Here is a 57,671-nt window from a genome sequence, read left to right on the forward strand (position 1 = left end):
GGTTTCATTGAACGTTCCTCCCCAAGACTACCTTCTCTATTCACCTTACCCAATTGACACACACTCGTCAAAAATTATGACCTTGCAAGATGGGATTTCGGCGTTTCATGCTCTTTCCACAAGAACTTTCTTCATTAGAAAAAAAATAGTAGACCCCCTATTTAGATGGGGTCCACCACCTTTTATTTAGATCCAATCTTTTCCTTCCTTTCCATGTCTGTTTCCATCCGCTTTCTATCACGTTCCAGTACAGGCTTTAAATAACGACCTGTATAAGATTCTTCTTGCTCAGCGATATGTTCCGGAGTTCCATTTGCAATGATTTGTCCTCCTCGATCGCCACCCTCAGGACCAAGGTCAATAATATGATCAGCAGTTTTAATGACATCCAGATTATGTTCAATAATTAAAACAGTATTACCGTTATCCACTAAGCGTTGTAATACAGCTAACAAACGTTTAATATCGTCCACATGTAAACCAGTCGTTGGTTCATCCAAAATATAAAACGACTTACCTGTTGACCGCTTGTGCAGCTCACTAGCCAATTTCACGCGTTGCGCTTCCCCACCTGAAAGCGTTGTTGCAGGCTGACCCAATTTAATGTAGCCCAGACCTACATCAAAAATCGTTTGGAGCTTACGGCTGATTTTAGGGATGTTCGCAAAGAACTCGACTGATTCTTCAATTCTCATCTCTAAAATATCTGCAATACTTTTTCCCTTATATTTCACTTCAAGTGTTTCACGATTATAGCGTTTACCATGACATACCTCACACGGTACATACACATCTGGTAAGAAATGCATTTCAATTTTAATAATACCGTCGCCTCGGCATGCTTCGCAACGGCCGCCTTTCACATTAAAACTGAAGCGTCCTTTCTTATAGCCTCTAACCTTTGCCTCATTCGTTTGGGCAAAAACATCACGGATATCGTCGAATGCCCCCGTATATGTTGCTGGATTAGATCGTGGTGTCCTACCGATAGGTGCCTGATCAATATCAATTACCTTTTCGATGTGCTTGATACCATTAATCTTTTTATGATTACCAGGTTTATGTTTTCCACGATAAAGTGACTTCGCTAGTCCCTTATAAAGAATTTCATTAACCAAAGTACTTTTTCCTGATCCCGAAACTCCTGTAACAACCGTCATTAAGCCAATCGGAAACTTAGCAGAAACCTTTTTTAAGTTATTTTCATTTGCATCAACAACTTCAATTACTGCTTTCTTCGGTTTACGTCGCTTTATGGGTAAAGGAATATATTTTTTCCCTGATAAATAGTCACCAGTCAAAGATGATTTGTTTTTCATGACCTTTTCTGGCGTGCCACTAGCGACTATTTCTCCACCATGCTCACCTGCACCTGGTCCAATATCAATTAAATGATCTGCAGCAAGCATCGTATCCTCATCATGTTCCACGACGATTAACGTATTATCCAAATCTCTCATCCGCTTCAATGTTTCAATCAACCGATCGTTATCACGCTGATGCAATCCGATTGACGGCTCATCAAGTACATATAGAACCCCTGTAAGTGCAGAGCCAATTTGGGTTGCTAATCGAATCCGTTGTGCTTCACCGCCCGATAATGTACCAGCAGCACGGGATAGTGTTAGATAATCCAAGCCAACATTATCTAGGAAATCAAGACGATTAGATATTTCCCTCAAAATCATATGAGCAATTTTCTTCTCTTTTTCTGTTAAATCAAGATTCGTAAAAAATTCCATTGCCTCTACTATCGAATAATCCGTTACGATACTGATATGCTTGTTATTAACCAACACTGAAAGGGCTTCTTCCTTTAAACGATATCCTTTACAGCTTGGACAGTCTTTTTGAGCCATAAATTGCGATAAATGTTCTCGAATAAAATCAGATGATGTATCGCGGTATCTTCGCTCAATGTTTCGTATTACACCTTCAAACTCAACGGTATTATCACGAACTGCCCCAAATTCATTCACATAGTGAAAATGAATTTTTTCCTTGCCACTACCATACAGTATTTTATCCATCTGCTCCTTTGGCAAATCCTTTACAGGTACATTCATATTGATATCATAATGCTTGCAGACACTTTTAAGGAGTTGCGGATAATATTGCGAGCTGATAGGTGCCCAGGCAGCAAGTGCATGTTTTTTTAGCGACTTATCCCAGTCAGGAATAACCAACTCAATATCCACTTCTAAATTAGTACCTAATCCATCACACGTTGGACATGCTCCGAAAGGGCTGTTAAATGAAAACAGCCTTGGTTCCAGTTCACTAATCGAGAAGCCACATATAGGGCATGCATGGTTTTCGCTAAACTTGAGTTCTTCCTCACCGATTACATCTACAATAAGGTTCCCTTCACCTAACCTTAAAGCTGTTTCAATCGAATCACCCAACCTTGTAGCTATTCCTTCTTTTATAACGATTCGGTCGATTACAACTTCGATTGAATGTTTTTTATTTTTTTCTAGTTTAATTTCTTCCGTAATCTCACGCATTTCATTATCCACACGAATTCGTACATAACCTTCTTGTTTCAAACGTTCAAACGTTTTTACGTGCTCACCTTTTCGTCCCGAGATAACTGGTGCAAGGATTTGCATTTTTGTTCGTTCTGGAAATTCCAAAATACGGTCAACCATTTGTTGCACTGTTTGTGAGCTGATTTCTATTCCGTGTTTTGGACATGTTGGTCTACCTATACGAGCAAAAAGCAAACGTAAATAATCATAAATCTCGGTAACGGTTCCAACTGTTGATCTAGGATTTTTACTCGTTGTTTTTTGATCAATTGAAATAGCTGGCGATAGACCTTCAATTGTATCAACATCTGGTTTATCCATTTGACCTAAAAACTGACGTGCATATGCTGAAAGTGATTCCACATACCTGCGTTGTCCTTCCGCATAGATTGTATCGAATGCCAGTGACGATTTACCAGAACCTGATAATCCGGTCAAAACAACTAGTTTATTCTTTGGAATCGTTATATCAATATTTTTTAAATTATGTGCTCTAGCGCCTTTAATTTCAATAGATTTTGTAGCCATTCACCTGTCATCCTTCCGCTTTAAGCTCAAGTAGAATATCACGTAACTCTGCTGCTTTTTCGAAATCAAGTGCTTTTGCAGCCTCTTTCATTTCTTTTTCCATATTCTTAATTACTTTATCTTTTTCTTTCTTCGTTAGCTTAGATAGGCTTTTAGCTTTGTCTTCGTATTCCGCTTGATCTTCAGCTGCAACAGTTGCTCGAATGACATCCCGAACGTCTTTTTTAATCGTTGTCGGTGTAATGCCATACTTTTCATTGTACGCGATTTGCTTTTCGCGTCGCCTGGTTGTTTCGTCTATAGCAACCTGCATTGAATTCGTAATTTTATCAGCATACATCACAACTTCACCGTTCTCATTACGTGCCGCACGACCCATTGTCTGTATGAGCGAACGCTCTGATCTCAGGAATCCTTCTTTATCTGCATCCAATATGGCTACAAGCGAAACTTCCGGAATATCAAGCCCTTCACGAAGTAAGTTAATTCCTACTAATACATCATATTTACCTACCCGCAAATCGCGGATGACTTCAATACGTTCTAATGTTTTAATTTCCGAATGCAAATACGCCACTTTAATTCCAAGTTCTTTTAAATAATCCGTAAGGTCCTCAGACATCTTTTTCGTCAAGGTAGTTACCAATATTCGTTCATTTCTTTCAGATCGTTTATTTATTTCACCAATTAAATTATCAATTTGGCCATCGATTGGCCGGATGTCTATCTTCGGATCCAGTAATCCAGTTGGACGAATAATTTGTTCGGTCATTTCAGGTGTATGTTCCAGTTCATATGGTCCAGGTGTTGCAGATACATAGATAAGCTGGTTTGTTTTCTTTTCAAATTCACCAAACATAAGTGGACGGTTATCAAGTGCAGATGGTAATCTGAAACCGTGATCCACTAACACTTGTTTACGTGCTCTATCCCCATTAAACATACCTCTTACTTGTGGAAGTGTCGCATGGGATTCATCGACAACACACAAAAAGTCATCTGGAAAGTAATCAAACAATGTATATGGAGTGGCACCTTCCTCCCGAAGTGTTAAATGCCTTGAATAGTTTTCAATGCCTGAACAATACCCCATTTCATGCATCATTTCGATATCATAATTTGTACGTTGTTCAATGCGTTGAGCTTCCAACAGTTTATTTTCAGACCTTAAAACTTTCAAGCGTTCTTCTAATTCGGTTTCAATGTTTTTAATCGCGAGTTTCAGTTTTTCCTCCCGAGTAACAAAGTGTGATGCTGGATAAATAGCAACATGTTCACGATCCCCAATTATTTCTCCAGTTAATGCATCCACCTCACGAATTCGATCGATTTCATCACCAAAAAATTCAATCCGAAAGCAGTGTTCCTCTTTGGAAGCTGGAATTATTTCAACAGAGTCCCCACGAACACGGAATGTTCCACGCTGGAATTTAATATCATTTCTTGCATATTGTATATCTACTAAATCACGCAGTAACTGATCACGATCTTTTTCCATCCCCATCCGAATCGATAGCACTTGACTACTATATTCTTCAGGTGAACCCAAACCATAAATACAAGAAACACTTGCAACAACTAACACATCTCTACGTTCAAAAAGAGAAGATGTTGCCGAATGCCTTAATTTATCTATTTCATCATTAATACTTGAATCTTTCTCAATAAATGTATCACTGGATGGTACATATGCTTCCGGTTGATAATAGTCATAAAAACTAACAAAATACTCTACTGCATTGTTTGGAAAAAACTCTTTAAACTCACTATATAATTGACCTGCCAGTGTTTTATTGTGTGCGATTACAAGTGTCGGTCTATTTATTTCTGTAACAACATTTGAAACGGTAAATGTTTTACCAGTTCCTGTTGCTCCAAGTAATGTCTGATGGTGTTGTCCAGCTTTAATTCGTTCAACTAATTCTTCTATAGCCTTTGGTTGGTCCCCGCTTGGCATATACTGGGACACAAGGTCAAACTTATTTTTCATGAGTCTTGCCTCCGTTCTTATCTTCCTAACTATAGTTTATCACAATTATACATAAATTTTAACACAAACACGAACAAATATTCGATATTTCTGCTTGTTGTACTATTAACAATAATACCCACTTTACTGTATTAAAAATCGTTCACAAAGGATTCAATTGTTTGTGTGATTGTTATCCCCTATAATCAAACTAGAGAAGATCTTAAGCGGAAAGGATTTTTATTATGAAAAAAATCTTGTTATTAACAATAATCATCGTTTTACTAAGTGCATGTGGAAAAAGTGATGAATCCACCAATAGTTCAAGTGAAGATGTAATAAAACCAATTGAAGCAGTACTGGATGTTCCAGAAAAACTAGATGTAAATGAAGCCGTTACATTGTCAGTTACCGTAACCCAGGACGAGGGAGTTGTTGATGATGCGAGCGAAATAGAATTTGAAGTTTGGAAAAACGGTGAAAAAGAAGAAAGCAAAATGATTCAGGCTAACCACCAAAAAGACGGTGTTTATACTGCGGAAAAAACATTCGATGAAAATGGAATCTTTTATGTACAATCCCATGTAACGGCACGTGATATGCATACGATGCCTAAAGCCAAAATTACAGTTGGAAAGGTAACAAAAGAAGCTGGAGACACTAAAGAAGCAGATAAAGAAACCAGCGAGCATCATCACCATTCCAACACAACTATTGATTTTCAAATACCTGAAACGGTTAAGGTTAATGAAGCTTCTGCCTATGTCGCAAAAATCACACATAAAGGTGAACCTTTAGAAAATGCGCTTGTACGGATGGAAGTTTGGAAAGATGAAAGTAAAAAACATGAATATGTGAATTTAAATGAAGCAGAAACTGGTACCTATCAAATAGAAATGAAACTTGATGATAAAGGAACCTATCACATCACGGTTCATGTTGAAAAAGATGAAATTCACACACACAAAGAATTTGAAATAGAAACCGAGTAAAACGAAAGCATCAGCCAAAAAAATCGCGGCTGATGCTTTTTATTTTGCCTGAGATATCTTTTTATTTGAATGGTGACGCTCTTTTACAAAAACAAGACCTAATTCATGATGGTCGTTTTGATAGAAAGCACTTTGCAGGAGCCTTACTTCTCCAGCATTATCAAGTACCCCGAGTTTAAAAAACGCTCCACTTTTTTGAAGGAATTGATAGAATTCATCTACGTTCTGGACCTTTCGCCCGTTCACTTTACTTATCGTTTCACCAATACGTATCCCTAGTCTGTCTGCAGGGGTATTAGGTATAATCGCGATAACAGTCAGACCGCTTTGGTCCCTGCTATAAAAAGATTGTTTCCCGCTATCCGTGACACGATGTTTATAGCTGATATACTCACGACCCAAAATTGCAATAATAGCTGCAACTATGGACAAACTCCAAACGTACACGCTACCAGCCGCAAGGATTAACACTAGAATTCCTAACAACCCAATTTTTTTGCCGAGACGCTGAGCAGCCACTTCAGGTAAAACGCTTCGGACGGAATGGTCAAAACCTATTAGAAATGGAAATAGTAAAAGGCTATAGGATTCCCCGCCTAATGAAATATATGGCCAATAAGCTGCAAAAGGAGTGATTAAGCCAGTCGGCACCAATGCGAAAAAAGGAATAATACTCAGCTTTTTAAGGTGATGGAGGCCTACCCATTTACCTCTTGATCCTAATACTAGATCTGGATAGGTATCACGTTGCTTGATACGATACGTTAATAATGCCTCTACCAGTAGAAATATCCCAATTAGGATGGATACTCCAGCAAAGTTAAGGTCATTGAACAAATTATTATCTAAGTATGATTGATTTTTGATAATGGTAGGCATAAATAATAACAATAACAGTGTAAATCCTATCGTATAGCTTGGAGAAAGCATGGTGAAACGTAATGACAAGCTTAATAAAATACTTACCAAACAAAGTAGTGCAAGCGTTTCATAGGAAAATACAATCCCAACCCCTATACAAATTCCCGACACAAGAATTCCCGCTACAATCGAAATAATGCCAGTACCCTTCCATTCGGTAAAAACATCGAATATTTTAATTCCAAAATTAGTACGTTCCTTGCGTATTCTTCGCAATCCTGCAAAAAGGATTAAAATAAATACCCAATAGGTTAATGGATTTAAAAATAATTTCCCAATTCCTTTAACCATTTCTGTAACCCAAGATTCAACCATCGTAATCACCTTCCAATAATGCCTCTCTTTTCTTTCTTATATATAATATTTCTTATAAATAGGCAGTTTTCGTACGCATTGTTGCTTTCGAGAGAATAAATATATATTGCGACGTAACTTCTATCTATGTTAGACCTATATTACCGAAAATGGAAACAAGTTACTTAGGCAGCCGCAGCCCGTATACACTTCGCGCACCTTAGGGCGGCTGGTGAGCCTCCTTGTGCTAACGCACTGCGTAGTCTTACCGATGCCTTTCCTCCTGCAGGAGTCTACGTGTATACGGGCTGCTGGTATAACAGTTGCCAATAACAGCATTCATAATTGAAAGAAATGACAAAGAATTTTTACGTAATTAGCTTTACCAGTCCAGGTGAGTGGAGGGCGGTGACTCCTGCGGGAACAGCACGTGTCCGAAGACCCCGCAGAGTGGTCTTCTCGAGGAGGCTAAGGCCGTGCCCGCGGAAAGCATCCGCCCGGAGCGATCCTGGACGGCAGCAATACACATGTCTTTGGAAATACACCTAAACTTACGTCGTAGTTTATATCAGCTATGATGATGAAAAGCAACAATGCATATGAAAAGAGTCTATATATAATACCTATTCGCCATAAAACGATAATTTCCTGCATAGTCTAATCACACTTTAGTTTTTTCAAGGGAAAACAAAATTCGCGAGTTTCACCCCGCGAATTTGTGTATTAATAAAGACTATTCAATGCTTTTTCAAGCTGCTTATCATCTGCACCACTACGAATTTTCTCTACTATCTTACTTTCGATTAATCCAGCTGTTTCTTTATTAATTTCACCAGTTACCTTCAGATCATTGTCTGATTGGAATTTTTCCACAGCTTCGACTGTTTCTTTATTAAAATAGCCGTCATTTCTACCAGGATCATATCCCAATCCACGAAGCATGATTTGAATGTTCTCTATTTTTTCACCCGTATGATTATAGGTTATCGGTTCCTCTATTTGGATTGGATTCGTGTAAAAGTATTTGGGTTGTTCTACCTTTATAGTTGGCTTAACACCCTTTTCATGAATCCATTTTCCTTCAGGTGAAAGCCATTTATAAAATGTTAATTTAATGGTACTTCCATCACCGAAAGGAATTGCTTTCTGAACCGTTCCCTTTCCATAGCTCTTTGTTCCAACAACGTCATAGCCTGCTTCTTTCATTGCTATAGCTAAAATTTCTGAAGCTGAAGCACTACCTTCATTTACTAAAACACTTACTGGATATGGTTTTTTTTCTTTTAACTCTGAATGGTAAGGTGTTTTATTGCCATTACCATCTTCAATCTGTATATACGGCATTTCTTCAGGAATGAATTCCTTCAGAATGGCTTCGACAGCGTTTAATAAACCACCCGGATTACCACGTACATCAATAACTAATCCTTCCATTCCCTTTTTCTCCAGATCTGTAAGCTGCTTTTTAAAGTGTTCTGCTGTTTTCTCTGAAAAGGTAGTGATTTCAATTACACCGGTTTTTTTGCCATCAATTGTTTTCATTTCCGAATAAACGGTTTCTAGCGGTATTTCGTCACGTGTAATCGTCACATCAAACGGTTCCGATACTCCTGGACGCTTTATTTCCAAAACAACATCTGTACCTTTTTTCCCTCTGATTTTCTCAACTGCTTCAAACAGGTCAAGTCCCTGAATACTTTCATTGTCTACACTAAGTATCTGGTCATTAGGACGCAATCCGGAATCTTCTGCCGGGGAATCTTTTATAGGAGCAATTATGGTAACAGTATCATTAACCATGCTTACTTCCGCACCAATACCTTGAAAAGAAGATTCAATTGTTTCATTGAAATTCTTCATGGTTTCTACGTCCATATATGTACTATACGGATCTTCAAGTGTATCGAGCATTCCTTGTATGGCACCTTCTATTAATTGTTGCTCTTCCACATCTTCTAAATAATTTTGTTTAATTAAGCTATAAGCCTGGACAACTTTGTCCATGTTTTTTGGTGTTGCAGCAGGTGTCTTTAATTCCTGGTTTCCATCTGAATTGTCTGTTACAAGTTCTTCTGTATCTTGGGTTTGATTTGATTGTGCTAATTGAACACCAAAATATGCACCACCAAATCCTAAAATTAAAGCGCCAATCAGCACCAAAACGATGTGTTGTTTATTCAAGTTCATTGCTTCACCCCTATAAACTTCAGACTGATAATAACCTATAAAAAGGCATCACACCGTAATGTGCGATGCCTTTAATATTAAAGTTTATGCTGAACAATTGCAAATACATGCTACTTAATTTAAATAGTTCATTGGATTAATCGCACTAGAGGCCCCATGGTATACCGAACCTACATGAATTTCAAAGTGCAAGTGTGATCCCGTTGAACGACCTGTACTACCTATTTCACCAATAGCCTCACCTTGCTCCACATATTTTCCGCCACCAATATAGGACTGGGACATATGAGCATAAAGGGTTGTATAAGTTTTGCCATTTACTTCACCAACAAGAAGCATATGTGTACCATATGACCAATGAATATTAACTGGTATAGCGTAGCCAGAGATAGATGCTACTACTGTATCCCCAGTCTCACCGTTAATGTCAACTCCCGTATGACCTGATAGTTCGCCTGTTACAGGATGACGACGCATACCAAAGTTTGATGTAAGTGGACCATATGCCGGTTTAATAAAGCCACCCGGATTAGAAGTTTGTGCTAATGTTTCTAAATTTGAATCGGATGAATTATTTGCAGCCTGTTGTCTCGCTGCTTTTTCTTCTTTAGCTTTTTGAAGCGCAATTTGCTGCAACCTTTGAATTTCACCTTTTGCGGCTTCCATTGCCTTTTGCAATTTGGCTTCTTGAGCATGTAAGTCTTTTTCTTGTTCTTGTAAATCAGCTTTATTTTTTTCTAAGTTCTTATGTTCTTTTTCTAACTGTGCCATTAGATCTTCTTTTTTAGCCGCCTGTTCATCTAATTGAGCCTTAAGTGATACCAGTTCTTGCTTTTGTTCTTCTAATGCTTCTTTTTTATTCACAACTACTTTTTTCTTTTTTTCTAATTCTTTTTTCTCAGCCATGTGTGTTGCCATTATGTTTTTATCTTGATCCATGATTGTGTTAACTGCTGATGAACGACTTACAAAGTCACCAAAATTTTGAGAACCAAGAATTACTTCTATGTACCGCATGTCTCCACCATTTTGTTGGATAGTACGAAGGCGTTCTTTTAAAAGATCTTCTCGCTTTTTAATCCTTTTCTTCAATTCTTTTATCTCAACTTTAAGTTTTTCAATCTCTTTATTAGTTTCCGAGATTTCTTTTTCTTTTCCCTTAATGGAAGACTTTGTTTTTACTAGCTTATTGGTAATTTTTTCTATTTGATTTGTTACTTTCTCTTGTTTACTAAGGTTTTTGTCAATTTTACCAGTAGTTTTTTCTTTTTTCTTTTTGATATCGCTTTGTTTTTCATTCAGTTTTTCTTGCTTCGATTCTATTTCATCGACTTTGTTCTTAGCATCGTCAATAGTTGATGCAGAAACAGATTGCCAGTTTAGCAGAGTACTAGTTGCAAGTAATACTGCAACTAGTACATAAGAAATATTTTTTTTCATCTCGTATTCATTCCCCTTTATTATTTTTCGATTAATCTAAGTTATACTTTCAGGAATTTGCGTACACTCATGACACTTCCCCAGATGCCAATAAGTGCTCCTATTGCTAAGATAATTAGTGAAAGCTGCCATGCAAATGGATTAAATGGTAATATTTCTACAAAACTAAAGGTAATTCGTTCTCTTAATTTTGTATCTAAGTAATAATAGCCACCAAGAATAGTTGCTATTGGAATAATAGAACCTAATATTCCTAAGAACATCCCTTCAATAAAAAATGGCCATCTAATAAAACCATTGGTTGCTCCCACAAGCTTCATAATTCCAATTTCTCTGCTGCGAGCCATAATTGTAAGTTTTATTGTGTTGGAAATAAGGAATATAGCAGTAAAGACTAATCCTGCAATCAACACTAAACCAATCGTTCTTGCATATTTATTGAATTGAAATAGGCGTTGTACAACGTCTTTTCCATAATTAACTTCCTGGATTGCATTAAAGCCTTTAACTTCACTCGCAATCTTCGTCGTATCAATAGGATCTTTTGCTTTAATTACATATACATGATTTAAGGGGTTGTCCTGCTTGAATAGCTTCCAGGATTGACCTTCCTTACCCATACTATCTATAAGGTTTTTTAACTGTTCATCTTTAGAAGAAAACGAAACACTTTCTACTTCATCAATTGCAGAAATTTTATTACCCAATGTTTTAATTTGATCTTCATTTGCGGTAAGGTCAATTAATGCATTAATTTCTACATCATCTTCTATTTCTTCGGCCATCTGATTAAGGTTTAACATCAACGCAAGGAATGCGCCAACAAGAATTAATGTTGTTGTTACTGCTCCGACTGAAGCTACGGTCATCCAACCATTTCTGAAAATGTTTTTAATACCTTCTCGGAGGTGTCTTTTTATTGTTCTAAATTTCATATCCGTATTCACCCCGATGTTCATCACGAACAATCAAACCGTCTTCAATTGCAATAACTCGTTTTTTGATCGTGTTTACGATTTCCTTACTGTGTGTTGCCATAATAATTGTTGTCCCACGTGCATTTATTTCCTCAAACACACGCATAATCCCCCAAGAGGTTTCTGGATCTAAATTCCCGCTTGGCTCATCTGCGATAACTACTTTTGGATGATTTACAATAGCGCGTGCAATAGATACACGCTGTTGCTCTCCGCCTGATAATTCATCCGGTAAAAACCGTGCCTTGTTCTTTAATCCAACTAGATCCAGAACTTCCATAACTCGCTTTTTAATATTACGAGGTGTTTCTTCTATAACTTCTAATGCAAAAGCGACATTTTCATAGACTGATAGTTTTGGCAGCAGTTTAAAATCCTGAAAAATGACGCCAATATCCCGTCTTAGATATGGGACCTTTTTTTCCTTAATAGAACTCATATCTATTTCGTTTATAAATATCGATCCTGTAGTAGGTTTAATTTCACGGTACATCAATTTAACAAATGATGACTTTCCCGCACCACTTGGTCCTACAATGTAAACGAATTCCCCTTGTTCAATATCAATATTAATCCCATTTAGAGCAGTAACCCCGTTGGAATATGTTTTATATACGTCTTTCATCTTTATCATATATGTATCACCTTTTAATTTTTGTTGTTGTTCCTTGATGCAAAATTCTTCTAGATAGGAATTTTCTTAAGCACAACATCCTTGTAATATGACGTTTCTACTTTTTTTGAGTAATTCTTTTATAGTATAACATCTTTCGTCATAAATTTTGGGCATAGAAATATTACATTTGTGTTTCAAATGCATCTATCCTTTTACTTTATTGTAACTTTTTGACAGATAAGCAAGTATAAACTTTCCTATCTGCATAAGCGCAACTATGACATTCGCCACAAAATCTTGGCGAATGCCAAGTTTTCTAATAAAATTAAGTAACTTATTGACTATCATTTAAATTTATAGTTTTGCGCTTGTACTTCATAAAATGTAAAAAAAGATGGTCAAAAGGGACATTTCCCCATTGACCATCTTTTCTTTGTTCAAAATGTTATTTACTTTTTTTCTGCGCCAACCATGAAGCAATTAATTCTACATCCGTGCCTTCTATTAATCCAGCCGGCATTGAATTTTTTCCGTTTTTTATGATTTGTGCAATCTCTTCTTTGGAATAACGCGATCCAACCTCTGTCAGATCTGGTCCCGCACCACCTGACAAATCTGAACCATGACAAGTTGCACAATTATTTTGGAATACCTTCTCGGCCTCTGTCATATTTTTGTCAGCATTATCTGTTGGTTCAACTGTAGCACTATCATTTCCTCCACAAGCACTTAGCACTATTGCCACCACTAAAAGAAGTGTAAAAAACCATTTCCTCATACATGAAACCTCTATTCAATTTTTATTATTTGTTTATTTGAGAGCGCAGGTATGCATCAATAAACGGGTTAATGTCCCCGTCCATTACACCCTGCACATTTCCAACATCTAAATTTGTGCGGTGATCTTTAACCATAGAGTATGGGTGAAAAACATAGGAACGAATTTGACTTCCCCATCCAATTTCTTTTTGTTCACCACGTATATCATCCAGTTCTTGTTGTTGTTTTTCAATCTCTAATTGATATAGCTTTGATTTAAGCATTTTCATCGCGGTTGCACGATTTTTAATTTGTGATCGCTCAGATTGACAAGTTACAATAACATTTGTTGGTAAATGCGTTATACGAATTGCTGAATCAGTAGTATTTACGTGTTGACCACCAGCACCGCTTGCCCGGTAAGTATCAACCTTGATATCCTCTGTTTTCAAATCTACTTCAACATCATCGTCAAACTCAGGCATAACATCACAAGAAGCAAATGATGTATGTCGGCGTCCCGATGAATCAAACGGGGAAATACGAACAAGTCGATGTACACCTTTTTCAGCCTTTAAATAGCCATAGGCATTGTGTCCCTTAATATTTAAAGTAACACTTTTAATTCCTGCCTCATCTCCAGGTAAATAATCCAAGGTTTCAACTTTAAAGTTTTTCGCTTCTGCCCATCTTTGGTACATACGCAGTAACATACTTGCCCAGTCTTGTGATTCTGTACCACCAGCTCCAGGATGCAATTCAAGTAATGCATTATTTGCATCATAAGGCTCACTCAAAAGCATTTGTAATTCGAACTGGTTAATATCAGTACGCAATGCCGCTAATTCTTTTTCTAATTCCTGAAAAAGCTCGGAGTCCTGTTCTTCTTTCACTAACTCATGGCTTACTTCAAGATTTTCCACACGTTCCTCTAACGCTTCAAAACTGGTGACAGATTCTTTTATACCATTTGTTTCATTAATAACTTTTTGAGCCACTTGTGGGTCATCCCAAAAATCGCCCGCTGTCATTTCTAATTCTAATTCGCCAATTCGAGCCTTTTTAACATCTAAGTCAAAGAGACCCCCTAAAGTCTTCTATTCGTGTATTCATCTTATCCAATTCATTTCTTATTTCTGCTAATTCCATAATATCCACCTCAATACTATTTTTATATCACTGAAAACACTCCCAAGTAATGGGAGTGTCAGCTATTTATTTTCCGTGGCAATTTTTATATTTTTTCCCGCTTCCGCAAGGACAAGGGTCATTTCTGCCGATGTTTTCCTTTTTGATATATGGTTTTTTAGATTTTTTCTTACCATCATCATCACCGCCTGAAACTGCTTGTGTATTCTTCGCAACTTCCTGACGTTGAAGGTTTTCACGGATTTGTGCTTTCATCACGTATTTCGAAACTTCTTCTTCAATAGAGATGACCATTTGTTCAAACATCGCGAATCCTTCTGCCTGATATTCTTGTAATGGGTCATTTTGTCCATATGCACGTAAATGAATTCCTTGTCTCAGCTGATCCATTTGGTCGATATGATCCATCCATTTTGAATCAACTGTACGAAGTAGAATAACCTTTTCAAATTCACGCATTTGCTCTGAAGTTAGTTCTTCTTCTTTTTGATCATATTTAACTTTTACCTTATCAAGGATAACTTCGATAATCTCTTCTGTATCTTTACCTTCAATATCCGATACGGCTATATCGTCATGATCCAATAAGTTCCCTCTTACATAATCTATAATGGAAGAAAGTTCTTGGTTTTCTTCGTCATCAAACATGTGTGATTTTACAACACGTTCAACGGTTGACTTAATCATTTCTTCAATAATTTCACGCAGGTCTTCGGAATCAATTACATCAAAACGTTGCTTGTAAATAATTTCACGTTGCTGGCGTAATACATCATCATAGGACAAGACTGTTTTACGGGCGTCAAAGTTATTTCCTTCCACACGTCTTTGCGCTGACTCAACTGCACGAGAAACCATTTTACTTTCAAGTGGTTGTGAATCGTCCATGCCAAGACGTTCCATCATATTTCGCAAATTATCTGAACCAAAGCGTCGCATTAATTCGTCTTCCATTGACAGATAAAATTGCGTCATACCTGGATCTCCTTGACGACCGGAACGACCACGCAGCTGATTATCGATACGTCTAGATTCATGACGTTCAGTACCAATTACAGCCAAACCGCCTCGTTCTATTACACCTTCACCTAGTTTGATATCTGTACCACGTCCTGCCATGTTTGTTGCGATCGTTACAGAACCAGGTTGTCCAGCGTTTTCAATAATTTCTGCTTCACGAAAGTGGTTTTTCGCATTTAATACGTTATGCTTCACACCAGCTTTTTTTAATAACTGTGAAATTAACTCCGATGTTTCTACCGCTACCGTACCTACCAAAACAGGTTGTCCGTTATCGTAGCGTTCTTTAATATTTTCAACTACAGAACGGAACTTGCCTTCCATCGACTTGTAAATCATGTCTGCCTTATCATCACGCACAATAGGTTTATTAGTTGGAATAGCTATTACATCCATTGCATATATATTGCGGAATTCTTCTTCTTCTGTTTTCGCTGTACCAGTCATCCCGGATAACTTTTGATACATTCTAAAGAAGTTTTGGAATGTTATAGATGCTAATGTCATGCTTTCGTTTTGGATCTGTAGACCCTCTTTAGCTTCAATTGCTTGGTGCAATCCATCACTATAGCGACGACCTTTCATTAGGCGTCCAGTAAATTGGTCAACAATCACAACTTCGCCATCTTCAATGACATAATCCGTATCACGATGCATTGACGCTCTTGCTTTTAATGCTTGATTAATATGATGCGTTAATGACACATTATTTAGATCAAATAAATTTTCGATATTAAAATAACGTTCGGCTTTATTGATACCTTCTTCAGTTAGTTGAACACCTTTTGTTTTAACATCATACGTATAATCGGTTTCATTTTGTAGTGTTGAAACAAAACCATTCGCTTGCTGATACATCGATGCGGACTTCTGTGCACTACCTGAAATAATTAACGGTGTTCTGGCTTCATCAATTAAAATGGAATCGACCTCATCAATAATCGCGAAGTTCAATGGACGCTGTACCATCTGCTCTTTATAAAGCACCATGTTGTCACGTAAATAATCAAAACCAAATTCATTATTTGTTCCGTACGTAATATCACAATAATAAGCGTCACGTTTTTCTTCTTTTGTTAATCCATTACCATTTAATCCTACTGTTAAACCAAGAAATTGATATAGTTCACCCATTTCTTTAGCATCACGTTCTGCAAGGTATTCGTTGACTGTGATTATATGAACACCTTTTTCAGAAATTGCATTTAAGTAGGCTGGCATAGTGGAAGCAAGTGTTTTACCTTCCCCTGTTTTCATCTCAGCGATATTACCTTGATGTAATGCAATTGCACCCATCAACTGTACAGAGAATGGACGCATTTTTAAGACCCGTTTCGAAGCTTCGCGTACAACCGCAAATGCCTCAACCAACATGTCATCAAGGGATTCACCATTTCTATATCGATCTTTAAATTCATCTGTTTTTTTATGGAAATCTGTATCTGCTAATTTTTCATACTCTGCCTCTATTGCTTCGATTTTATCTACAGTCTTTTGTAAACGATTAAGCTGTTTTTGGTTACCATCACCAAAAATTTTTGTTAATAATCCAGGCATAATTAACGCTCCTCAATATTGTTCATCTCTTTATCTAATACTTTTTCCCACCATCAATAATAACACTTTATAAACAAGTATGACAACTAGTACGAAAAGCGGAGTCGACTGTTCAGAAGCAGACGCATAAGCAAGGGACCGAAGAACGCAAGGGCTTAAACGTTCAGAGTGTTCATTGTTTATGTCGGCAGCTTCTAGGAGCCCCAGCTAGACAAGGAAAGCGGAGCGGGCTTGCTCAGCGGTGAAATGCGTAAGCAAGGGACCGTAGAGCACATGATATTGGTGCTCGGAGTGTCAATTGCTTACGTCACGAACCGCTAGCCCGCGCAGCTGGACAGAGAAAAGCGGAGGTAACTGTTCAGCGATGTACAAACGTAAGTGAAAAAAAAAAGTTGCCCGAGGATGAGCAACTCTTCACTATGAGGTATATTGAGGGCCTTGGTGGAAAATTGGAGATTCCATACATGGGGAGAAAGTCATGAATGGGTAAGAGAATGATTCGATAGATTCTGCGCTTCAATGAGGTCAGAAAGTTTACGATTTGTTGCTGCAATGATGACAAGTAATTGTGTAATCGTTTCCTCCTGTTGCCGCACTTTAATAGCTAGCGAATCATATGAGATACAGTTCTGATCATTCACAAACATCCCCCCCTTTATTGCATACCTATTTATACCATAAATTAGAAATAAAAGGCTAATTGCCATTTTTGAAATTTGGGAATGCATTCGACAAATTTTTCACTTTAAAATTGTACATCAACCTAATAAATCTCCATTATTAAACAAAATAGCCTCATATTTGTAGTCTGAAATCTAAATTTGGTAAAGCGTTCTACAAAATTCGACAACAATTGCAATATACTCCTGAATGTATAGTAAAACCGACATACACTCCGGTACTTTCCTTCTCACCAAAAACCAAAAAAGCGACCCCGCTTTAGAACGGGATCGCCTTGAATCTTATCAACTATTACATATTTGGTTCAATGATTCCATACCGTCCGTCTTTTCGACGATATACAACATTAGTATCACCAGATATGGCATTAGTAAATACATAAAATGTGTGTCCTAACATATCCATTTGCAATACTGCTTCTTCGGAATCCATTGGTTTTAGATTAAATCGTTTCGTTTTTACAATTTCTATATCTTCAGATTCCTCTAATTCATCTAAATTTTCTTTTTCAAGCTCAGCAAAAATGTGTTTTGCAGCACCATTCTGACGAGACCTACGATTTACTTTTGTTTTATATTTGCGGATTTGTCTTTCTAACTTGTCCACCACAAGGTCGATGGCAGCGTATAAATCAATATGCTGTTCCTCCGCACGAAGCAATAAGTTCGTCATTGGAATTGTTACCTCTATTTTCTGCTCATCATTATAGACACTTAAATTTACATGTACATCAGAAGCTGGAGGTGTATCAAAATACCGTTCTAACTTACCTATTTTCTTTTGGACGTAATCACGTATTGAACCTGTCACCTCGATATTTTCACCACGAATGTTGTATTTCATAAAAGTGTCCTCCTTTCATCCTTATGTATTTACTTATTCTACGATACCCTGTCTAATTCCTGCTTAAACTTAATAAATTTCATGGAAATTGATGTTAAATTATGTCGATGCTTGCTAAACCGCTGTCTGACAGTCATTTATCCCAAAATAAAAAACTCCTAAAAAAGCTAGGAGTTTTTACTTATTTTTTACTATCCATAAACATTCCATCCATTGTCCTAACATCTTTGTACGGATTAATATAGTTATGATTAGACTTTTTTTGTTTTTTGAGCTGTTTCATTTCTACCTTTAACACATTCAGTACTTCCACCATTTTAGATTGAATAGCTTCATTCATAATTACGAGCTTTTTACCTATCATTTTTTCTTCTTCCGAGAAGGGAGGAATTACGTCATCCATTAAACTGCCTCTTTTCTCGATTAACAGATTAATTTGTTCGATAATTGCTTCCCTATTAGTAGAAGTGATAGGTTGATTCAAAACACCTTCCAATTCCTTTGTGATCTCGAATAATGCCTTTAATCTACTCATTAAACTTTAGCGCCTTGTGCATATTGGTTTTGACCAGTTTTTAAAATGACTTCTTTCCATGTGTCTCTAAATTCAACTGCGTAGATTAACGCTTCATCCAATAAAGACGGTTCATTTTTAATATTGCCCTCTTTTAATTGATGAAGCATATATTCATAGAGTGGTAGCATTTGATTGGAAATTTCTATTTCCGGGTCTAAGGTCAACATTAATTCTTGAATAATACTTTGCGCCTTTTGAATATTAACGTTTTTTGCCTCATAGTCTTTTTCATTCATGTTCTTCTTTGCTTGTTTAATAAACTTAATGCAACCATTATAAAGCATCATGGTTAGCTCCGCACCAGAGGCAGTATTCACTGCATTATTTTGATAGGTTTGATAGTGTTTATTCAAAGACATATTTACACTCCTTTTCTTAATACCTTTTTAACTCGTCCTCGTCAATGATTAATTATCACCATCAGTATAATTACTTGATGTTGTGATACTAATTTGGGTCAACGATGTATACTGGCCACCTGTTTCAACGCTTGCATACCAATTCACGACGCATCGAGAATATTCCTCTTAAACCTTCTCATCCACTAGTAAACCCATAAATTCAGCCATTGCGGCGTACATATCGAGCATTTTTTTTGAAGGAATTTCTTTAATTACTTCATCAGTTTTAGGATTTATTACGGTCACATAGTATTCATCTAGCTTTTCATGATACTCAAACTTTAGATTGGTTCGTAATGGTTCAATAAGTCCGTTTAACTTAGAGACAATTGTTTCGATGTTTTCCTTATTAATTATCCCTTGATCATGCAGCTCAATCTTTTGATGTACACTAGTCTTTTCAATGGTTCCGTCATTTGCAGATGTAGTTTGCCTGTTGTATGTTTCACTTTGCAAGGGTTGTGAACCAGTCACACTGCTTTTTTCAAGCCTCATTTCCCAAGCAACTCCCCATACTTTTATTTCTTTTTATATCGGACTTTCTATCCAATTGTTTAATTATTTTTTATTGTTCTTTTTTCCTAAAAGTCCTATCAAATCAGCAGAAAGATTTGCGGCTGCATTATTTTGTTCTTGTATATCTATATATATTTCTTTCCGGTGAATATCAATAGATTTTGGTGCATCTATCCCAAGCTTTATTTGGTCACCTTCGACTCCTAATACTTTGATTTCAATATCTTCCCCGATTTGAATGGATTCATTTAGTTTTCTAGTAAGGACTAACATGACTATACTCCCTTCGCTTCAGAGGAATTAGGTTGTGTGATCAATGATTTCGTAGAATAGTCTTCGTGATTTAAAATATATTGTTTACCTCGTTTGGTAGTCGGATTTATAATTACAGGCGCCTTCAAATTTAGCGTGCTTTTCTCAAATGGATCGTTTAATGTAACAATTGAAAGTACAGTTACGTCCTTTTCACTTCTGATTAGTAGATTTTCTTTTACATTTGTATCCAGTTCAAATTCATATTCTAGATAGAAGTGATATGGATTTGCAACAACGAATGCGACATCTGGGGTAGCTACAGACTGCAAAATTTGAAACACTGGATTCCCCAGTAAATCCAGTAAAACAAACCTTGTTTCTTCTGCAAATCCTGGCAATCCACTGGGGAAACTGATTAATTGCTCTTCATCTAATTCAACTTCACCTAAATATTTTGTCTGAATTCTCATTTTGGCATTACCGTCCTTTAAACCTTTTTATTGGAAAATAGATTCACAAAATCAATCTCTAAACTTTGATAGTTTTGCATACTGACATCAACCGAACCTGGGATAAACTGAATTTGAGGTTTATGGGGTTCAGCTTTAATAATCGGTTTATTTATATTTACATTGATGTTTACTTCAGCCGGCTGATAATTAATTTTCACCGCTGACATAGAGGGGATAAATTTTATGCCAATTTTCTTCATTCCATCAAACGCATTCTGAATGGCTTGGCCAACAATAGGATTCCCTTTATTTTCAATTCTCATCAACGCGTCACCTTGCCGCACACGTCTTGCAGTTCCTTCATTTGCAGCCTGGATTCCCTCATTTGCAAACTTTTCAATGCGCTTCGAAATGTGCATGATATTCATATCTTCCCATGCCTGAGTCTGATTGATATCAAGCTTTGAAGGAGTTGTACTTATCGTCATTTCAGCTTTTGGTTGTTGAATGGATAGCGATGCTTCAGGCTGACGAATTCTTTGCTTACCACTCGTTTGCTGAATGTTAATGTGAGCCATTTGCGACTGCATCCGAATTTGAGGTAATTGCATGGAGCCATCTCCCCTTAATTAATCATGATTAGAAAAGCGCAAGCGCCCGTTAAGCGACGTATGGACTGGATTGAACCGCAGGAGATAAAGGAAACACGGTGAGCTAATGCGAACCGATGTTGACTTATCGTACGGAGGTGAAGGAAGTCCACTAGTCGCTGGGCTCTGGAGCTAGACAGACTTTCGTTTATACTTTCCTTGCTGATTAGAAAACTTGGCTTTCGCCAAGTTTTTAATGGCGAAAGCCTTAGTTGCACTTATGCAGATAAATCTGCTAAAACGAAAACCCTGACCCACCAATAATTTTAAGTGGTCAGGGCTAAAACTTGTACCTTAGCGCAAGAAGTCTAATAAGGTTGGTTGAATAATACGTGACCCTGCAGATAATGCAGCACGATGTACACTTTCTTGTGCTATCAACTTTGTTATTACCTTTTCATAATCAATATCTTCATTTTTAGACATCATGCTTTTTGCACTAATTTGTTGTGAACTCAATCGATCTTCAATTAATTCCAGACGGTTCATTCGTGCTCCTAAATCAGCCCTAGCATTGATTATTTTATCTATACTGCCGTCTAATGTACCAATGCTATTTTCAATATCCGTTTGGTCACTTCGATCAAGAGCATCAATAAAGTCATTAACTTTTGTAAACAAATCCTCACTAAAAACTTCTGATCCTGCGACATTAGCTTGAAGTTTCGTGCCACTAGAAACTTCGATCATGACAGGACTACCATCTTGAACATATGATAAATTACCAGTTTCCTCATCTACCTTAATTGGCTTTGTATCTGTTTTCGTACCATTAAAAATAAACTTTCCATTCACATTCGTATTGGCAATATCTATCATATGTTCCTTTAGTTGCTCTACTTCTTTCATGATGCTTTCCCGCTGTTTTGGATCATATGTACCATTACTGGCCTGAACTGCTAATTCACGCATTTTTTGTAATGCTTTTGTCGCCTTGTCCAAAGCGGCGTCTGAGCTATCCATCCACGTGTGAACCTCAGTTGTATTACGCTGAAATTGTTCAACTTCAATGACCTGTGAACGATAATTCATGCCTTTCATTGCGATCACAGGATCATCAGAAGGACGATTTATTTTCTTACCGGTTGACAACTGTTCTAAATAGTTGCCCATTTTAGAATAGCTGTTGGATAAGTTATTGAGCATATTACTAGATAGCATACCTTGTGTAATCCGCATCTCTTACCCTACCTTCCTACAATACCCAAATTATTGATAATACGATTTAATAATTCATCAGCAGCCGTCAAACTGCGTGCTGCAGCATTATATGCATGTTGAAACTTAATCATATTTGCCATTTCTTCGTCAAGAGAAACAGAGCTTACAGACATGCGTTGGTTCTCCACTTGTGCCTTAAGGACCCCTGTATTTTCAGCCATCCGATTTGCTTCCTGCGCATTAACACCCAGGTCACCAATCAATGATTCATAAAAGGTTTTTGCAGATGTGTTCTTCCCTAGTCCATCCAATGGTGTTTCAAACACGTCTGCTAATAGGCTCGCATTAGCACCATTTCCCATATCTCCGTTTTCACTAGCAGCAATTAAATCAGGGTCTTCCACGATTGCTGCGTTCACCGTAATTGATGCTGCTGAACCAGAATAATTTTCTTTTGTAGAGTCTAGTTCATCAAAGTCATTGCCATTAGTAGTAAAAAATGCTCCTCCCCAAGTTCCTGCTAGGTCTTTCCCATCATCATGAACATCATTAAACTTTTTTGCAAATTCAAATGCCATCTTATCTAAACTTGCTAGCATTTCTGTATATGTACCTTTTATAGACCCATTAGTATCCTCATAACCATAAGAGTCAATAAAGCCTTTTAATGACCCAGTTACATTTTCCAATGGTATATTTGTTCCGCCTTCTACTTCCCCTGTTGCTTCATTCACCTGTCCACCCACGTTTATTCCTGTTACAGCATTCAGTTTGTCATCAGAGTATGTCACGAAAAATTCCTGATGTGTTCCGTCTTCTCCATTAACCAAATTAACACCTAAAGGGTTTCCTTCCTTATCAACCAACTTAATCGTCGCTACTCCATCAGCCATAGCTAACGAACCATCACTACTTTTAGAATAGTCAACCTGGATATTAACAATATTAGACAACTCATCGATTAATCGATCACGCTCATCATATAAATCGTTCGGCAAAAAGCCGTTCGTTTCGATATTTTTTATTTGTTGGTTTAACGCATCCACCTGACTGATTAACGAGTTTGCATCCTTTAATGTCACATCTATCTGCTTCTTCAGGTCACCCCGCATAGAGTTAATTGAATCAGAAAAGTAGTTAAACGTTTCCGCTACAGCAAGTCCCCTCTGCGCAACTACAGATCTTGCACCTGAATTCTTTGGGTTAACTGATAAGTCTTGTAGAGATTGCCAAAATCGATCCATCGTTTTTGCAAGACCATTTTCGGAAGGTTCGTTCATTAATCCTTCCAGACGCCCCAGTGCATTCGACATCGTTCCATAGTAACCTGCCTTACTATTTTCCGCTCGATATTGATAATCTAAGAATTCATTCCTTATCCGTTGCACAGATCCTGCTTGAACGCCTGTCCCTAACTGTCCTGGGATCTCAGGTCGATTTCTAGACACTGTTGGGAATGGTGATGTTGTTTCAAAATTGACCCGTTGTCTTGAATATCCCGGTGTATTTGCATTTGCGATATTATGACCTGTCGTGTATAGCGCTGATTGCTGGGCAAATAAAGCTTGCTTCGCCATTTCAAGTCCGTGAAATGTACTCATTACCTTACTCCTCTCAAGGAAACGTTACGCTTTAGAATCAAATACTGATCGTTTCGTCGATTCCGTTTCCTTTGTGCTTCCGTAATTTAAATTATTTATAGATGGGTTCATCATATCTAATGATAACTCCACAAATTGTAATGATTGCTGAATAAGTGTCTGATTTAACTGTTCCTGTCGCTTTAGATTTGTAACGGAATGGGTCAGTTGGGTTGTTATATCCGCCAGCATTTGTTGCTGTTCGTTATCTTCCAGCATTTCCAGCATAGTCGTAATGGTTTGGTCTTCGGATTGAAAATTATTTACTTCAAACCAATCCTTTACATCCTTTAGTCGGGCTGTTTCCACTTGTTCCAAAGCTTGAACATGCTTACGCTCCTTAACAAGTAAAGGTTGTAAATTCTCCATGTTTCCTTCTTTAATAGCAACTGTCTTTTGTTCCGAAATGGATAGAAGACTATCATGTAACATTACGAGCTTTTCCAGCGATTTTATAATAGTTTGTAGGGACAAAATTTCGCCCTCCTTATTGATGTTTATTCCAAAATGCAATCATCTTACTTGCAGTCTTTTCATGGTTCACTTTATAATCACCAGACTGAACAGCATTTTTTATTTCTTGCACATAAGCCGCACGTTCGCCACTAGGCTTTTCGTTTCCTTGCAATTGCTTAGCTTGACTTGAAATCTGTAGCTGGTCCTTTTGATTTACTTCCTTGCTTACATCGGTTTGCTTCTGTATGTGATTTTTATATGGATTAAAATTTGTATGGTTAGCTCCATTTATTTTCATTCATATTCACCTCTTTTGTTTCATTCTTTACCTTCTATTCCAGTATACTTTCTTCTTATATCTTATATCGGTTCAATTACTAAAAATGTAAAGTCTATTGATCCTTCTTAAAGGAATAATAAATTGTCTGCTTATTTTCCTTTTCCTTTAAAAGTTTTACTCGCTCTGCTACCTGCGTTTCACTATCTAAGTCCCGCAATAACTCATCCGCACATGCCGTACATAATTTACCAGTATTAATATTATTACCACACTTTTCACAAGGATAAGCAAGCTTCGGAAACTGTGACGTCAAAAGTCTTTTTTCTTTAATGAATTTTGTTATCAATTGACCACTTACACCAGTTTCTTCTTCGACTTCAGGTAAGGTTGCTTCTCTATTTTTTTTCAAACGTAAAAATCGACTGACTTTTTGAAACGCATTTTCCTCTTCATTATAACAATTTTTACATATATCTTTTAATGTTTTTACAAACAGTTCATTACATCGAGTGCAATTCGCTAATTCGCCCATCATAATTCTCCTTATCATACATTAGTATACCATATAGCAACTAGCCTCTGATTAACGTAAACGTATATACGCCAGGACATCCCGCTTCTCGCAAGAGTCTCGCTGCATGCCGTAAAGTTGTACCTGTTGTATATATATCATCGACAAGAATTACAACTTTTTTAACTGTTTCGTTAAGGGAAAATGGATTCTGTGCTGTAATTCGTTCGTATCGTGTTTTCTTTGATTGTTTTTCACCATGAACTCGTGTGAGGATTTCCCTTTTTTCCATTGGTAAAAAATCGGTCAGCATTTTTGCCTGATTAAACCCCCGTTCATTTAATCTTTCTTGACTTAGGGGAATTGGGACTAGAACCGATTCTTTTGCTAGAAAACCGAATACATCCTCAAAGCTTTTTATAAATGAATCCTTAAATATGTCACCCAAACAATAGTCACCACGGTATTTCCATTTTGTAATCATAGCTTGTATCGCCGTGTTGTATGTATAGATGGAATAGTTCTTTAAAATGATATCTTCTCCATTTGTTTGCTTCCGCCACTTTTGACAATCAGGACAAATAGCTTCGTCATAGGAACGACTACATATAGAACAACGGGATCCACTAATAATCTCGAGACCTTCCGCACAATTTACACACAACGCTCTCTGCGTCGGTAATAATAAAAAGTTGCTCCACGTCATTGTTAAGATAATTTCCTCGTTACACCACAAACAATCCATCCTATTTAAAACCTCCCCTTTTGTTCATTGATTTAATGGAATGTATTGCTTGTACCATTGCATTGGTTTTGCCATCGTGGAAAAATACCACTTCGCCATGCGGGTCATCGTAACTTCTTCCAGCTCTCCCTGATATTTGTACTAATGCAGCTTCGTCAAACACCGTGTGGCCGGCATCAATCACGGCAACGTCAACCGATGGAAAGGTTACGCCTCGCTCCAAAATTGTTGTTGTGATTAATATCGAAATTTCTTTGTTACGAAACTGAATAACTTTCTCTTCTCGATTCGCATCAGAGGCATGGACAGTAATCAGTTCTCGTTCAGATTTTATATCGCCAGTAACCAATAGATTTTTCGCGAGTTTAGCCTTCATTTGTTTTGCTAGATTAATGGTCGGCACAAAAATTAATAGTTGACGACCCGGTGTTTTTCTGTTTTTTAACCAGGTAAAAAAGGCAGTAGGAGGGTGATAGTTTCGTAAACTTTTTCGTAATGTGAAACACATTTCCATTGTAGGTACAGGCAGGGGATTTCCATGAAATCGAACAGGTACGAAGATATGTGCTAATTTATTTCTCGAGATTCGTTTACGATGATTAATACGTGGAGTGGCAGTCAAATATATCGTTGTGCTAGTATCCTTTTTTGCACGATTTGTGGCGTATGGAAGAGAAGGATCAGCATGAAATGGAAATGCATCAACCTCATCAATAATCATCACATCAAAAGCAGATTGAAAACGTAGCAGCTGATGAGTGGTGGCTAGAATAAGTTGCGCAGTACCATCACTATCCTTACTTCCGCCATATAAACCCTGAATATGGATAGCAGAAAAAGCCTCACGGAATCGTGGCAGCAGTTCTCGTACAACGTCTGCCCGTGGTGTTGCTAAACAAACCCGCTTTCCCGCCTCTAGCGCATGGCTTATGCCCTCGTACAGCATTTCGGTTTTCCCTGCACCGCAAACTGCCCAAACTAAGAGCTCCAATTCATGATTAAGTATCACGTGTGAAATTCGATCACTAGCCTGTTTTTGACGCTCAGTCAGCTCCCCATTCCAGCTGCAAGGGTGTTCATGGATCGGCCAAATAGGTTCAATGCCGCGCCAACTATAAAGAAATTGGCATTCTAGTACCCTACCCATTTCAATACATTTACGGCAATAAAAATGGGGGGTGTTGCAATTATGACAAGGGATTAGTCCAAATAATGATCGTTTTTGATTGTTGCACCTAACACATTGAGGAAAGCCAAACTTTTTTATGATCGTTGTGTGTGGAGAGAATTGTTGTTGGTTAAGTAGGTGTTCAAACGCAGAATCATCCATGGGTATTTCTGTTCGCAGTAATAGTTTACCTGCATATCGTTTAGCGAGGGCTGATTCTTGCAGATTATCAGCATGAGGGGGATTTTTCACTATGTTCACTCCTATTAAGTTATAATTCAGAACTACCCGTTACCAGGCAGTTCCAACTATTTCCTATTTCGTATACCATCCTATACCAATCGAACCTTGTCCTAGATGAGTGCCGATAACTGGACCAAAGTAGCTAATGTGACATTCAATAGAAGGATGCTTTTCCTCTAGGTCTTGTTTAATGACCAATGCAGCTTCTTCACAATTACCGTGAATAATAGCCACATGAAGTGGTTTTCCTCCATTAATATCTTCTTCAAGCATACCAATTATCCGATTAAGTGCTTTCTTACGTGTTCTGATTTTTTCAAATGGAACAATCACTTTATCGACAAAATGTAAAATTGGTTTAATTTGCAGTAGGCTTCCAACAAGTACCTGTGCACCATTCAATCTTCCACCACGTTGCAAGTGACTTAGATCATCAACCATAAAGTAAGCCCGCATGGACTGTTTCATTTGATCAAGACGATCCAAAATAGCTTCAGGAGATTCATGATTTTCAGCCATTTTTGCGGCTTCTAACGCATAGAATCCTTGTGGCAAACAGCTTATTTCAGAATCAAAAGGATATACTGTAATTCCATCTACCATTTCTGAAGCACTAACAATTGCTTGATATGTTCCACTGATTCCACTTGACAGGTGAATCGAAATAACTGCATCATAATGAACCGCAAGCTCTGTTAGTTTTTCCTCGATAGCGTAAGTGGAGGGCTGAGATGTTTTTGGTAAGTTCTCCGCTTCCTTCACCATTCGGTAAAATTCGTCTGTTGTCAGATCCACTTCTTCTTGATAAGACACTTCTCCAAAAACAACACTAAGCGGTACCATATGTATCGATTCACTTTCGCGGAGCTGCTTTGGTATATACGCTGTACTGTCTGTCATTACAGCAACCTTCATACTACTCACCTCAAAAACTTTTCCTCTTATTTATATAATTAGTTTACATGAAGGACAGTGTTAAATCCATAATAAGAAAAACCGGGCATAGACCGCCCGGTCCTTTTCTGTGCTAGAGAACATCCGTTAGTTTGTATTCCTGGCCATGTATTCCCTTGTAATACTCTGGATACATTTCTCCACCACAATGTTCGCATCTAAACTGAGGCGGATCCGTTGGATCACCGCCATCCATCAAATCAAAATCTCTAACTACATCATAAGGTATTTTTTCTTCCTCATGACACGTTAAACAAACAAAGTTGATTTTCGTTTTCTTTTTCGCTAAGTGGTCGTTCCCCTTTTTCTTTTTCCCTTTTTTGCGGTTTTTGGATTGGTGTGTAATAAGCTATCACCCTTTCTAAGTACTTTCTTGCTTCCTTGGTTAAAGCTACTTTTATTTCTAATTGTCCATTCTCAAGACAGACCTCTCCCTGATACACATAATAATTATTGCAGTGCGGGCATATTAGGGGATCTTTTTGTCCACCAGCGATAACACGTTCTCTCCATGTTTGACGGCGTATTGTTTTCCACACTTTTATGATCCAACGCCGCCTTCCTTCTTGCCACTTACTTAATAGCTTCTTACTTAGACGTTTACTTCTTCTTGAATACATACCATAGTGGCGTATTGTTTTAAATTGGTCATCTGGTATATGACGAATCAAACGACTGATAAAGGCTTCCACCGTCAGCGTTTCATGCTTTTCTTTCCCATCTGTTTTATCGATGTATTTAAAAGTCACCTGTTGTCCATCATATGCCTCGATCCGATTGACTCCAATCGCTGGTCGACGAATATAACGGCCAATGTAACGAAGTTGTTCCTTTATTTTCCCCTTCTGTTTCGGCGCATGCACATAGAAGCCTTCCCCATTTTCGGAAAAAGCCTTTTGCAGTCGTGGTTGTACACGCCTCTTTTCCTGTTTGGTTAAGTTCCTACGGATTAACTTTAATACCACCGTTTGCCATTGCTTTCGAAGCATTTGGAAAGGGATATAATCATAGTCCTTCCATTTTCCTTTTCTCGTTATCCCTCCCATGGTTACCAACATATGGACATGGGGATTAAAATTTACCCTGGAGCCAAATGTGTGTAATCCGGAAATGATACCTGGTGTCACCTTTGCCTTCTTTTGAAAAAAGTTTGTAATTAATTTAGCTGCCTCATCCATTAGCGGTTTCAAAAGATGACGGTGTAAAAGAAATATTTCCCGTAACCCTTCATCGATTGTAAAAATCATGTGCCGATGATTTACCTGTAAAACGTCTTCCGTTAATAATCGGCTCCACTCTTCACTTTCCCCAATAGAACAGGTCGTGCAAAAACGCCCTTTACACCGGAATGCTACTTTATGTACGTCGTTACAGCCCTCGCAAACAAAGAGTTTGAATCCATTTTTCATATCTCCACAGCCTTGAAATTTTTCTACCTCCTTCAGAACGACTGGGCGGATTTTTTCTCTGTGTTTCTTCTTGAATGTTTCCCAATGATTGTAGTTATCAAAAAAGATTCGTTTCAGAATATTTTTCTCCATACATAGAAACTACCACAGTTACCTTTACTGTAGTAGGGGTTAATTTTATACTTTCTTTCCTTTCAAGAAAAGCGCAAGCGCCTTGGTCAGCCCCGACAAGTTTAAGACGAATCTCTTAGTGATGATTTTTATCACAAAGAGATTTGACTTAAAACCTCAGGCGGGCTAGGCGCTGGAGCTAGACAGATAAACCCCAAAGTTTTATACTCTTTCATAATAAAAATATGCCCTGACACAACACGCATCAGGGCATAAATCGTAATAACGATAAGAATGAGGAACAAAACAAATTGTTTGTATACAGTTAAATGGTTATATTATCTCTACCCAACCTTTACGGATTGCTGCTACAACTGCTTGTGTTCGGTCATTTACATTCATCTTTTGAAGGATATTACTAACATGGTTCTTAACTGTCTTCTCACTGATATACAACGAATCTGCAACCCCACGATTACTTTTACCTTCTGCTAATAACTGTAAAACTTCACATTCACGACGAGTTAACAAATGCAATGGTTTACGGTAATCAGCTCCTATTTCAGATCTATTGGCAGGAGACTCTTTTGCTAATCGGCGAAATTCTTGAACTAAATTATGGGTTACTCGTGGGTGTAAATATGATCCACCATCACTAACAACCTTAATTGCTTCAACTAGTGAATCTGAGTCCATTTCTTTTAATAGATAGCCTTGTGCACCAGTTTTTAATGCATGTGTAACATAGCTTTCATCATCATGAATCGATAAAATGATAACTTTTGTATCCGGATGATGTCTTACTAGATTTGCAGTCGCCTGTACCCCATTCATATCAGGCATATTGATATCCATTAATACTACGTCAGGTTTATGCTTGGCAACTAGCTGTGCTGCAACATTTCCATCGTCACCTTCTGCTATTATTTCAAAAGAAGATTCAAACTCCAGTATACGCTTAACCCCTTCGCGAAAGAGTTTATGATCATCTATTAACGCGATTTTTGTAAGATCTTTTTTTACCATCAATTTTGTTCCTCCTACAAGGTTTTTACTATTTATCTGTTTCTCCCTATTACGTAGATGATTTCAATATACTCTATTTATAACGGTATAAATTCAGTATACATAAACTTTTTGGTTCATGTAGTAGGAATTATTTCCTAACTTTCCTAAGTCTTATAATTCTGACTATACCACATCTTTACGATATTGTCCTATTCTTTATTCGGAACGCTAATAAATATAGCAGTCCCCTCATTTATAATAGAGTTTATTTTAAATGTGCCATCAAGCATGTCCACTCTTTCACGCATTCCAATCAGCCCAAAAGAATTATCGGTTTTTATGTTTGGATCAAAGCCGCGGCCATTATCTTTAACAATCATTACCAGGTTATTTCGTTTTATTTCTAATTTAACCATAATGTGTGTTGCTTCAGCATGTTTAATCGAATTCTGAACTGATTCTTGAACGAGGCGAAAAAAAGCAACCTCATATTTCTGATTAAAACGCCGTTCATTTCCGATCGCAATAAATTCAATTTTGAGCCCTGTATAATCTGCAACATTAGCAATATATTTTTTTAATGTAGGCACTAATCCTAAATCATCTAACGCCATTGGTCGTAAGTCGTAAATAATTCTGCGTACCTCATATAAAGAAGTTCGAATCATTTTACGCATACTACTAATCTCTTTTCGCACATGATCCAAGTCGCCTTGGCGGAATGTACGATCGACTATTTCAGACCGAAGCAAAATATTCGCAAGCATTTGAGCAGGTCCATCATGAATTTCTCTTGATATTTTCCTACGCTCTTCTTCCTGTGCTTCAATTATTTTCAGGCCAAATTGATGTTTTTCTTTTGCATCTTCAATTAATTCATTTACTTGTTTAAAATCATCATTTAAATAGGTTAAAATTACTGTGATTTTGCCGGCTAATCCTTCAGCCCGATCTATTGTTTGATCTAATACAAGTAAGCGTCGCTCAAGATCATCACGCTTTTCACGTAATGCTTTTTCTTGTTGCTGAATCATTGCAAGGTCGGTTTGCATGGCATGCGTATTTTCATATACTTGTCGTATTTCAGCTTCAGAATAGCGTTCAAAGTATTTGCTTACCTCTGATAGCTTCCTTCTTGAAAATCGCACCTTTTGTTCAAGCTGATCTCCATTAGTGATATGCTCTATGACTCGGTTCTTGGTTTCCAGCAATTCTTGTGTCAAAAGCTCGTACTCTTTCCGAGATTCTTCACTAATATTAAAAATTTCATCCTTGCTGTTTTCAACAACCTCGACCATTTCATCAATGATGCCATCTAAGGCTCTTTCGGATGTCTTCATCACCATTTCTCTCACCAACCTATGTATATATATTTCGAATCGTATTACTTTTTTATTAGGGTCTTTTAGCATACTTAATGGTATTTTATTCTTTTTCCTAGGAAAATGGTATAGGTTTTTGCTACCAGTTCTTTATTTGCACTTATACCCCCATTTGTAATAATGTTAACATAGGAGGTTAAATGCTACATGCTATCTAATTATTATACCATTAAAAAAGAAGGATCTAATCAAACTGTCATTCAAAAGTCCCGCTTTATCGGTCATGTAAAACGTGTAGAAACGGAAGATGAAGCACGTTCCTTCATTAACGAACTCAAGAAAAAATTTCATGATGCAAATCATAATTGCTCTGCCTATATAATTGGAGAACACGATCACATACAAAAAGCAAATGATGATGGTGAACCCAGCGGTACGGCCGGTGTACCTATCCTAGAGGTTTTGAAAAAACAACAACTGAAAGACACCGTCATTGTGGTGACACGTTATTTTGGCGGAATTAAATTAGGAGCTGGCGGATTAATTCGAGCTTATGGTGGGTCTGCATCAGATGTTATAAAAGCCACTGGTGTAGTAGAACGTCAATTAATGCAGGGCTTGCTCGTGACCGTGGATTATGGACTGCTAGGAAAATTGGAAAATGTATTCCGCACATCAGAACATGTATTATCTAAGATAGATTATTTGGAGCAAGTTGTATTTCATATGTACATAAAAACCAAACATGTACAGGAGTTTAAGGATTGGGTTGTGGATCTAACAAGTAATCAAGTATCGATTGAGGATAAAGATCATGCTTATATTGAGATTGATAGATAGAAACAAAATCCATCAAGAGCGTTTTAAACGCTTTTGATGGACTTTTACAATTTGGATAGCGCTGCCTCATCGGCAACAATCGTCACATTGTTATGTTTCTGTAAAATAGACGCTGGAAAGCTTTCACTAACATCGCCATTGATGAACCTAGATAGTGCCTCGGCCTTTTTCTCTCCAGATACGAGAACAATAATTTCTTTACTTTCCCTAATCGTTTCAATTCCCATGGTAATAGCTCTGGTTGGAACATCCTCTATCGAACCAAAAAATCTAGCATTTGCCTGGCGCGTTGATTCAGCTAAATTTACAATGTGTGTCCTGCTTGTAAAAGGGGTTCCTGGCTCATTAAAACCAATATGACCATTTGTCCCTATTCCAAGGATTTGTATATCAATATTCCCATTCTCATGGATTATTTTTTCATAATCCTTACATTCTGATTGAACATCTGTCACATCCCCATTTGGAACATGAGCTTTCTCCATATCTATATCAATATGCTGGAATAGATGATCCTTCATATAATGGTGATAGCTATTAGGGTGATCCATCGAAAGACCAATATATTCATCTAAATTAAAGGTAGTTGTATCTTTAAATGAAACTTCTCCACTACGATATTCTTCAATTAATTTTTTATATAATCCCTCTGGTGTTGATCCAGTAGCCAGTCCTAAAACAGGATGTGGTACACTGTTTATTTTATCCAATAAAATAGAACAAGCCTTTTCACTCATTTCATCGTAATTCTTTACTTTTAATACATTCATAGAGCTATACCTCCTTATATGCAATAGTTCCTCTACAGATGGTGTGATGAATCGTTAACGTTTCATCAACGAGTAAAAGATCCGCATCTTTTCCGGCTTCAATACTCCCTTTTTTATGAAAAATTCCAATTTGCTTAGCAGGATTTACCGAAGCCATTTCGATAATATCCCCGATTGCTACTTGTGATAACTGCAGCATATTTTTAACTCCATCATTCATTTTCAAAATACTGCCAGCTAATGTCCCATCTTCCAATACTGCGCGATCAGTCGAAACAATAACAGGTTGCCCTCCAAGCTCATAATTTCCAGCATTCAGGCATTTTGCACGCATTGCATCAGTTATCAATATCAGACGCTCACTTCCCATATTGTCATAAATCAATTGCATCATTTCAGGCGATACGTGAATCCCGTCTGCAATTAATTCAGCACGTAATTCTGCATTCTGCAAAGCAGCTCCAACTACACCAATATCCCGATGATGAATTCCTGACATTGCATTACAAATATGGGTAACTTGTCTTACACCATGTTTTACCGCTTCATTCATATCAGTGAACCCACTTTTCGTATGGCCAGCTGAAACATTCACACCAGATTGATGTAGGAACTTAATAAATGTTCCTTCAGGATCATGTTCGGGCGCCATTGTGATGGTCTTAATCATATTGTTAGCAGCCTTCTGCCATTGGCGATACAGATCAATATCCGGTTTCAAAATATGTTCAAGTGGCTGTGCTCCTGCCTTGCTTTTTTCAATAAACGGGCCTTCTAAGTGGACACCAATTACTTCTGCATATCCTGATTTACTTGGATAATTAGCAACATTTTTAAGTGTAGACTCAATTGAATCTTTTGATTGGGTAATGGTTGTTGCAAGATAGCTGGTTGTCCCTTCTTTCGGAAGCACCTCAGAAATCGCATCAAGGGCCGCTTCCGTAGCATCCATCACGTCAGCACCGTTCGCCCCGTGTATATGCCCATCAATAAAACCGGGAATCAGGCTTTTACCGGTTCCATCAATAACCGTTGCATGTTGAGGTATATCTGCAGGGGTAACTTTATCATGATGAATTGCTTGGATCTTATCATTTACAATTACAATAGATCCGTCTTCTATTATTTTATTTTCCATATAAATTCTCGTGTTATTAATAATTAATACGCGATCCTTAATCATTATGGGTCAACCCTTTCTATCGTTAACGTTAGCATATAAATATATAGTTGTCTATACATTTATATAGGTATATACAACTTGTTTATACTTTGATAAAATTCAAGTAATAAACGTGATCGAACCTAGTTTTGGAAGGAGATTATCATGATCAATAAAAATTCACCATTGCCCATTTATTATCAACTTGAAGAGGAAATCCGACTACAGATTACTGCCGGAAAACTAAAACCAGGTGAATTATTACCGTCTGAACGTGAGTATGCGGAACGATATGATATTAGTCGTATGACTGTACGTCAGGCGATTAACAACTTGGCTTCTGAAGGATTGCTGTATCGTCAAAAAGGACGAGGAACATTCATTTCAGAGAAAAAGTTCGAGCAGGATTTACAAGGGCTGACTAGTTTTAGTGAAGATATGCGAGAACGTGGATTAACCCCTTCCAATAAAATTATTAGTTTTCAGCTGATTGAAGCAAATAAGCGAATCGCCGAAACCTTACAATTAGATATAAATGAAGAAGTTTATGAAATCAAACGAATTAGGTACGCAAATGAATCTCCCATTGCAGTGGAAACAATCTATACCCCTAAACGACTGGTTGGGGATTTAAGTCAAAAAAATGTTGAAGAATCTTTTTATAATTATATTGAAATAAAGCTAAATCTTACTATTGCATATGGTGATCAGGTCATCGAGTCTGCCTTGGCAAATAAGTTCGAAATTGAAAGCCTTAACCTCAAAAAAGGCGACCCAATCTTGATCATGCATCGAACCAGCTACTTATCAGATGAAAATGTAACCCCACTTGAATTTGTAAATTCAGCTTACAGTGCTGATAAGTACAAATTTAAACTACAGATGAGAAGATAGGGACAATCCGGGTTTGCATAATCCGGGCTTGGCGGACATCAGATCCGTTATTTGTGACAAAATGGGTAAATTCCCAATGTTCGCGGACATAGGTTCCGCTATTTTGTATAAAAGCAGTAATTTCCTTGTGTTTTTTCGTAAATAACGTACTCAGTGTCCTACTAGCCTTGAATTAGGATCATTTAATTAAAATAACGGATTCCATGTCCGCATAAGATATTAAGAGCCTTTTACAAAAGGGTGAAGTGGCACATTCTATGCCACTTCACCCTTTTTTACTTTATTTAATATCAATAATCCCTTTATTGCCCGCTCCAATTGTTCCTGATTGAAGCAACTCCACACTTTCATTTTCACTTAAGTTAGTAAACACAATTGGTGAAACAGTAGATGTCGCATTTGCCTTAACGTAATCTAGATCAACCTTAACAAGTACGTCACCCTTTTTAACCTTGTCGCCTTCCTTCACATAAACATCGAAGCCAACACCTTCTAACTCAACTGTATCCAGTCCAATGTGTACTAGAATTTCGTGACCAGATTCCGATTGAATTCCAACTGCATGCTTTGTTGGGAATACATTCAGGATTTCACCATCAACAGGCGATACATACAATCCATCCTCAGGATCAATTGCAAAACCATCACCCATCATTTTTTGTGAAAAAACCTGATCAGGTACTTCTGTAATTGGCATCATTGTTCCTTTAACAGGCATTACAAATTCATCGGCGTTAAATCCTTGCGTTTGAACGGAAGTGTCATTTGCCTCTTTAGCATTTGAATCAGTAGGAGCTTCCATATTTCCTTGATCCATTCGTTTTCTCATAGCATCAGCTAAGAATTCAACGGTTGTCCCTACAATAACTTGTAAATTTTTCTTATTCACTTTCATTACACCATTCGCGCCTTGGCGTTTTAACGCTTTCTCATCAACTTTACTCATATCATTCATTTGTAAGCGAAGTCTTGTAGCACAATAGTCCAGCGTCTTAATGTTTTCAGGTCCACCCAATGCATCCAAATAGTGATAAGCCGTTCCATCATAATTTTTGCGACCTTTTCCACTTGAAGGTGCTCCAGTTTGTTCATTTTCTTCTACGTAAACCTCATCGTCGTCCTCGCGACCAGGTGTTTTCAAATCCAGTTTCTTGATCAGTACATAGAAAACCACAAAATAAATCAATCCAAAAATTACACCTTGTACAAGTAATAACAATGGTCTTGATGCAATTCCGAAATTGAGAAGATAATCGATAAGCCCTGCTGAGAAGCCAAAGCCATGTTTAATATCCAACCAAAACGATACCATCATAGATAGTCCTGTTAAAATTGCATGTACTAGATACAATAAAGGACTTAGAAACATAAATGAATACTCAATCGGTTCCGTAATTCCCGTTAGAAACGATGTTAATGCAATACTTCCAAGGAATCCTCCAACCGCCGCTTTACGATGTTTTTTCGCTGCGGCAAACATTGCTAAACACGCTGCAGGTAAACCAAACATCATGATTGGGAAGAACCCTGCCATAAAGAACCCTGCATCTGGATCACCATTTAAGAAACGGTTAATTTCTCCATGCCATGTTTGTCCAGCAGCATCAACAAATGTTCCAAAGTCAAACCAAATTAATGTGTTAACAACGTGATGTAACCCAATCGGAATTAATAACCGATTAAAGAAACCGTATGCCCCAACACCAACAGCACCAGAGTTAATAAACCAACTACCTAATGAATTAATTCCGTCTTGAACTGGTCCCCATAATAGACCAATTACCCCTGCTACAAGAACCATTAAAACCGATGTAATAATCGGCACAAAACGTTTTCCACCAAAAAATGCTAAGAACTCTGGTAGCTGAATATCATGAAATTTATTATACAAATGTCCGGCAGCTATACCAGCTATTATCCCGGCAAATACCCCGAGATCAAGTTCGTCATTAATTGCTTTATATCCACCACTAAAAACCAGATAACCTACAGCACCTGATAGCGCGGCAGATCCATTCCCGTCTCGCGAAAATCCGATAGCTATACCAATAGCAAATATAAGACCTAAATTATCTAAAATACCTCCACCCGCGGCAGATACAAACGGAATATCAAATACATCCGGTGCACCAAGTCGTACTAACAATGCCGCAGCAGGTAGCATTGCAATCGGAAGCATTAACGATTTTCCGAGTCGTTGCAAATACCCTAACATATATAAACTCCTCCTGTTATTGTGAAATCGCTTTCTATGAAAAAGTATACCATCATGTTATATAGTTGTCTATACAACCATGTCGATAAAAATCGAATCATGTTTATCTACGTCTTTTTATGAGGTTGTTAATAAAAACGATTGCCACCAATGCGATTAATGCACCAAACACGTCTAATCCGACATCTCCTGCATATGGCGTTCGATTTTGTGTAAAGCCTTGGTGAATTTCATCAGTCACAGCATAAAGACTTGTTAAGATAAACGAGATTGCGAGCCGTGCCTTAAAAGAAATTCGCAGTGTCTGTTTACATGCAAGATAAAATAAACACATCAATATTAAATAAACCGAAACATGAGCACCTTTTCTTACAAAAAATTCGATGAATCCATTAATCCCAAGTGCTGCTACACTTACTTGTGAATGGTGATAGGAAAAAGAAATACCTTCAACAATCGGGATCAGAAAAGAAAAATCAAGATACTCTGACATAAAAGGCTTAATGTCCTGTTCTTGATATGGTGTTGATGATGAGTAAAAAATGACTCCCATCCAACAAATTGGAAGGAGCCAATATGTATATTTTTTCATGTAAACCCCACTTTAAAATTTTATTCTATCTTTATATTTATTTATTAATTCCTGATTATGTTGATCGGCACCTTCTAAATTACCACTTAAAAATACTGGAGGGTCAATGTTTTCCTCCGCTAGTATTGTGATAGATTCAGCAAGTACATTATTTATAATCGTAGCACCAATTGCTGTTGAAACAGGTCCATAATTTACTGCAACTTTTGAATGACTTAACACTGCATCTCCTGTTGGTGCATGGTTATCTATTACTGTATTTACTACCTCATGCAGATACTTTCCGTTAACATGGCGGGATGGCTGACTTTCCGCATATGTAATCGATGTAACCCCTATCACATAAGCACCTTTCTCTTTAGCTACCAGCGCTACATCGACTGGTACCGGATTTCGTCCTGACGTCGAAAATACAATCATAACATCACCTGATTGAATTCCCTGTTCGTTCATAAACTGTTCGGCATAGTTGTTTTTTCGTTCTAGCGTAGAGGATTGAATAGCGCCTTCGTGAAGCATTAACGGCTCATGTAAAATTGGATGAATAGGGACAAGTCCGCCAGCACGGTAAAAAGTCTCTTCTGTCAATATATGCGAATGCCCACATCCAAACAAATGGACGATACCATCCTGTTTGATTGAATAAGCAATCCTTTTGGCCGCTTTATTCATCGCTTCACTTTCATTCGCTTCTACTGTTTGAAGCAACTCCTGTATACGAGAAAAATAGTTCACTTTAACCCATCCTTTTAAGAATAATAAAAAAACCGTATGCTATTTTAGCTCTACGGTCAAGACAAAAATTTAGTTATCCTGTTTTTTTCTCCATTTGTTAAAATCAAGATATTCTTTGAATTGTTCTTTTGATACTCCTGATTCCATTGCTTCCTGTACGATTTTCAACCATTCACCATCTAGTTTTTCCTCTATACTGGTAGCGTTTTCCTCACGTATTAATTCATTTACTGTGACACCTAATACGACACCGATTTTCTCAATAAACTGGATCGATGGGTTCGATTGGAGATTACGCTCAATTGAGCTTAAGTATGATTTGGCTACACCAGCTTTTTCTGCAAGTTCAGATATAGACATATTTTTATCTTGGCGCAGTTGTTTTATTTTTTCACCGATCAAGTCCACACACCTACCTTTAGTGAAAGTATACCACAAAAAAGTGTATGGTTCTATATTAAGCACATTTTTTAATGATTAATATTTTGATCAGTTTGTATTTCATTTAGAAACAATCTAACCTCCTCTACTGTAATTCCAATACTTTTCGCTTCCTGCAGCAACTCAACCCATTCGTAATCAAGATCTGTTTGATTCACCGTTTTCACCATTGTTAGCCCCCATTTATTTTCCCGGGTAACCCAGCCGTCTTAGCTGTTCCGCCGTAGACCTGTGATTTTGCGCCCCCACTTTTCAGTAAGTTTGCCCTTTTCTGAGGAAACAATTTTTATACTACTATTGTACTACATGTAGAAATGATAGTGGGTGTATTGTTTTGTCAAAATGCAACTAGTTTTGTTGGATAAGGTTAGTATATACGAAAAATTCTAAAAAGTCATGTTCTATTTTACTACAATAGTGTTTCCCCACCATATGCCAGTATTCCTAAGTAGTTGCTCCTAAAATATCCCACCCGAAACTTCAGATAGTACTCCTATCACTATTTATTTTGGCTTCGGATTCGGCCTCAACCTGATTTTTAAGTTTTTCAACCTTTTTTTGGAAACTTCTTTCACACCAGCATTCTCCTTCTGTATTTCCGGACCGTTGATCAGCCTTAAACTAAAAGGATTTCGAAATAGTTGTTTCACTGCTACCAATCGCATTAATTATCCCCTTTCCTTCTTTAGAAAGAACAATCACTCTTCTAAATCAACTATATGCTACTTTTATCATATTCATCAATCTAAATATTTTGACCTATTTTTTTATAAATTTCCTAAATACCGAACTACCAAAAGCATATCTGTAAAAGTAAAGACATAATTTATGATTAACTCCGCCACGTTCGTTCTCTTTTAAATAACGTTTCGTTTCATATAAAGAACATCTAAGTAAATTATAAGTCATTTTACCTACACCTTAAAACTGCAAATTCCACCAAATATATAAAATAACAAACATATTCCTTTTATTATTATTGATTTACGCAGTTTTAGTTAGTTTTGCTGTTTATTTAAATTTTCCACTTTCGACACTGCCCCGAAAAGATGTATCGTTACAGCATCCCCAATTACATCCGCTAATTAATTACATATACTAGTATGATATGACTAAAATCGATAGACTTACCCGCTTGAATTCGTTATAATCTAACCATATACTGACTATTTTAACGGAAAGAACTTCAACCAAATCCAGTAGTTGAGAATCCCGGCATTCGCTTTAAAGGACTAGACGAATACCAGGTTTTTCCGAGGTGGACATTAGAGGAGAATTATAGTGGATAAAAGAGCTGATAAGCGACGGGCAAAGAAAAAACGAAAATGGCCATATTGGGTTGGTGGAATTATCGTTCTATTAATCTTGGGTGCAGGTTTATATCTTTTCAATTTATACGATAAAATTGAAGATACTGTGGCCGACATGCATGAGCCACTTTCCCGGGACGATGATCCTGATAGAAAAAAGAAACTAGAAAAAATTGTAAAGGACAAAGATTCAATAAATGTATTGCTACTTGGTGTTGACCAACGGGAAAATGATGTAGGTCGTTCCGATACGATGATTCTTATGTCACTTAATCCTAAAACCAACAAAATGATTATGGTTAGCATTCCTCGTGATACATATGTGGAAATTCCAGATAGAGGAATGGATAAGATTAATCACGCCTATGCATTTGGTGGAATTGATTTATCTGTAAAGACAGTTGAAAAGGCATTTGATATACCGGTTCATTTTTATGTAAAGGTAAACATGGAAGGTTTCAAACAAGGAATTGACGCACTTGGTGGTGTAACGGTCACAAACGATCAGGCGTTTTCCCAAGGTGGAGAGACCTTTGAAACAGGTTCAATTCATCTAAGCGGTGAAGAAGCACTAAAGTATATCCGTATGCGTAAAGGGGACCCGCGTGGCGACTTAGGACGCAATGAACGTCAACGCAGTGTTATCAAAGCAGCAATGGAAGAAGCTGCAAGTTTTACAAGCATAACAAAAGTTAGTGATATTTTAAGTATTCTTGGTGATAATGTAACGACAAACTTAAACATGGAAAAAATGCAAACATTATTTTCTGACTATCGCGATACAAGAAAAAACATCAAAACATTAGAAATAAGTGGTAGCGGAGATATGATCAATGGTGTTTGGTATTACATTGTTCCAGATCAGGAAATGAATCGAATAACACAAACAATCAAAGAACATATGCAAGCGAAATAACATCGAGAAGTCATTCTGAGTATAGAATGACTTTTCTATCTATATACAAATGTTTGCATATAGAGGATGTTCAAAAAGTCACCAAATGATAAACTACGAATTTCTTCGTTGGCTCGTCTTTCCGGTCCTCATGTAGCAGTAACCTACATTCCGGTCCTCAAGACTTCGCCGCCTCGAAATTCTTGATCCTAATTCGGTACCTTTTTGAACACGCACATAAAGAAAATGTTAAACTAAGTTATCTATTAAGAAAGTGGGGATCTTATGAAGAAGATAGTTTTCCTAATGTCCATGGTGCTATGTATCTTATTAGTAGCTTGCTCCAATGATGAAGTGTCACCTAATGAACGATTTGATACATACGTAAAAAACTGGCATGATAATGATTTTTCAAAAATGTATAAAATGGTCGCAGATAAATCTAAATCTGAATATCCAACTGAGGAATATGTTGATCGATACAAGAAATTATATAAGGATTTAGGTGTATCTGACTTAAAAATAACCTACGAAAAATTAGACGAAAAAGAAGTTGAGGCTGCTTTTGAAAAAGGAAAAGCTACCTATCCATTTTCTGTTGAAATGAACACAATTGCTGGACCAATTACCTTTGATTATGAAGCGCAACTAATTCAACAAGGTGAGGAAGAAAATAAAAATTGGTACGTGAAATGGGATCCAGGATTTATTTTCCCGGCTATTAAAGACGGTGGAGATATTGCAATTACAACAGAAAAACCAAGACGTGGGGAAATACTTGATCGCAATCGAATGCCACTAGCAATTAATGATGATGTTTGGGAAGTAGGTATCGTTCCCGGAAAGTTAGGAGACTCTCCTGAGGCAAAGAAAAAAGAAATAGCAGATTTACTCGGAATAGATGTAGAAACGATAAATAATAAGTTAAATGCTAATTGGGTTTCACCAGATGATTTCGTACCAATAACCAAAGTACCGACTACAAAAGAAAACCTAGAAGAATTGTGGGCTACTGGACCTGTAGCAGGTAAAAAAGTAACAGGTCGCGTCTACCCATATGGTGAATCTACAGCACATTTAGTTGGTTACATCGGTAAAATTACTGCGGAAGAGCTTGAGAAAAATGATGATGGGACTTATTCTGCAAATGATATGATCGGTAAACGTGGACTTGAACAATTATACGACAAACGATTGCGTGGGGAACAAGGCATTAAAATAGTAGCGGAGGGTCAAGAAGATGTTGTCTTAGCAGAAAAACCTGTCAAAGACGGTGAAAATATTATGCTGACAATCAATGCTGAATTACAAAAGAAAATTTATCAATCGTATGACGGCGAAGCAGGAACAACAGCAGCAATCGATCCAAAAACTGGCGAAACACTAGCACTTGTGAGCAGTCCGGCATTTGACCCAAATGAATTTGTATTTGGAATCTCACAATCCAAACTAACAAAATTACAGGAAAACCCGAAGCAACCACTTATCAATAAATTCTCGGCAACCTTTGTTCCAGGTTCGGTTATTAAACCAGTTACTGCTTCAATTGGATTACAAAGTGGTGCAATTGATCCTAATGAAGGTGTTGAAATAAACGGATTAACTTGGAGCCCTGGAAAATCCTTTGGGAATTATGAAATACACAGGGTTTCTGAATCTGATGGCCCTGTTGATCTCAAAGACGCTTTAATTCGTTCTGATAATATTTACTTCGCAATGAAAACCCTTGAAATGGGTAGCGAAACATTCGTTAATGGACTACAGAAGTTTGGATTTGGTGAAGATATTCCGTTTACCTACCCAATTCAAACGTCAACTGTTTCAACTGATGGTAAATTAAAAGATAAGGTACTGCTTGCGAATTCTGGTTATGGTCAAGGTGAAATGCAAATCAGCGCACTTCACTTAGCAGCCACTTATACACCACTTTTAAATTCCGGAAATATGATCAAACCTATATTGTTGAAGGATGAAAAAGTAAGTCAAGTTTGGAAAAAAGATTTAATAACCGAAGATCAAGCAGCACTTCTACGTGAAAGCTTACGAAGAGTTGTTACATCAGCAAAAGGAACTGCAAATGGCGCACAAAAAGCTGACTTCCCAATCTCAGGAAAAACAGGTACTGCTGAGTTGAAAAAATCCAAGGACGTTAAATCCGGCCAGGAAAATGGCTGGTTTGTGGCATATCCTACTGAATCACAAGATATATTAATCGCTATGATGATTGAGCATACCGAAGATAAAGGTGGAAGTGCTTACGCGGTTGAAAAGGTAACAAAGATTTTAAAAGAAATGAAATAAAACAAAGCTACTCCAGATTAAATTTGGAGTAGCTTTTGTTTTATAGTTGTTTCACAAGTTTATCAAATGTATCTTTATCTCGTTCATCTAATGCTTTATCGATTAAACGTTTTATATTTTCATATTCTAATTCACCTATAATGATAGCGTTTTCATTTTTTGAGTCAGTATCTTCTTCAATGGATTCATCCATATAATACGGCTTTGCTATTTCATTGAGTTGTAGTAAAAAATCAGGAATGGATACAAGTTCACTCATAGCAACTTGAATGACATCTTTACCCTTTTGAAAAGCGAACAATGCGTCTATATTTTCTACCTTCTGTGTCCTACGATTAATCCGAATCTCTTTTTCCTTTGTAGGTACAAATTGGTATACCTTCTCATTAATGAATAATGCAAAGTACTGATAAGCAAGAATAACTCGAACATAATCCCCATCGGCTTTTATATAGTATGGCTTTAACATCTTAACGGTTAGCACTTTTCTCCACCTCCTGAAGTTCATCTTGTTTAAATTTTCAGTTAATTAATTTTACCTAATTTCTCGTGAAAACACAAGAGAGAAGTTTGTCGAAAATAATATATTTACTTTTCCAAAGATCTAAAATAAAGTTCTATTTGGGATTACCGCCAATTCTCTGGAAAAAATTGACGGCATTATGTTTATTATATTATTTGATTTAAAATGTGTTCAGCAATTTTATTTATGTCAGATTCATCTACATCTTTGAACTTTTCCTCAACCTGACTTTGATAAATACCTGCCTCTTTCAGATGTTCAATCCCTTGTTTCATGTAGGACTTATACGCTTTGTTAAGTTTTTCAATTTCCGTAGCATACTTTTCATCTGTTCCAGGTGTTACTAATTCTTCATATAAATCTATAATTTCATCCCCTGCTCGTTCAGGAAAAAACTCGTGCGGATCCGTGCTATCAAAGATACAAAAGTCCATTTCACGAACAAGCACCATATCTATGCTGTTCGAATCAAAACTACAATGATATAACTCTACATCATAGCCTTGGTCTGTACATGCCTGTGCGATTTTTTTCATAAACGTCGACTTTCCAGTGCCAGCTCGACCCTTAATAAAGTATGCTTTGGAGACACTCTCCATAAGCTCAGGTACAACATTTACTACACCGTCTTTCGTATTGGTTCCGAATAAGCGGCGGTAAGTATATCCTTCTCCCTCATTAGTTGATGAGGAGGTTATTAGTTTATTAATATACTTGGAAGCAACTTGATCTGCTTTAGCAAAGTCCATTTCGTCAATATATATTTCTTCAAGGTCATCGTGTATTTTTAAGCCGTTATCGAACGCTTTATAGGCAGTTGTTGAGTATTCATTCTTTTTTGCAAGTAATTCCTCTATATCCAATGTTTCATGCTCTAAATCGATTACACGACCATTTTCAACTTCAGGAATCGGGTGAGCAATCACGGCTATGGATTTCTCTCGAATTATCACACCGTCTAAGAATTCATTTCCATCTAGACTTTTGATAATTTCTATGTCGCATGTATCTTCATATTGATTGATTAGCTTTCTAATTACCTCCGTTTTTATAGTCGCGGACTGATTATTTAATACAAATATATTTTCTATGTTTACAAGGTTTGATTCTGTAAAACTTTTCAAGCCTTGAGCTGTGTGACCCCATGCATAGTAGTAACTTTTATCAGACAAGTTAACACGCCCTTTCAGCTTTTTCCCCTTATTAGTTTATGTTGGATAGGCGAAAGTGTGCAAGATTATTACCTTACCTGTTAATACCTCTCATCTCTCCGATCACGAAAAACGGGAATTCTCTTCCTCACTTCATCAACCAGCTCAAAATCTATTTCACCAATAACTATTTCTTCCGTTTCTCCACCTTCTGCTACAACCTCACCCCAGGGATCAATTATTAAGGACATGCCTCCAAATTCATTTTTGGGATCTGATCCGATTCGATTACAAGCTATGACATAGCACTGATTTTCAATGGCCCTAGCCTGCAATAGGACCTTCCAATGATTTATCCGCGGTTTAGGCCATTCCGCAACAACATACATGACCTTTGCTCCGTTTAAAGCAGACTTTCGCATCCATTCAGGGAATCGAATGTCATAGCAAATAAACGCCGCAGAGTCGGCACCAGCTAATTCAAATTCCGCTTCGTCAGTCCCTTCTTCTAAATAATTGTGTTCGTCCATTAATTGAAATAAGTGTAGTTTACTATATTTGTGGACTAGTTTTCCTTTGTTATCTATAACTAGTAAAGTATTCCGTACACCATCCTCACATTTTTCAGCAACAGATCCCCCTACTAAACTCACATCATACTTTTTCGCTTGCTCTTGTATAAATGCAATCGACTTCTTAGCTTGATCATCCGCAATTTCATCAAGTCGGGTTAAATCATAACCAGTGGTCCATAGCTCTGGAAGTAGAATTATGTCAGCTCCGGATTTTACAGCTTTACCAATATATTCTGAAGCACGGCTGAAATTCGATTGAGGATCTCCATAGTTGATATCAAGTTGGATCATGGCAATCGTGTGTTTCAAAAAAATCCCTCCTAATGAATAAGAAAAAATCACCAACAAAGTACTATATGAGTTGATGATTTTTTCCTATTATAAATCTATTTAGCTAACTCTGCACGTTCTTCTTCTGTGAAAACCCGTGATCTTGTCAAAAATCGTTTTCCTTCAGGTCCCTCAAGTGAAAACATCCCGCCACGACCATCTATTGCATCAACGATTATTTGCGTATGTTTCCAATACTCATATTGGTCTCTTGCCATGTAGAATGGTGTATCACCTATTTCTCCAAGCAAAACATCCGAATCACCGGTACGAAATTCACCTCTCGGATAACACATTGGTGAACTACCATCACAACAGCCTCCAGACTGATGAAACATTAAATCACCATGGGTTTCTTTTAACGTTTCAATGAGCTTTAATGCTTCATCAGTCACTGTAACTCGCTCAACCATTTTTCTCACTCCTTAAACCAAAATACGAAAAAATGGTTCATCACGTTCATTTACTTCCTCGTATGCCAAATCTCTTTACGACGTAACTTTAGATTTATTTCCAAAGACATGTGCTATTGCTGCCGTCCAGGATCGCTACGGGCGGATGCTTTCCGCGGGCACGGCCTCAGCCACCTCGAGAAAACCACTCTGCGGGGTCTTCGGACACGTGCTGTTCCCGCAGGAGTCACCGCCCTCCACTCACCTGGACTGGTAAGGCTATTTGCGTAAGAATTCTTTGTCATTTTTTTCAACTAATGAATGCTGTTATTGGCAACTATTATACCAGCTGCCCGCGGAAATCAACCGAGCCAAATTTTAAAATAATCCAGCAGCACCTTCACTGTAACTAATCAATAGATTCTTAGTTTGTTGATAATGGTCTAACATCATTAAGTGGTTTTCTCGACCAATACCTGATTTCTTGTAACCACCAAACGCTGCATGCGCCGGATATTGATGGTAGCAGTTAGTCCACACACGGCCTGCTTCAATTCCACGTCCAAAACGATAAGCAGTATTAATATTACGTGTCCAAACACCTGCACCTAATCCATACAACGTATCGTTAGCGATTTCCATTGCTTCTTCTTTATCCTTAAATGTTGTCACAGACAGTACTGGACCGAAGATTTCTTCTTGGAAAATACGCATTTTATTGTTTCCTTTGAAAATAGTCGGTTCAACGTAATAACCGTTTTCCATATCCCCATCTAATTTATTGGTGCTTCCACCAACAAGAACATCAGCACCTTCTTGCTTTCCGATATCTAGGTACGATTGAATTTTTTCTAATTGTTCTTGTGAAGCCTGTGCACCCATCATTGTATCTGTATCAAGTGGATGCCCAATCTTAATTTGTTTTACCCGTTCAACAGCCCGCTGGATAAATTCGTCGTAAATCGATTCATGGATTAACGCACGAGATGGACAAGTACATACTTCTCCCTGGTTAAGAGCAAACATGACAAGGCCTTCAATTGCTTTATCCAAAAATCCGTCATCCGCGTCCATAACATCTTCAAAGAAAATGTTCGGTGATTTCCCACCAAGCTCTAGTGTTACTGGGATAATATTTTCAGAAGCATATTGCATAATTAAGCGCCCGGTAGTTGTTTCACCAGTAAATGCAATTTTAGAAATTCGACTGTTGGATGCCAAAGGTTTTCCTGCTTCCACACCAAATCCATTAACAATATTAAGTGCCCCTGCTGGAAGTAGATCTTTAATAAGATCCAACAATACATGAATTGATGCTGGTGTTTGCTCAGCAGGCTTTAACACCACACAGTTTCCTGCTGCAAGTGCAGGTGCTAATTTCCATGTAGCCATCAAGATTGGAAAGTTCCATGGAATAATTTGTCCAACTACACCTAATGGTTCATGAAAATGATAGGCAACTGTATCATCGTCAATTTGACTGAGTCCGCCTTCTTGGGCGCGAATTGCTCCAGCAAAATACCGGAAATGATCTATTGCTAGAGGAATATCGGCAGCCAATGTCTCGCGAACTGCCTTACCATTATCCCATGTTTCTGCTACAGCTAGCGTTTCCAGATTTTCTTCCATTCTATCGGCAATTTTATTTAAAATATTAGCACGTTCCGCAACCGAGGTTTTGCCCCATTTTTCTGCTGCTGCGTGACCTGCATCTACTGCTGCTTCTACATCTTCTTTTGTCGATCTAGCAATCTCACAAAAGACCTTGCCTGTTACAGGACTTACATTCTCAAAATACTTTCCATTTACAGGAGCTCTATATTCTCCCCCTATGAAGTTATCATAACGATCTTTGAATGTTACCTTTGCCCCGTCTGTGTTTGGATTTGCATACTGCATTCTATACATTCCTCCTCGTATTATTGCAATCGCTTACATATATAATGTTGAGTTTGTCTAAGGCGTAACCTCTTCATTGATTATATCAATTAATCATGAATTGTTGCAACTATTAGACTTTTCATTTATCTTATTATTAAGTTGGGCTCTTTTCGTACGCATTGTTGCTATTTCATCTGCATAGTTGATATATATTGCGACGTAATGCTGGTTGATTTCCGCTGCGGGGTCTTCAGACTCGTGCTGTTCCCGCAGGAGTCAACGGTCATCCGCTCCAATCAACTGCCATAAGGAGCTATATAGCACTGCTTTCAGACACCATGTTTGCGGAGGAAAAACACGGAGACTCCTGCGGGAAAGCGAAGTGATGAGACCCCGCAGTGAGCGTTCTTTGCGATCGAGGAGGCTCAGCGCAAGCCCGCGGAAAGCGTAGTGATTTTTCCGTAGCGGTCGCAGGGCACTGAACATAATTTTTGGTTACTTCGCAGTTTATATCCAGAGTTGCATGTTACGTCGCAATATATATCTATTCCCCCAAAAGCAACAATCTTTGCGAAAACAGCCTTTAGTAAAGATTATTGTTTTAAGTTATTTAATGCCGCAGTGGAAATATACTTCTATACAGCTACATTTTTTCAACTTATAGAAATCGACCTTAAATAAAAAAACCTCAGCCAAATGACTAAGGTTTTTCTAAAGCTATTCGCTTGTTGATCATGCATCCTTCTGCTTGAAAATATATAAAAAAGATGCCAAATCAGACATCCCAATCAAAAATATATAAACATAAAAAAAAAGCAGTAATTCATCCTACTTGATACAAGCAATTAATAGCTCTTACTACTGGGTATGCCTTGATTTAAGCGACTTATTTTAATTCAGGTAGCATACGTGTTTCCTTTTCCATTGAAGACTTACAAAGTGGACATTTTGGCTCTTCTTCAAAGCTAAATGACTCCCTCATCCACCCTTGACACTCTTCACTAGAACAAGTCCACACATGTGTTTCTATTTCAGGTAGTGGCTCTTTAGGACCGCGAGAAAAAGACATCAACAAAACCCCTTTCGTCTTACTTCCTTATATTATACTCCTTTTTTGCACACAATGAAAGCTACTGACAAATATAGAAGGAATTCGACAAAAAAGTAAGGCAAAAGGAAAGGATTCAGCCGAGGATCAATCTAATACAAACCGTTCGATTGCTTTTGCAACACCGTCATCATCATTTGTATCGGTTTCAAAGTCTGCTGCTTTCTTAATTGCTTCCTGTCCATTGCCCATAGCAATTCCTAGTCCAGACTGTTGAATCATTTTCATATCATTCAAGCTGTCTCCTGCCGCCATTACCTCATCCATGGTGATACCCAGTTTTTCACAAACCTTACTTAAGGCACTACCTTTATGTACGCCTTTTGGGTTAACTTCTACATTGTGTGGTTGTGAATTAGTTAACTCCAATTCATCAAAATAAGATAGTTCCTGCATGAATTTCTCCAAATTACTTGGAAAATGTGAGTCAAACCCAACTTTCAACCATTCATGCTTTGAAAATTCATTTGGACGCTCCCCACGCCAAACAGCATCAGTAGCAATCATCCAGCATCCCATATCATATCTTTTACCAAGGTCCCACAATTTTTCCATTAAGACCGGATCAACTGTATGGCGCTCGATCAGTTCTTTTTCCATCGTCCAGATTTCTCCACCATTACTTGTCACAAGATAAGACTGTAATCCAAGAGATTCTGCATATGGATAGCATGAGCCCAACCAACGACCAGTGCTAATTACAACATGCACACCTTTTTCCATTGCTTGTTGAATTGCCTTGTGCGTACGTTCTGTTACCTTTTCATCGCTTGTTAACAATGTTCCATCCATATCGAGTGCAATAAGCTTAATCTGCTTTTCTAACTTGTTCATACTCATTCTCCTTCATCTATTTATTTAGGAAGCCTCTTCTTCAATTAGTTTGCGGTCATACAAATGTGTCGTGAAATATGGGATAACCAACAATCCTAATAAAAGGAAAAACAACAATTGAATATTGTATAAATCTACAATCAACCCACCAAGTAGTGGACCAATCATTCGTCCAGCAGCACCAACACTATTCACAATTCCTTGGTAAAAGCCTGCACGTCCTTTTGGTGCCAGTTCATTAGCCAGCGTCGGAATGGCAGGCCACATAATCATTTCGCCGATAGTTAAAATCACCATTGAAACTGCAAATAAAGTAAATGCTTCCGCAAACATAGTTATAGCAAATGCTATTATTATAATCGAATTTCCAATATAAATTTGTTTTTTCGTAGATGTAACCCGATCTGTAATTAATTTTAACAGAGGTTGACCTAAAACGATAAGGAAACCATTGATTGCCCAAAGCATACTATATTGCTCTAAACCAATTCCAACGTCTTGTGTATACGACGCAATAGTTGATTGCCATTGACTGTAAGCGATCCAGCAGATCAAAAATCCACCACATAAAATGATTAGTGCTGTAAACGCTGATTTATTTTTAATGCCCTTATTCTGCTTTAAAATAGTCGTATGCATTTGACGGTCCCGCTCTTTATCCATCCCTTTAAACGTTGTTAGGACAAGGACTAGAAACACCGCAAATAACACTGCGTTCGCGATGAAAATATAATTAAACGAGATACTCGCAATATACCCACCAATGGATGCACCAAGCGCTACACCAAGGTTCTGTGCAACATATACCGCATTAAAAGCACGTCTTTCACCTTCTGGCCATACAGAACCAGCCATTGCGAACATTACTGGCCATGTCATGCCTGCACCAAATCCAATTAAAACCAGCAAAATCGAATAGGGAACAATACTATGGTAAAACGACATCGTAACAGACGCTGCTAAAGCAATCGACATTCCAATCATGATGGTCCGGAATGCACTTAATTTATCAAACAACATTCCACCAATCATGTTCCCCGCAATCGATGCTCACTGATTAAACATCAAAATAAACCCCGCAAAAGCCAAACTTTTGCCGAGTTCATTGTGCATATAAATGGTATTCAGTGGCCACAAAAATGAAGCTCCTGTAACGTTAATCGTAGTTGCTATCGCTAATAGCCATATGTATTTCGGCATTACTGTCATCTCTCTTTACCCGTATCTTCATTCAAGTTATTTTAAACTATTTCGGGTGACTAAGCAATAGTATTATTTTAGGCGACTTAGTTTAACCATGAAGAAGATTAGTGTAACAAGATAAACCCCCATCACAATAGGAAAAAATAGAAATCCAAGTGCCATACCTCCCATTGCGGATTCCACCCCTGCAATGCAAAGAAGAATCATAGTTTCCAGGTTAAACAAGCTCATATAATATTGGGCTACAGGGTATATACGTGGTGCATTTTCCTCTGTAATTGTAACCGTGTAGTTAAATGTATGTGGAGCTTTACTGACATAATATAAAGGGATGTAGGTGATAATTGCAATAAACGGAAAGATTAAAATTGAATTTTTCCCACCCCATCCATCCGCTTCGCCAGCCATGTTAAAATGAGTTGGAATCCTGTCAGGTAAACTGGGGTAGATAATGGCAATATAAATGATTGTGCCTAATAATACTAATACAGATAATAGGTTAATAAAGGATACCTTTTTACTTTTAACAAAGTCCACTTTTGGATGATTGTTCATTTAGAATCACCTCGCTGCTATCTATTACGAATTACCACGATAAAAGGTTTCCAGTTTATGCAAAGTAGCTTCCATTTGTTTGGCTTTAGTTTGCGCTTCTTCAACAGAAATGGGATAAAAATTTATCTTACTGTTAGGGACCAGCTGCGCAATTTTAGGCAAATCAGATGACATGACAGTACCAACCCTTGGGTATCCACCAGTCGTTTGACGATCAGCCATTAAGATAATTGGCTGTCCATTACCGGGGATTTGGATACCACCAAATGGGACTGGATCCGACCAAACTCCTTGTTGACCCGGGGATATTCTCTGTTCTGACTTTAATCGGTAGCCCATACGATTTGAGTTGGAATTTACCGTGAAGGTGGTACGGTAAAATTTCTGTAGCTCTTCTTTTGAAAAGTTGTTTGTATGCGGCCCTTCTATCACACCTATTTGCACTTCATTCCCATACGTAGGAATTAACTTTTCATCTAAAGAAATACCACCTTTTACAGATGTTTTCCTACCGTAAAGCGCAGTATCTTTCTCCAGTTCAATCCCTAACCCACTATTTCGATCCGTTGATTTACTACCGAAAAATGCAGGCACATCAAACCCACCAGCTACAGCGATATAAGCACGCATGCCAGATTGACGTTTGCCGAATTCAAGCTTGTCGCCCGGATTCATATGGACCGACTTCCATATTGGAATAGATTCGTTATTAATGGTTGGCGATAAACCTGCACCCGTGATAGCTATAGTGATTGGAGCTTTAGCCTCAAGCGTTGGGCCAATCAACGTTACCTCGAGCGCCGCTTCATCACGCATATTACCAACTAATATGTTGGCAACCTGCAAAGCAAACGTATCCATCGCCCCGCTAACAGGAACACCAAATCGCTGGTAGCCGGATCTACCCAAATCCTGGAATGTAGTTAAAACACCCGGCTTTATAACTTGAAAAATTTTAAGGCTTTGCATAGGCTCACCTCCGATTATGTATATTTGTTTGGTTTGGCTCGATAGTTTTGGTGCTGTCGATCGGTTATGCGTGGAGCCCGATCGGTTGTGTGCCGAGTTTGATCGCTTATGTGCGGGGCTCGATCGGTTGGTCGCCGGGTTCGATCGATTGTTTTTATTTTCGATCGATTATGCGCAGAGTTCGATCGGCAATGCAAAAACTATCGATCAACTTAAATTCTCTCCTGAGTTTGGCGCGTTCTCTCCCGACTAAGTTGTCCTCTCGCCCGAGTTAATTATGCTCTCTCCCAAGTTTGTTGCTCTGTCTCCCGACTACAGCCCAATCTCTCCCGACCAACCATTTTATTTTTTTATAAAATTGCCCTTACATCAATTTTCCCTTGTTCCAACGCAGCACGCAACTCCTTAGCAAAATCAACCGCATGGGCGCCGTCCCCGTGAACACAAATGGTATCAGCTTTAATAGGCACCTGCGCACCATCCGTCGCCTCAACATAGCCTTTTTCAATCATGGTTGTAACCTGTTTTATTGCTCCATCAGCACTATCAACCATTGCATTAGCTTCACTCCTTGGTGTTAACGCCCCGTCAGATTGATAGGTTCGATCAGCAAATACCTCGGATGCCGTATGAAGTCCTGCTTGACGACCAGCTGAAATCAAAGCGCCTCCTGCCAGTCCATATAAAAGTAACTGAGGGTTAATATCGTAAACAGCTCTTGCAATTGCGGCCGCCACATCAGAGTCCTTAGCTGCTAAATTGTACAATGCTCCATGCGGTTTTACGTGCTGCATGTCCACACCATGGACCTTACAAAACGCTGCAAGCCCACCAATTTGATAGACCATCGAACGATAGATCTCGTCTGGTGAAAGCTGTAGCATGCGACGACCAAATCCGGCAATGTCAGGAAATCCGGGATGCGCCCCCACTGTTACGCCATATTTTTTTGCCAAACGTACGGTAGTATCCATCACATTCGGATCTCCAGCATGTGCTCCGCAAGCGATATTCACTGATGTAACATGCTGCATTAACGCTTCATCTGCGCCAAATCCTTCTCCCATATCACAATTCAAATCAACGGTTTTCCTCATCATTTATTCACCACCATTCAACATTTCAACTTGTGGTTCATATGTCCCCTCTTCAACCTGTTCCTTAATTATTAAAAACTCCTCATTAGAAACCTCATCAAATTTTACATAGTCACCAGCACGAAATAAAAACGCATTTTCTTTTTTCTTTTCAAATAATAAAACCGGCGTTCGCCCGATGATATTCCAACCACCAGGTGACGCAAGCGGATAGATACCAGTTTGCTGGTCTGCAATACCTACAGAACCAGCAATAATTTTGTCTCGTGGATTATCTAAACGTGGTGTAGCGATTTCATGTACCATCCCTCCTAGGTAAGGAAATCCTGGTAAGAATCCAAGCATATAAACCAGGTACTTTTTCTCCTGGTGCAGCTTTATCACATCTGATTCTGAACAGTTATTGTGTTTAGAAACCCTACCTAGATCTGGTCCGTATTCAGCACCGTACGTTACCGGAATGTGAACTAACCGGATTGGCTGGCTATCCACCTCGACTACCCTATCATGCAACTTTGTTATTTCATCTACTATTTCTGCATATGTAATTTTGCGAAAGTCATAATATATACCGACAGAATCATAGGCAGGAACCCACTCTATCACTCCACTTATTGGAAATTCCGAAAGTTTTTGGCAAAAAAGCTGGATGGTCCTGTTCAGTTCCGGTGTTACCTCATGATAAAACTCTACCTTTGCCCCACTATCTCCAAGTGGCTGTATGGAAATATTCATCTTCACATCCCACTCCTCTTAGGAAAATAATAGCATAATATTTCATCAATTACATGCAAGCGCTAACAGCTATTTGTTGTCGAATTCTCTTAAAATTTGTATAATAGACAAATCTCTAACCAAACAAAGGAGGAAAACTATGATTGCAGCAACATGGAATTGGTTATGGGACAAACATGATGAAGCGAAGGATTTGTTAAGCTTTTTCGTTCGTCCAAACGCATCAAATTTGAGTAAAGATAAGACTAAATCAGGAGCCGATTCTTCAGGTGGAAACGGCGGCGATGGAAATAAACGGAGTTATAAGCCCGCACAGCTAGTTGGACTTTTTCTAGGACCTATTCTATTCATTTTAACATTAACGGTTTTTTCACCTGAAGGATTGTCAAGTGATGGAAGAGCAATTTTGGCTAGTACAATCTGGATTGCTGTATGGTGGATGACCGAAGCGATTCCAATCCCGGCTACGTCTTTACTACCAATTATTCTATTCCCGCTCACTGGTGGCTTGGATGTTGAAGCAACAACTTCCTCTTATGGCGATGACACCATTTTTCTATTTATGGGTGGATTTATGATTGCACTTGCAATGGAAAAATGGAATCTGCATAAACGAATTGCACTTACAATCATCGAGATCATTGGAACGAATACAGAGCGTATTATTTTAGGATTCATGGTTGCAACTGGTTTTCTATCGATGTGGATCTCCAACACTGCAACAGCTATGATGATGGTACCAATCGGTCTAGCAATCATTTATCAAGTATCTGAAGCATTAAAAGACGACGACTCGATAGATACATCGAAAGAAAACTTTGGTTTCGGTAAAGCATTAATGCTGGGTATTGCGTATTCCGCATCACTTGGTGGAATCGGTACATTAATCGGAACGCCACCTAACACAATCCTAGCTGGTACAATCGACAAAATTTACGGGATAGAACTTTCTTTTGCAAAGTGGATGCTGTTTGGTGTTCCAATTGCATGGATTTTCATTATTATTGCATGGTTCTATTTGGTGAAAATTGCATACCCGCTTAAGGTTAAGGCACTTCCGGGTGGAAAAAAAGTAATTCATTCTGAGAAAAAGAAACTCGGTGCTCCTTCCTTTGAGGAAAAAGCAGTATTTGTCATCTTTATCCTGGCAGCACTTGCTTGGATTTTACGTTCATTTGTTTTAGAAGCAATTAATGAAAACATCAATGATGCAGTAATTGGACTTACAGCGTCACTTATTTTATTCATCATTCCTTCTATCAATAAAAAAGGAGACCATCTCTTAGATTGGAATACTGCAGTAAAGCTTCCGTGGGGTATTCTTTTACTATTCGGTGGTGGACTTGCAATCGCATCAGGATTTGTTGAGTCAGGTCTGTCAGAATGGATTGGAAATCAACTAACTGCTCTGCAAGGTGTAAGTACATTTGTAGTCATACTCGTCGTCGCGGCACTGGTTATTTTCTTAACGGAGATAACTTCCAATACAGCGACTGCATCCATGATGTATCCAATTATGGCATCTCTTGCACTTGCGTTAAATATTCACCCTTACTCTGTTATGATAGCTGCTGGTGTTGCTGCATCATGTGCATTCATGTTGCCGGTTGCAACCCCACCAAACGCAGTTGTATTCGGGTCAGGTTATTTAAGAATACCCGATATGGCCAGAGCAGGCTTTGCCTTAAACATCGTAGGCATTATTATCGTCACACTAGCCATTTACTTCTATCTTCCAGTGGCATGGGGAATCGATTTATCGAACCTGCCAGCGTCATTTAAATAGAGATCAAAACACGATGGATTGCAGTCCATCGTGTTTTTTTGTTCGTAATTAAGG

54 protein-coding genes, 1 pseudogene and 1 riboswitch (1 of these 56 only partly in view) are annotated in these 57,671 nt (G+C 37.9%); of the genes and pseudogenes, 6 read left to right on the top strand and 49 right to left on the bottom strand.

Annotation, left to right across the window (positions count from 1 at the left end; translation table 11 throughout):
• From LG329_RS05240 to uvrB, 3 genes are all read right to left on the bottom strand, one after another.
• Positions 1-8 carry the 5' portion of a YojF family protein gene (locus tag LG329_RS05240; RefSeq protein WP_404454250.1) on the bottom strand. The gene continues 352 nt to the left of window position 1, outside the view, so 8 of the gene's 360 nt are visible here — the first part of the coding sequence; it begins with the start codon at positions 6-8; the stop codon falls past the left edge of the window.
• Between the two features lie 174 nt (positions 9-182).
• Positions 183-3,059, bottom strand: a complete 2,877-nt coding sequence (gene uvrA, locus LG329_RS05245; protein WP_404454251.1) for an excinuclease ABC subunit UvrA — start codon at positions 3,057-3,059, stop codon at positions 183-185.
• Positions 3,060-3,066: 7 nt separating this feature from the next.
• Positions 3,067-5,049 carry an excinuclease ABC subunit UvrB gene (gene uvrB / locus LG329_RS05250; protein WP_404454254.1) on the bottom strand — a complete coding sequence of 661 codons (1,983 nt, stop codon included), beginning with the start codon at positions 5,047-5,049 and terminating at the stop codon, positions 3,067-3,069.
• Positions 5,050-5,273: 224 nt separating this feature from the next.
• Here uvrB and LG329_RS05255 point away from each other — a divergent pair, with 224 nt between their 5' ends.
• Positions 5,274-6,020, top strand: coding sequence for a FixH family protein (locus LG329_RS05255; protein ID WP_404454257.1), 747 nt, complete (start codon positions 5,274-5,276; stop codon positions 6,018-6,020).
• A gap of 39 nt (positions 6,021-6,059) precedes the next feature.
• On the opposite strand, the gene LG329_RS05260 is transcribed toward LG329_RS05255, so the two are convergent.
• The 27 genes from LG329_RS05260 to LG329_RS05390 all read right to left on the bottom strand — a co-directional run bounded on the left by LG329_RS05260 (position 6,060) and on the right by LG329_RS05390 (position 32,347).
• Complete coding sequence (locus LG329_RS05260; protein ID WP_404454260.1) at positions 6,060-7,256, bottom strand: PDZ domain-containing protein; 1,197 nt, start codon at positions 7,254-7,256, stop codon at positions 6,060-6,062.
• A gap of 702 nt (positions 7,257-7,958) precedes the next feature.
• Entirely contained in the window at positions 7,959-9,422 is a 1,464-nt protein-coding gene (locus LG329_RS05265) for a S41 family peptidase (RefSeq protein WP_404454262.1), read from the bottom strand.
• Between the two features lie 114 nt (positions 9,423-9,536).
• Entirely contained in the window at positions 9,537-10,862 is a 1,326-nt protein-coding gene (locus tag LG329_RS05270) for a murein hydrolase activator EnvC family protein (protein ID WP_404454265.1), read from the bottom strand.
• Positions 10,863-10,903: 41 nt separating this feature from the next.
• Complete coding sequence (gene ftsX, locus LG329_RS05275; protein ID WP_404454268.1) at positions 10,904-11,797, bottom strand: permease-like cell division protein FtsX; 894 nt, start codon at positions 11,795-11,797, stop codon at positions 10,904-10,906.
• A complete protein-coding gene (gene ftsE / locus LG329_RS05280) occupies positions 11,787-12,473 on the bottom strand; it encodes a cell division ATP-binding protein FtsE (RefSeq protein ID WP_404454271.1) in 687 nt (228 codons plus the stop codon). Before ftsE ends, ftsX begins: the two co-directional genes overlap by 11 nt.
• Before the next feature lie 427 nt (positions 12,474-12,900).
• Positions 12,901-13,233, bottom strand: coding sequence for a cytochrome c551 (gene cccB, locus LG329_RS05285; protein ID WP_404454274.1), 333 nt, complete (start codon positions 13,231-13,233; stop codon positions 12,901-12,903).
• A 25-nt stretch (positions 13,234-13,258) separates the two neighbouring features.
• Positions 13,259-14,363, bottom strand: a protein-coding gene (gene prfB / locus LG329_RS05290) for a peptide chain release factor 2 (protein WP_404454277.1) whose coding sequence is annotated in 2 segments (ribosomal slippage) — positions 13,259-14,290 and positions 14,292-14,363 — 1,104 coding nt in all. Because the reading frame shifts where the segments join, the coding sequence is not laid out codon by codon here.
• Between the two features lie 66 nt (positions 14,364-14,429).
• Entirely contained in the window at positions 14,430-16,940 is a 2,511-nt protein-coding gene (secA, locus tag LG329_RS05295; protein WP_404454279.1) for a preprotein translocase subunit SecA, read from the bottom strand.
• 476 nt (positions 16,941-17,416) lie between these two features.
• On the bottom strand, positions 17,417-17,581 hold the full coding sequence (locus LG329_RS05300) for a hypothetical protein (RefSeq protein WP_404454281.1): 165 nt from the start codon (positions 17,579-17,581) through the stop codon (positions 17,417-17,419).
• 331 nt (positions 17,582-17,912) lie between these two features.
• A complete protein-coding gene (gene hpf / locus LG329_RS05305) occupies positions 17,913-18,464 on the bottom strand; it encodes a ribosome hibernation-promoting factor, HPF/YfiA family (protein ID WP_404454284.1) in 552 nt (183 codons plus the stop codon).
• A 181-nt stretch (positions 18,465-18,645) separates the two neighbouring features.
• Positions 18,646-18,999, bottom strand: a complete 354-nt coding sequence (locus LG329_RS05310) for a flagellar protein FliT (protein ID WP_404454287.1) — start codon at positions 18,997-18,999, stop codon at positions 18,646-18,648.
• Positions 18,999-19,400 (bottom strand): flagellar export chaperone FliS, encoded by a 402-nt coding sequence (gene fliS / locus LG329_RS05315; RefSeq protein WP_404454290.1) that lies wholly within the window; start codon positions 19,398-19,400, stop codon positions 18,999-19,001. The genes LG329_RS05310 and fliS overlap by 1 nt, the downstream gene beginning before the upstream one ends.
• Positions 19,401-19,568: 168 nt before the next feature.
• Positions 19,569-19,937, bottom strand: a complete 369-nt coding sequence (gene flaG, locus LG329_RS05320) for a flagellar protein FlaG (RefSeq protein WP_404454293.1) — start codon at positions 19,935-19,937, stop codon at positions 19,569-19,571.
• 63 nt (positions 19,938-20,000) lie between these two features.
• On the bottom strand, positions 20,001-20,231 hold the full coding sequence (gene csrA / locus LG329_RS05325; protein WP_404454296.1) for a carbon storage regulator CsrA: 231 nt from the start codon (positions 20,229-20,231) through the stop codon (positions 20,001-20,003).
• A 2-nt stretch (positions 20,232-20,233) separates the two neighbouring features.
• On the bottom strand, positions 20,234-20,683 hold the full coding sequence (gene fliW / locus LG329_RS05330) for a flagellar assembly protein FliW (RefSeq protein ID WP_404454299.1): 450 nt from the start codon (positions 20,681-20,683) through the stop codon (positions 20,234-20,236).
• Between the two features lie 17 nt (positions 20,684-20,700).
• Positions 20,701-21,276: a DUF6470 family protein gene (locus LG329_RS05335; RefSeq protein ID WP_404454302.1), complete on the bottom strand. Its 576-nt coding sequence runs from the start codon at positions 21,274-21,276 to the stop codon at positions 20,701-20,703.
• A gap of 333 nt (positions 21,277-21,609) precedes the next feature.
• Positions 21,610-22,494, bottom strand: coding sequence for a flagellar hook-associated protein FlgL (gene flgL, locus LG329_RS05340; protein ID WP_404454305.1), 885 nt, complete (start codon positions 22,492-22,494; stop codon positions 21,610-21,612).
• Between the two features lie 8 nt (positions 22,495-22,502).
• Entirely contained in the window at positions 22,503-24,077 is a 1,575-nt protein-coding gene (flgK, locus tag LG329_RS05345; protein WP_404454307.1) for a flagellar hook-associated protein FlgK, read from the bottom strand.
• A gap of 24 nt (positions 24,078-24,101) precedes the next feature.
• Entirely contained in the window at positions 24,102-24,590 is a 489-nt protein-coding gene (locus tag LG329_RS05350) for a flagellar protein FlgN (RefSeq protein ID WP_404454310.1), read from the bottom strand.
• 13 nt (positions 24,591-24,603) lie between these two features.
• Positions 24,604-24,870 (bottom strand): flagellar biosynthesis anti-sigma factor FlgM, encoded by a 267-nt coding sequence (gene flgM, locus LG329_RS05355; RefSeq protein ID WP_404454312.1) that lies wholly within the window; start codon positions 24,868-24,870, stop codon positions 24,604-24,606.
• Positions 24,871-24,964: 94 nt separating this feature from the next.
• Positions 24,965-25,384, bottom strand: coding sequence for a TIGR03826 family flagellar region protein (locus LG329_RS05360; protein WP_404454315.1), 420 nt, complete (start codon positions 25,382-25,384; stop codon positions 24,965-24,967).
• A gap of 40 nt (positions 25,385-25,424) precedes the next feature.
• A complete protein-coding gene (locus LG329_RS05365; RefSeq protein ID WP_404454317.1) occupies positions 25,425-26,108 on the bottom strand; it encodes a ComF family protein in 684 nt (227 codons plus the stop codon).
• A gap of 1 nt (position 26,109) precedes the next feature.
• A complete protein-coding gene (locus LG329_RS05370) occupies positions 26,110-27,528 on the bottom strand; it encodes a DEAD/DEAH box helicase (RefSeq protein ID WP_404454320.1) in 1,419 nt (472 codons plus the stop codon).
• A 63-nt stretch (positions 27,529-27,591) separates the two neighbouring features.
• Positions 27,592-28,434 carry a DegV family protein gene (locus tag LG329_RS05375; RefSeq protein ID WP_404454323.1) on the bottom strand — a complete coding sequence of 281 codons (843 nt, stop codon included), beginning with the start codon at positions 28,432-28,434 and terminating at the stop codon, positions 27,592-27,594.
• Between the two features lie 278 nt (positions 28,435-28,712).
• A complete protein-coding gene (locus LG329_RS05380) occupies positions 28,713-30,014 on the bottom strand; it encodes a transposase (protein WP_404451027.1) in 1,302 nt (433 codons plus the stop codon).
• 312 nt (positions 30,015-30,326) lie between these two features.
• A complete protein-coding gene (locus LG329_RS05385; protein WP_404456412.1) occupies positions 30,327-31,019 on the bottom strand; it encodes a response regulator in 693 nt (230 codons plus the stop codon).
• Between the two features lie 191 nt (positions 31,020-31,210).
• A complete protein-coding gene (locus tag LG329_RS05390) occupies positions 31,211-32,347 on the bottom strand; it encodes a sensor histidine kinase (RefSeq protein ID WP_404454325.1) in 1,137 nt (378 codons plus the stop codon).
• A gap of 183 nt (positions 32,348-32,530) precedes the next feature.
• On the opposite strand from LG329_RS05390, the gene LG329_RS05395 reads away from it, so the two are divergent.
• Positions 32,531-33,163, top strand: a complete 633-nt coding sequence (locus tag LG329_RS05395) for a YigZ family protein (protein WP_404454327.1) — start codon at positions 32,531-32,533, stop codon at positions 33,161-33,163.
• Between the two features lie 44 nt (positions 33,164-33,207).
• On the opposite strand, the gene nagB is transcribed toward LG329_RS05395, so the two are convergent.
• On the bottom strand, positions 33,208-33,933 hold the full coding sequence (nagB, locus tag LG329_RS05400; RefSeq protein ID WP_404454330.1) for a glucosamine-6-phosphate deaminase: 726 nt from the start codon (positions 33,931-33,933) through the stop codon (positions 33,208-33,210).
• Between the two features lie 4 nt (positions 33,934-33,937).
• The gene (gene nagA, locus LG329_RS05405) at positions 33,938-35,116 is read right to left on the bottom strand and encodes an N-acetylglucosamine-6-phosphate deacetylase (RefSeq protein ID WP_404454333.1); all 1,179 of its coding nucleotides are present in this window, start codon (positions 35,114-35,116) and stop codon (positions 33,938-33,940) included.
• A 144-nt stretch (positions 35,117-35,260) separates the two neighbouring features.
• Between nagA and LG329_RS05410 the strand changes: the two genes are divergently transcribed.
• Positions 35,261-35,989 carry a GntR family transcriptional regulator gene (locus LG329_RS05410; RefSeq protein ID WP_404454336.1) on the top strand — a complete coding sequence of 243 codons (729 nt, stop codon included), beginning with the start codon at positions 35,261-35,263 and terminating at the stop codon, positions 35,987-35,989.
• Positions 35,990-36,269: 280 nt separating this feature from the next.
• On the opposite strand, the gene nagE is transcribed toward LG329_RS05410, so the two are convergent.
• The 5 genes from nagE to LG329_RS05435 form a co-directional block, all read right to left on the bottom strand.
• Positions 36,270-38,204 carry an N-acetylglucosamine-specific PTS transporter subunit IIBC gene (nagE, locus tag LG329_RS05415; protein WP_404454339.1) on the bottom strand — a complete coding sequence of 645 codons (1,935 nt, stop codon included), beginning with the start codon at positions 38,202-38,204 and terminating at the stop codon, positions 36,270-36,272.
• 103 nt (positions 38,205-38,307) lie between these two features.
• A complete protein-coding gene (locus LG329_RS05420; RefSeq protein WP_404454341.1) occupies positions 38,308-38,796 on the bottom strand; it encodes a VanZ family protein in 489 nt (162 codons plus the stop codon).
• 12 nt (positions 38,797-38,808) lie between these two features.
• Positions 38,809-39,531, bottom strand: a complete 723-nt coding sequence (locus LG329_RS05425; protein ID WP_404454344.1) for an SIS domain-containing protein — start codon at positions 39,529-39,531, stop codon at positions 38,809-38,811.
• A 69-nt stretch (positions 39,532-39,600) separates the two neighbouring features.
• The gene (locus LG329_RS05430; protein WP_404454345.1) at positions 39,601-39,933 is read right to left on the bottom strand and encodes a helix-turn-helix domain-containing protein; all 333 of its coding nucleotides are present in this window, start codon (positions 39,931-39,933) and stop codon (positions 39,601-39,603) included.
• Between the two features lie 68 nt (positions 39,934-40,001).
• Positions 40,002-40,142, bottom strand: coding sequence for an anti-repressor SinI family protein (locus LG329_RS05435; protein ID WP_404454347.1), 141 nt, complete (start codon positions 40,140-40,142; stop codon positions 40,002-40,004).
• 21 nt (positions 40,143-40,163) lie between these two features.
• Positions 40,164-40,248: riboswitch (cyclic di-GMP riboswitch) on the bottom strand.
• A gap of 1,005 nt (positions 40,249-41,253) precedes the next feature.
• Here LG329_RS05435 and LG329_RS05440 point away from each other — a divergent pair.
• Together LG329_RS05440 and LG329_RS05445 are read left to right on the top strand one after the other, a co-directional pair.
• Complete coding sequence (locus LG329_RS05440) at positions 41,254-42,198, top strand: LCP family protein (protein WP_404454350.1); 945 nt, start codon at positions 41,254-41,256, stop codon at positions 42,196-42,198.
• Positions 42,199-42,462: 264 nt separating this feature from the next.
• A complete protein-coding gene (locus LG329_RS05445) occupies positions 42,463-44,478 on the top strand; it encodes a penicillin-binding transpeptidase domain-containing protein (RefSeq protein ID WP_404454353.1) in 2,016 nt (671 codons plus the stop codon).
• A gap of 40 nt (positions 44,479-44,518) precedes the next feature.
• Here the strand turns inward: LG329_RS05445 and LG329_RS05450 are convergent, their stop codons facing one another.
• The 12 genes and pseudogenes from LG329_RS05450 to pxpB form a co-directional block, all read right to left on the bottom strand.
• Positions 44,519-44,962 (bottom strand): IDEAL domain-containing protein, encoded by a 444-nt coding sequence (locus LG329_RS05450; protein ID WP_404454355.1) that lies wholly within the window; start codon positions 44,960-44,962, stop codon positions 44,519-44,521.
• A 185-nt stretch (positions 44,963-45,147) separates the two neighbouring features.
• Positions 45,148-46,173: a hypothetical protein gene (locus LG329_RS05455; protein WP_404454358.1), complete on the bottom strand. Its 1,026-nt coding sequence runs from the start codon at positions 46,171-46,173 to the stop codon at positions 45,148-45,150.
• Positions 46,174-46,253: 80 nt separating this feature from the next.
• A complete protein-coding gene (locus tag LG329_RS05460; RefSeq protein WP_404456415.1) occupies positions 46,254-47,018 on the bottom strand; it encodes a carbon-nitrogen family hydrolase in 765 nt (254 codons plus the stop codon).
• 95 nt (positions 47,019-47,113) lie between these two features.
• Positions 47,114-47,470, bottom strand: coding sequence for a DUF779 domain-containing protein (locus LG329_RS05465; RefSeq protein ID WP_404454360.1), 357 nt, complete (start codon positions 47,468-47,470; stop codon positions 47,114-47,116).
• A gap of 357 nt (positions 47,471-47,827) precedes the next feature.
• The gene (gene adh / locus LG329_RS05470; RefSeq protein WP_404454363.1) at positions 47,828-49,348 is read right to left on the bottom strand and encodes an aldehyde dehydrogenase; all 1,521 of its coding nucleotides are present in this window, start codon (positions 49,346-49,348) and stop codon (positions 47,828-47,830) included.
• Between the two features lie 868 nt (positions 49,349-50,216).
• Positions 50,217-50,399 (bottom strand): cold-shock protein, encoded by a 183-nt coding sequence (locus tag LG329_RS05475; RefSeq protein WP_404454365.1) that lies wholly within the window; start codon positions 50,397-50,399, stop codon positions 50,217-50,219.
• A 126-nt stretch (positions 50,400-50,525) separates the two neighbouring features.
• Positions 50,526-51,278: a Cof-type HAD-IIB family hydrolase gene (locus tag LG329_RS05480; RefSeq protein ID WP_404454367.1), complete on the bottom strand. Its 753-nt coding sequence runs from the start codon at positions 51,276-51,278 to the stop codon at positions 50,526-50,528.
• Between the two features lie 18 nt (positions 51,279-51,296).
• Positions 51,297-52,472 (bottom strand): annotated as a pseudogene (locus tag LG329_RS05485) (MDR family MFS transporter).
• A 72-nt stretch (positions 52,473-52,544) separates the two neighbouring features.
• Positions 52,545-53,030 carry a DUF1648 domain-containing protein gene (locus tag LG329_RS05490; RefSeq protein WP_404454370.1) on the bottom strand — a complete coding sequence of 162 codons (486 nt, stop codon included), beginning with the start codon at positions 53,028-53,030 and terminating at the stop codon, positions 52,545-52,547.
• Positions 53,031-53,054: 24 nt separating this feature from the next.
• A complete protein-coding gene (locus tag LG329_RS05495) occupies positions 53,055-53,999 on the bottom strand; it encodes a biotin-dependent carboxyltransferase family protein (protein WP_404454373.1) in 945 nt (314 codons plus the stop codon).
• Positions 54,000-54,349: 350 nt separating this feature from the next.
• Entirely contained in the window at positions 54,350-55,096 is a 747-nt protein-coding gene (locus LG329_RS05500; protein ID WP_404456418.1) for a LamB/YcsF family protein, read from the bottom strand.
• Positions 55,097-55,099: 3 nt separating this feature from the next.
• Positions 55,100-55,831 (bottom strand): 5-oxoprolinase subunit PxpB, encoded by a 732-nt coding sequence (gene pxpB / locus LG329_RS05505; RefSeq protein ID WP_404456421.1) that lies wholly within the window; start codon positions 55,829-55,831, stop codon positions 55,100-55,102.
• Positions 55,832-55,970: 139 nt separating this feature from the next.
• Between pxpB and LG329_RS05510 the strand changes: the two genes are divergently transcribed.
• Positions 55,971-57,617: an SLC13 family permease gene (locus LG329_RS05510; RefSeq protein ID WP_404454376.1), complete on the top strand. Its 1,647-nt coding sequence runs from the start codon at positions 55,971-55,973 to the stop codon at positions 57,615-57,617.
• Positions 57,618-57,671: the final 54 nt, after the last annotated feature.

This window comes from Virgibacillus necropolis (assembly GCF_044793635.1).
GTDB classification, from domain to species: domain Bacteria; phylum Bacillota; class Bacilli; order Bacillales; family Amphibacillaceae; genus Virgibacillus_F; species Virgibacillus_F necropolis_A.

Coding starts and splice junctions, on each gene's coding strand:
- uvrA (WP_404454251.1), bottom strand. CDS start 3,059: ATGGCTACAAAATCTATTGAAATTAAAGGCGCTAGAGCACATAATTTA.
- uvrB (WP_404454254.1), bottom strand. CDS start 5,049: ATGAAAAATAAGTTTGACCTTGTGTCCCAGTATATGCCAAGCGGGGAC.
- LG329_RS05255 (WP_404454257.1), top strand. CDS start 5,274: ATGAAAAAAATCTTGTTATTAACAATAATCATCGTTTTACTAAGTGCA.
- LG329_RS05260 (WP_404454260.1), bottom strand. CDS start 7,256: ATGGTTGAATCTTGGGTTACAGAAATGGTTAAAGGAATTGGGAAATTA.
- LG329_RS05265 (WP_404454262.1), bottom strand. CDS start 9,422: ATGAACTTGAATAAACAACACATCGTTTTGGTGCTGATTGGCGCTTTA.
- LG329_RS05270 (WP_404454265.1), bottom strand. CDS start 10,862: ATGAAAAAAAATATTTCTTATGTACTAGTTGCAGTATTACTTGCAACT.
- ftsX (WP_404454268.1), bottom strand. CDS start 11,797: ATGAAATTTAGAACAATAAAAAGACACCTCCGAGAAGGTATTAAAAAC.
- ftsE (WP_404454271.1), bottom strand. CDS start 12,473: ATGATAAAGATGAAAGACGTATATAAAACATATTCCAACGGGGTTACT.
- cccB (WP_404454274.1), bottom strand. CDS start 13,233: ATGAGGAAATGGTTTTTTACACTTCTTTTAGTGGTGGCAATAGTGCTA.
- secA (WP_404454279.1), bottom strand. CDS start 16,940: ATGCCTGGATTATTAACAAAAATTTTTGGTGATGGTAACCAAAAACAG.
- hpf (WP_404454284.1), bottom strand. CDS start 18,464: ATGAAATACAACATTCGTGGTGAAAATATCGAGGTGACAGGTTCAATA.
- LG329_RS05310 (WP_404454287.1), bottom strand. CDS start 18,999: ATGAGTAGATTAAAGGCATTATTCGAGATCACAAAGGAATTGGAAGGT.
- fliS (WP_404454290.1), bottom strand. CDS start 19,400: ATGTCTTTGAATAAACACTATCAAACCTATCAAAATAATGCAGTGAAT.
- flaG (WP_404454293.1), bottom strand. CDS start 19,937: ATGAGGCTTGAAAAAAGCAGTGTGACTGGTTCACAACCCTTGCAAAGT.
- csrA (WP_404454296.1), bottom strand. CDS start 20,231: ATGTTAGTCCTTACTAGAAAACTAAATGAATCCATTCAAATCGGGGAA.
- fliW (WP_404454299.1), bottom strand. CDS start 20,683: ATGAGAATTCAGACAAAATATTTAGGTGAAGTTGAATTAGATGAAGAG.
- LG329_RS05335 (WP_404454302.1), bottom strand. CDS start 21,276: ATGCAATTACCTCAAATTCGGATGCAGTCGCAAATGGCTCACATTAAC.
- flgL (WP_404454305.1), bottom strand. CDS start 22,494: ATGCGGATTACACAAGGTATGCTATCTAGTAATATGCTCAATAACTTA.
- flgK (WP_404454307.1), bottom strand. CDS start 24,077: ATGAGTACATTTCACGGACTTGAAATGGCGAAGCAAGCTTTATTTGCC.
- flgM (WP_404454312.1), bottom strand. CDS start 24,870: ATGAAAATAAATGGAGCTAACCATACAAATTTTAATCCATATAAAAAT.
- LG329_RS05360 (WP_404454315.1), bottom strand. CDS start 25,384: ATGGGCGAATTAGCGAATTGCACTCGATGTAATGAACTGTTTGTAAAA.
- LG329_RS05365 (WP_404454317.1), bottom strand. CDS start 26,108: ATGGATTGTTTGTGGTGTAACGAGGAAATTATCTTAACAATGACGTGG.
- LG329_RS05375 (WP_404454323.1), bottom strand. CDS start 28,434: ATGAAGGTTGCTGTAATGACAGACAGTACAGCGTATATACCAAAGCAG.
- LG329_RS05380 (WP_404451027.1), bottom strand. CDS start 30,014: ATGGAGAAAAATATTCTGAAACGAATCTTTTTTGATAACTACAATCAT.
- LG329_RS05385 (WP_404456412.1), bottom strand. CDS start 31,019: ATGGTAAAAAAAGATCTTACAAAAATCGCGTTAATAGATGATCATAAA.
- LG329_RS05390 (WP_404454325.1), bottom strand. CDS start 32,347: ATGGTGATGAAGACATCCGAAAGAGCCTTAGATGGCATCATTGATGAA.
- LG329_RS05395 (WP_404454327.1), top strand. CDS start 32,531: ATGCTATCTAATTATTATACCATTAAAAAAGAAGGATCTAATCAAACT.
- nagB (WP_404454330.1), bottom strand. CDS start 33,933: ATGAATGTATTAAAAGTAAAGAATTACGATGAAATGAGTGAAAAGGCT.
- nagA (WP_404454333.1), bottom strand. CDS start 35,116: ATGATTAAGGATCGCGTATTAATTATTAATAACACGAGAATTTATATG.
- LG329_RS05410 (WP_404454336.1), top strand. CDS start 35,261: ATGATCAATAAAAATTCACCATTGCCCATTTATTATCAACTTGAAGAG.
- nagE (WP_404454339.1), bottom strand. CDS start 38,204: ATGTTAGGGTATTTGCAACGACTCGGAAAATCGTTAATGCTTCCGATT.
- LG329_RS05420 (WP_404454341.1), bottom strand. CDS start 38,796: ATGAAAAAATATACATATTGGCTCCTTCCAATTTGTTGGATGGGAGTC.
- LG329_RS05435 (WP_404454347.1), bottom strand. CDS start 40,142: ATGGTGAAAACGGTGAATCAAACAGATCTTGATTACGAATGGGTTGAG.
- LG329_RS05445 (WP_404454353.1), top strand. CDS start 42,463: ATGAAGAAGATAGTTTTCCTAATGTCCATGGTGCTATGTATCTTATTA.
- LG329_RS05460 (WP_404456415.1), bottom strand. CDS start 47,018: ATGATCCAACTTGATATCAACTATGGAGATCCTCAATCGAATTTCAGC.
- LG329_RS05465 (WP_404454360.1), bottom strand. CDS start 47,470: ATGGTTGAGCGAGTTACAGTGACTGATGAAGCATTAAAGCTCATTGAA.
- adh (WP_404454363.1), bottom strand. CDS start 49,348: ATGCAGTATGCAAATCCAAACACAGACGGGGCAAAGGTAACATTCAAA.
- LG329_RS05475 (WP_404454365.1), bottom strand. CDS start 50,399: ATGTCTTTTTCTCGCGGTCCTAAAGAGCCACTACCTGAAATAGAAACA.
- LG329_RS05480 (WP_404454367.1), bottom strand. CDS start 51,278: ATGAGTATGAACAAGTTAGAAAAGCAGATTAAGCTTATTGCACTCGAT.
- LG329_RS05490 (WP_404454370.1), bottom strand. CDS start 53,030: ATGAACAATCATCCAAAAGTGGACTTTGTTAAAAGTAAAAAGGTATCC.
- LG329_RS05495 (WP_404454373.1), bottom strand. CDS start 53,999: ATGCAAAGCCTTAAAATTTTTCAAGTTATAAAGCCGGGTGTTTTAACT.
- LG329_RS05500 (WP_404456418.1), bottom strand. CDS start 55,096: ATGAGGAAAACCGTTGATTTGAATTGTGATATGGGAGAAGGATTTGGC.
- pxpB (WP_404456421.1), bottom strand. CDS start 55,831: ATGAATATTTCCATACAGCCACTTGGAGATAGTGGGGCAAAGGTAGAG.
- LG329_RS05510 (WP_404454376.1), top strand. CDS start 55,971: ATGATTGCAGCAACATGGAATTGGTTATGGGACAAACATGATGAAGCG.